Source organism: Candidatus Syntrophocurvum alkaliphilum (assembly GCF_009734445.1).
Lineage (GTDB): Bacteria > Bacillota > Syntrophomonadia > Syntrophomonadales > Syntrophomonadaceae > Syntrophocurvum > Syntrophocurvum alkaliphilum.
The window spans coordinates 288,358-346,028 of the sequence record NZ_CP046457.1; the positions used below are offsets into that span (position 1 = coordinate 288,358).

At 31.3% G+C, this 57,671-nt stretch carries 60 protein-coding genes and 1 pseudogene (1 of these 61 running past the window's edge); 56 read left to right on the top strand and 5 right to left on the bottom strand.

Features of this window, described 5'->3' with window-relative positions; genetic code table 11:
- The 4 genes from gcvPA to SYNTR_RS01395 form a co-directional block, all read left to right on the top strand.
- Positions 1 to 362 carry the end of an aminomethyl-transferring glycine dehydrogenase subunit GcvPA gene (gcvPA, locus tag SYNTR_RS01380; RefSeq protein WP_156202831.1) on the top strand. It extends 958 nt beyond the left edge of the window, so the window shows 362 of its 1,320 coding nt (coding positions 959-1,320); the start codon falls outside the window, past its left edge; the stop codon is at positions 360 to 362.
- Positions 355 to 1,806 (top strand): aminomethyl-transferring glycine dehydrogenase subunit GcvPB, encoded by a 1,452-nt coding sequence (gene gcvPB / locus SYNTR_RS01385; RefSeq protein WP_156202832.1) that lies wholly within the window; start codon positions 355 to 357, stop codon positions 1,804 to 1,806. Before gcvPA ends, gcvPB begins: the two co-directional genes overlap by 8 nt.
- A 3-nt stretch (positions 1,807 to 1,809) precedes the next feature.
- Positions 1,810 to 3,189 (top strand): dihydrolipoyl dehydrogenase, encoded by a 1,380-nt coding sequence (lpdA, locus tag SYNTR_RS01390; protein ID WP_156202833.1) that lies wholly within the window; start codon positions 1,810 to 1,812, stop codon positions 3,187 to 3,189.
- Positions 3,190 to 3,581: 392 nt separating this feature from the next.
- A complete protein-coding gene (locus SYNTR_RS01395; RefSeq protein WP_156202834.1) occupies positions 3,582 to 4,469 on the top strand; it encodes an MBL fold metallo-hydrolase in 888 nt (295 codons plus the stop codon).
- Positions 4,470 to 4,500: 31 nt separating this feature from the next.
- On the opposite strand, the gene ligD (SYNTR_RS01400) is transcribed toward SYNTR_RS01395, so the two are convergent.
- Genes ligD (SYNTR_RS01400) through ku form a run of 3 tightly spaced genes read right to left on the bottom strand, consistent with a single transcriptional unit; the run spans position 4,501 to position 7,231 of the window.
- Positions 4,501 to 5,430, bottom strand: a complete 930-nt coding sequence (gene ligD, locus SYNTR_RS01400) for a non-homologous end-joining DNA ligase (RefSeq protein WP_156202835.1) — start codon at positions 5,428 to 5,430, stop codon at positions 4,501 to 4,503.
- Between the two features lie 14 nt (positions 5,431 to 5,444).
- Positions 5,445 to 6,386 (bottom strand): non-homologous end-joining DNA ligase, encoded by a 942-nt coding sequence (gene ligD, locus SYNTR_RS01405; RefSeq protein ID WP_156202836.1) that lies wholly within the window; start codon positions 6,384 to 6,386, stop codon positions 5,445 to 5,447.
- A gap of 2 nt (positions 6,387 to 6,388) precedes the next feature.
- On the bottom strand, positions 6,389 to 7,231 hold the full coding sequence (gene ku, locus SYNTR_RS01410) for a non-homologous end joining protein Ku (RefSeq protein WP_156202837.1): 843 nt from the start codon (positions 7,229 to 7,231) through the stop codon (positions 6,389 to 6,391).
- Between the two features lie 224 nt (positions 7,232 to 7,455).
- On the opposite strand from ku, the gene SYNTR_RS01415 reads away from it, so the two are divergent.
- Complete coding sequence (locus SYNTR_RS01415; protein WP_156204656.1) at positions 7,456 to 8,640, top strand: coenzyme F420-0:L-glutamate ligase; 1,185 nt, start codon at positions 7,456 to 7,458, stop codon at positions 8,638 to 8,640.
- 307 nt (positions 8,641 to 8,947) lie between these two features.
- Here SYNTR_RS01415 and SYNTR_RS01420 read toward each other — a convergent pair whose 3' ends face one another.
- Positions 8,948 to 9,085 (bottom strand): hypothetical protein, encoded by a 138-nt coding sequence (locus SYNTR_RS01420; protein ID WP_156202838.1) that lies wholly within the window; start codon positions 9,083 to 9,085, stop codon positions 8,948 to 8,950.
- Positions 9,086 to 9,413: 328 nt separating this feature from the next.
- Here SYNTR_RS01420 and SYNTR_RS01425 point away from each other — a divergent pair, with 328 nt between their 5' ends.
- The 4 genes from SYNTR_RS01425 (at position 9,414) to trxA (ending at position 13,042) form a co-directional block, all read left to right on the top strand.
- The gene (locus SYNTR_RS01425; protein WP_156202839.1) at positions 9,414 to 10,583 is read left to right on the top strand and encodes an ABC transporter permease; all 1,170 of its coding nucleotides are present in this window, start codon (positions 9,414 to 9,416) and stop codon (positions 10,581 to 10,583) included.
- Between the two features lie 2 nt (positions 10,584 to 10,585).
- Positions 10,586 to 11,311 (top strand): PRC-barrel domain-containing protein, encoded by a 726-nt coding sequence (locus tag SYNTR_RS01430; RefSeq protein WP_156202840.1) that lies wholly within the window; start codon positions 10,586 to 10,588, stop codon positions 11,309 to 11,311.
- A 17-nt stretch (positions 11,312 to 11,328) separates the two neighbouring features.
- On the top strand, positions 11,329 to 12,534 hold the full coding sequence (locus SYNTR_RS01435; RefSeq protein ID WP_156202841.1) for a peptidoglycan binding domain-containing protein: 1,206 nt from the start codon (positions 11,329 to 11,331) through the stop codon (positions 12,532 to 12,534).
- Positions 12,535 to 12,712: 178 nt separating this feature from the next.
- Positions 12,713 to 13,042 carry a thioredoxin gene (gene trxA / locus SYNTR_RS01440; protein WP_156202842.1) on the top strand — a complete coding sequence of 110 codons (330 nt, stop codon included), beginning with the start codon at positions 12,713 to 12,715 and terminating at the stop codon, positions 13,040 to 13,042.
- A 53-nt stretch (positions 13,043 to 13,095) separates the two neighbouring features.
- Here the strand turns inward: trxA and SYNTR_RS01445 are convergent, their stop codons facing one another.
- Positions 13,096 to 14,418: a replication-associated recombination protein A gene (locus tag SYNTR_RS01445; RefSeq protein WP_156202843.1), complete on the bottom strand. Its 1,323-nt coding sequence runs from the start codon at positions 14,416 to 14,418 to the stop codon at positions 13,096 to 13,098.
- 426 nt (positions 14,419 to 14,844) lie between these two features.
- On the opposite strand from SYNTR_RS01445, the gene mnmA reads away from it, so the two are divergent.
- The 47 genes and pseudogenes from mnmA to SYNTR_RS01670 all read left to right on the top strand — a co-directional run bounded on the left by mnmA (position 14,845) and on the right by SYNTR_RS01670 (position 57,508).
- Positions 14,845 to 15,873, top strand: a complete 1,029-nt coding sequence (gene mnmA, locus SYNTR_RS01450) for a tRNA 2-thiouridine(34) synthase MnmA (protein WP_156202844.1) — start codon at positions 14,845 to 14,847, stop codon at positions 15,871 to 15,873.
- A gap of 218 nt (positions 15,874 to 16,091) precedes the next feature.
- Complete coding sequence (locus SYNTR_RS01455; protein WP_156202845.1) at positions 16,092 to 16,568, top strand: hypothetical protein; 477 nt, start codon at positions 16,092 to 16,094, stop codon at positions 16,566 to 16,568.
- Entirely contained in the window at positions 16,559 to 16,735 is a 177-nt protein-coding gene (locus tag SYNTR_RS11505) for a hypothetical protein (RefSeq protein ID WP_197079150.1), read from the top strand. Before SYNTR_RS01455 ends, SYNTR_RS11505 begins: the two co-directional genes overlap by 10 nt.
- A gap of 21 nt (positions 16,736 to 16,756) precedes the next feature.
- On the top strand, positions 16,757 to 16,942 hold the full coding sequence (locus tag SYNTR_RS01460) for a YtxH domain-containing protein (RefSeq protein WP_156202846.1): 186 nt from the start codon (positions 16,757 to 16,759) through the stop codon (positions 16,940 to 16,942).
- 82 nt (positions 16,943 to 17,024) lie between these two features.
- On the top strand, positions 17,025 to 17,969 hold the full coding sequence (locus SYNTR_RS01465) for an AI-2E family transporter (protein WP_243140211.1): 945 nt from the start codon (positions 17,025 to 17,027) through the stop codon (positions 17,967 to 17,969).
- A gap of 76 nt (positions 17,970 to 18,045) precedes the next feature.
- Positions 18,046 to 20,682, top strand: coding sequence for an alanine--tRNA ligase (gene alaS / locus SYNTR_RS01470; protein ID WP_156202848.1), 2,637 nt, complete (start codon positions 18,046 to 18,048; stop codon positions 20,680 to 20,682).
- Between the two features lie 56 nt (positions 20,683 to 20,738).
- Positions 20,739 to 20,990, top strand: coding sequence for an IreB family regulatory phosphoprotein (locus tag SYNTR_RS01475; RefSeq protein ID WP_156202849.1), 252 nt, complete (start codon positions 20,739 to 20,741; stop codon positions 20,988 to 20,990).
- A gap of 71 nt (positions 20,991 to 21,061) precedes the next feature.
- Complete coding sequence (locus tag SYNTR_RS01480) at positions 21,062 to 22,006, top strand: aldo/keto reductase (RefSeq protein ID WP_156202850.1); 945 nt, start codon at positions 21,062 to 21,064, stop codon at positions 22,004 to 22,006.
- 12 nt (positions 22,007 to 22,018) lie between these two features.
- Complete coding sequence (ruvX, locus tag SYNTR_RS01485) at positions 22,019 to 22,432, top strand: Holliday junction resolvase RuvX (protein WP_156202851.1); 414 nt, start codon at positions 22,019 to 22,021, stop codon at positions 22,430 to 22,432.
- A 65-nt stretch (positions 22,433 to 22,497) separates the two neighbouring features.
- Positions 22,498 to 22,794 carry a DUF1292 domain-containing protein gene (locus tag SYNTR_RS01490; protein WP_156202852.1) on the top strand — a complete coding sequence of 99 codons (297 nt, stop codon included), beginning with the start codon at positions 22,498 to 22,500 and terminating at the stop codon, positions 22,792 to 22,794.
- Positions 22,795 to 22,989: 195 nt separating this feature from the next.
- A complete protein-coding gene (locus SYNTR_RS01495) occupies positions 22,990 to 24,429 on the top strand; it encodes a VanW family protein (RefSeq protein WP_156202853.1) in 1,440 nt (479 codons plus the stop codon).
- 30 nt (positions 24,430 to 24,459) lie between these two features.
- Complete coding sequence (gene mltG, locus SYNTR_RS01500; protein ID WP_156202854.1) at positions 24,460 to 25,491, top strand: endolytic transglycosylase MltG; 1,032 nt, start codon at positions 24,460 to 24,462, stop codon at positions 25,489 to 25,491.
- Positions 25,492 to 25,517: 26 nt separating this feature from the next.
- Positions 25,518 to 26,738, top strand: coding sequence for a peptidase U32 family protein (locus tag SYNTR_RS01505; protein ID WP_156202855.1), 1,221 nt, complete (start codon positions 25,518 to 25,520; stop codon positions 26,736 to 26,738).
- Positions 26,739 to 26,779: 41 nt separating this feature from the next.
- Positions 26,780 to 26,944 (top strand): DUF4911 domain-containing protein, encoded by a 165-nt coding sequence (locus SYNTR_RS01510; RefSeq protein ID WP_156202856.1) that lies wholly within the window; start codon positions 26,780 to 26,782, stop codon positions 26,942 to 26,944.
- 59 nt (positions 26,945 to 27,003) lie between these two features.
- On the top strand, positions 27,004 to 28,734 hold the full coding sequence (locus SYNTR_RS01515) for a peptidoglycan D,D-transpeptidase FtsI family protein (protein WP_197079151.1): 1,731 nt from the start codon (positions 27,004 to 27,006) through the stop codon (positions 28,732 to 28,734).
- 119 nt (positions 28,735 to 28,853) lie between these two features.
- On the top strand, positions 28,854 to 29,798 hold the full coding sequence (gene nadA, locus SYNTR_RS01520) for a quinolinate synthase NadA (protein WP_156202858.1): 945 nt from the start codon (positions 28,854 to 28,856) through the stop codon (positions 29,796 to 29,798).
- A 377-nt stretch (positions 29,799 to 30,175) separates the two neighbouring features.
- Positions 30,176 to 30,727, top strand: a complete 552-nt coding sequence (locus SYNTR_RS01525; protein ID WP_420885503.1) for a cob(I)yrinic acid a,c-diamide adenosyltransferase — start codon at positions 30,176 to 30,178, stop codon at positions 30,725 to 30,727.
- A gap of 43 nt (positions 30,728 to 30,770) precedes the next feature.
- Positions 30,771 to 32,450: a methylmalonyl-CoA mutase family protein gene (locus SYNTR_RS01530; protein WP_156202859.1), complete on the top strand. Its 1,680-nt coding sequence runs from the start codon at positions 30,771 to 30,773 to the stop codon at positions 32,448 to 32,450.
- Between the two features lie 27 nt (positions 32,451 to 32,477).
- Positions 32,478 to 32,882 carry a cobalamin B12-binding domain-containing protein gene (locus SYNTR_RS01535; protein WP_156202860.1) on the top strand — a complete coding sequence of 135 codons (405 nt, stop codon included), beginning with the start codon at positions 32,478 to 32,480 and terminating at the stop codon, positions 32,880 to 32,882.
- Between the two features lie 5 nt (positions 32,883 to 32,887).
- Positions 32,888 to 33,871 carry a methylmalonyl Co-A mutase-associated GTPase MeaB gene (meaB, locus tag SYNTR_RS01540; RefSeq protein ID WP_156202861.1) on the top strand — a complete coding sequence of 328 codons (984 nt, stop codon included), beginning with the start codon at positions 32,888 to 32,890 and terminating at the stop codon, positions 33,869 to 33,871.
- A gap of 30 nt (positions 33,872 to 33,901) precedes the next feature.
- Positions 33,902 to 34,438: a C-GCAxxG-C-C family protein gene (locus SYNTR_RS01545; RefSeq protein WP_156202862.1), complete on the top strand. Its 537-nt coding sequence runs from the start codon at positions 33,902 to 33,904 to the stop codon at positions 34,436 to 34,438.
- Between the two features lie 22 nt (positions 34,439 to 34,460).
- Positions 34,461 to 35,495, top strand: coding sequence for a s-methyl-5-thioribose-1-phosphate isomerase (locus SYNTR_RS01550; protein WP_156202863.1), 1,035 nt, complete (start codon positions 34,461 to 34,463; stop codon positions 35,493 to 35,495).
- Complete coding sequence (locus SYNTR_RS01555; protein ID WP_243140212.1) at positions 35,488 to 35,718, top strand: hypothetical protein; 231 nt, start codon at positions 35,488 to 35,490, stop codon at positions 35,716 to 35,718. Before SYNTR_RS01550 ends, SYNTR_RS01555 begins: the two co-directional genes overlap by 8 nt.
- Positions 35,719 to 36,022: 304 nt before the next feature.
- Positions 36,023 to 37,207 carry a M24 family metallopeptidase gene (locus SYNTR_RS01560; RefSeq protein WP_156202864.1) on the top strand — a complete coding sequence of 395 codons (1,185 nt, stop codon included), beginning with the start codon at positions 36,023 to 36,025 and terminating at the stop codon, positions 37,205 to 37,207.
- 435 nt (positions 37,208 to 37,642) lie between these two features.
- Positions 37,643 to 38,830 (top strand): MFS transporter, encoded by a 1,188-nt coding sequence (locus SYNTR_RS01565; protein WP_156202865.1) that lies wholly within the window; start codon positions 37,643 to 37,645, stop codon positions 38,828 to 38,830.
- A 359-nt stretch (positions 38,831 to 39,189) separates the two neighbouring features.
- Complete coding sequence (locus tag SYNTR_RS01570) at positions 39,190 to 39,516, top strand: hypothetical protein (RefSeq protein ID WP_197079152.1); 327 nt, start codon at positions 39,190 to 39,192, stop codon at positions 39,514 to 39,516.
- A gap of 31 nt (positions 39,517 to 39,547) precedes the next feature.
- Positions 39,548 to 40,240: an RNA polymerase sporulation sigma factor SigK gene (gene sigK, locus SYNTR_RS01575; RefSeq protein WP_156202867.1), complete on the top strand. Its 693-nt coding sequence runs from the start codon at positions 39,548 to 39,550 to the stop codon at positions 40,238 to 40,240.
- Positions 40,241 to 40,442: 202 nt separating this feature from the next.
- A complete protein-coding gene (locus SYNTR_RS01580; RefSeq protein WP_156202868.1) occupies positions 40,443 to 41,858 on the top strand; it encodes a metallophosphoesterase family protein in 1,416 nt (471 codons plus the stop codon).
- 232 nt (positions 41,859 to 42,090) lie between these two features.
- Positions 42,091 to 43,104 carry a galactose-1-phosphate uridylyltransferase gene (locus tag SYNTR_RS01585; RefSeq protein WP_156202869.1) on the top strand — a complete coding sequence of 338 codons (1,014 nt, stop codon included), beginning with the start codon at positions 42,091 to 42,093 and terminating at the stop codon, positions 43,102 to 43,104.
- A gap of 21 nt (positions 43,105 to 43,125) precedes the next feature.
- Complete coding sequence (locus SYNTR_RS01590) at positions 43,126 to 43,632, top strand: YqeG family HAD IIIA-type phosphatase (RefSeq protein ID WP_156202870.1); 507 nt, start codon at positions 43,126 to 43,128, stop codon at positions 43,630 to 43,632.
- Between the two features lie 87 nt (positions 43,633 to 43,719).
- A complete protein-coding gene (gene aroE / locus SYNTR_RS01595) occupies positions 43,720 to 44,571 on the top strand; it encodes a shikimate dehydrogenase (RefSeq protein WP_156202871.1) in 852 nt (283 codons plus the stop codon).
- 58 nt (positions 44,572 to 44,629) lie between these two features.
- Entirely contained in the window at positions 44,630 to 45,022 is a 393-nt protein-coding gene (locus tag SYNTR_RS01600) for a GspH/FimT family protein (protein ID WP_156202872.1), read from the top strand.
- Positions 45,023 to 45,544 carry a DUF2179 domain-containing protein gene (locus SYNTR_RS01605; protein ID WP_156202873.1) on the top strand — a complete coding sequence of 174 codons (522 nt, stop codon included), beginning with the start codon at positions 45,023 to 45,025 and terminating at the stop codon, positions 45,542 to 45,544. It abuts the gene before it with no gap.
- 20 nt (positions 45,545 to 45,564) lie between these two features.
- On the top strand, positions 45,565 to 46,749 hold the full coding sequence (aroC, locus tag SYNTR_RS01610) for a chorismate synthase (protein WP_156202874.1): 1,185 nt from the start codon (positions 45,565 to 45,567) through the stop codon (positions 46,747 to 46,749).
- 14 nt (positions 46,750 to 46,763) lie between these two features.
- Positions 46,764 to 47,246, top strand: coding sequence for a shikimate kinase (locus SYNTR_RS01615; protein ID WP_243140213.1), 483 nt, complete (start codon positions 46,764 to 46,766; stop codon positions 47,244 to 47,246).
- Positions 47,247 to 47,268: 22 nt separating this feature from the next.
- The gene (gene aroB / locus SYNTR_RS01620; RefSeq protein WP_156202876.1) at positions 47,269 to 48,363 is read left to right on the top strand and encodes a 3-dehydroquinate synthase; all 1,095 of its coding nucleotides are present in this window, start codon (positions 47,269 to 47,271) and stop codon (positions 48,361 to 48,363) included.
- A gap of 641 nt (positions 48,364 to 49,004) precedes the next feature.
- On the top strand, positions 49,005 to 50,588 hold the full coding sequence (locus tag SYNTR_RS01625) for a GspE/PulE family protein (RefSeq protein ID WP_156202877.1): 1,584 nt from the start codon (positions 49,005 to 49,007) through the stop codon (positions 50,586 to 50,588).
- Positions 50,589 to 50,605: 17 nt separating this feature from the next.
- Complete coding sequence (locus SYNTR_RS01630; protein ID WP_156202878.1) at positions 50,606 to 51,820, top strand: type II secretion system F family protein; 1,215 nt, start codon at positions 50,606 to 50,608, stop codon at positions 51,818 to 51,820.
- Between the two features lie 35 nt (positions 51,821 to 51,855).
- A complete protein-coding gene (locus tag SYNTR_RS01635; protein WP_243140214.1) occupies positions 51,856 to 52,215 on the top strand; it encodes a prepilin-type N-terminal cleavage/methylation domain-containing protein in 360 nt (119 codons plus the stop codon).
- A pseudogene (locus tag SYNTR_RS11780) lies at positions 52,212 to 52,442 on the top strand (prepilin peptidase); the annotation flags it as partial. The gene SYNTR_RS01635 and the pseudogene SYNTR_RS11780, both read left to right, overlap by 4 nt.
- A gap of 12 nt (positions 52,443 to 52,454) precedes the next feature.
- Positions 52,455 to 52,976 carry a prepilin peptidase gene (locus SYNTR_RS01640; protein WP_243140215.1) on the top strand — a complete coding sequence of 174 codons (522 nt, stop codon included), beginning with the start codon at positions 52,455 to 52,457 and terminating at the stop codon, positions 52,974 to 52,976.
- 14 nt (positions 52,977 to 52,990) lie between these two features.
- Positions 52,991 to 53,431 carry a type IV pilus modification PilV family protein gene (locus SYNTR_RS01645; protein ID WP_156202881.1) on the top strand — a complete coding sequence of 147 codons (441 nt, stop codon included), beginning with the start codon at positions 52,991 to 52,993 and terminating at the stop codon, positions 53,429 to 53,431.
- Entirely contained in the window at positions 53,428 to 53,919 is a 492-nt protein-coding gene (locus SYNTR_RS01650) for a PulJ/GspJ family protein (protein WP_156202882.1), read from the top strand. Before SYNTR_RS01645 ends, SYNTR_RS01650 begins: the two co-directional genes overlap by 4 nt.
- Entirely contained in the window at positions 53,919 to 55,304 is a 1,386-nt protein-coding gene (locus tag SYNTR_RS01655; RefSeq protein WP_156202883.1) for a pilus assembly PilX N-terminal domain-containing protein, read from the top strand. The genes SYNTR_RS01650 and SYNTR_RS01655 overlap by 1 nt, the downstream gene beginning before the upstream one ends.
- Positions 55,305 to 55,443: 139 nt before the next feature.
- Entirely contained in the window at positions 55,444 to 56,418 is a 975-nt protein-coding gene (pilM, locus tag SYNTR_RS01660) for a type IV pilus biogenesis protein PilM (protein ID WP_156202884.1), read from the top strand.
- Positions 56,418 to 56,957 carry a PilN domain-containing protein gene (locus SYNTR_RS01665; RefSeq protein ID WP_156202885.1) on the top strand — a complete coding sequence of 180 codons (540 nt, stop codon included), beginning with the start codon at positions 56,418 to 56,420 and terminating at the stop codon, positions 56,955 to 56,957. The genes pilM and SYNTR_RS01665 overlap by 1 nt, the downstream gene beginning before the upstream one ends.
- Before the next feature lie 2 nt (positions 56,958 to 56,959).
- Entirely contained in the window at positions 56,960 to 57,508 is a 549-nt protein-coding gene (locus SYNTR_RS01670; RefSeq protein WP_156202886.1) for a hypothetical protein, read from the top strand.
- Positions 57,509 to 57,671 lie beyond the last annotated feature (163 nt).

The window sequence follows — 57,671 nt, forward strand, 5'->3', positions numbered from 1 at the left end:
AAAAGGCAGGCTCAAATATTTGTTCTAATCAAGCTCTAAATGCATTAGCAGCTAATATATATCTTAGCCTCATTGGGAAAGAAGGCTTAAAACAATTAGCTTTACGCTCACATCAATTAGCTATATATGCTAAAGAACAATTTGAGAAGGTAGGTATTAAGCTTAAATATAATCAACCTTTCTTAAGAGAGTTTGCAATATCTGTTAATAGTCCTACTGAATTAAACAAAAAGTTATTAGCTAGTGGCATAATAGGTGGCTATGAGCTGGATGGTGGTATGCTATTGGCCTTTACTGAGAAAAGAACTAAGGAAGAAATAGATAAGCTAGTATCTTTGATAGGTGGTGAAAACCATGGCTAGATTAATATTTGAAAAAAGTGTAGCTGGAAGCAATAAATTTAAGCTACCATCGTCTGAAGTAAATGAAGTAGCATTAGAAAATAATATTCCTGCAAATTTTTTAAGAAATGAAGACTTTATACTACCTGATATAAGTGAAGTAGAAACTATACGTCACTTTACTGATTTATCAACAAAAGCTTTTGGTGTTGATACAGGTATGTATCCATTAGGCTCTTGTACTATGAAATATAATAACAAGGTTGGAGAATGGTCAGCTCGCTTACCGGGCTTTACAAATGTACACCCATATCAGCCTGAGGAAACTGTTCAAGGAGCATTAGAATTAATGTATGAACTTGAGAGAATGCTATGTGAAATAGGTGGTATGGATCATTTTTCACTTCAGCCAGCTGCAGGTGCTCATGGTGAAATGGCTGGAATCGTTATGATTAAAGCATATCATAACAATAAAGGAGATACTAAAAGAACAAAAATGCTAGTTCCAGACTCAGCTCATGGAACTAATCCTGCTACAGCTAATGTTGTAGGCTATGATACCATTGAAATTAAATCTAATGAAAAGGGCATGGTGGACATAGAAGACTTGCGCTCAAAAATGAGTGATGAAGTCGCAGGTATAATGCTTACTAATCCAAATACATTGGGTCTTTTTGAAGAAGATATAGTAGAAATAGCTCAAATTGTACATGATGGCGGTGGGTTATTATACTATGACGGTGCTAACTTAAATGGAATAATGGGAGTATCTAGACCTGGTGATATGGGCTTTGATATTGTTCATTATAATTTACACAAAACATTTGGTACACCACATGGTGGTGGTGGGCCTGGTTCAGGGCCAGTAGGAGTAAAAGCATTTTTAGCGGATTACTTACCAGTTCCAATGATAGAGAAAAAAGGTGATCAATATAGCTTTAATTACGATATACCAAACTCTATTGGGAAGGTTAAAAACTTCTATGGCAACTTTGGAGTAATGGTTAAAGCTTATACTTATATTAGAGCCCTTGGTAAAGATGGATTACGTGAGGCATGTGAACATGCGGTATTGAATGCAAATTATTTAATGCATCATTTAAAGGATACTTATCATATACCATTTGATAGAGTATGTAAGCATGAATTTATTGCTACATCTAAACATCAAGTTGATAAAAACGGTGTAACAACTCTTGATGTAGCTAAAAGGCTTTTAGATTACAAATATCATCCACCTACAGTTTACTTCCCATTAATTGTAAAAGAAGCTTTAATGATTGAACCAACTGAAACTGAAAGTCAAGAAAGATTAGATAGTTTTATTGATTCATTAAAGCGAATAGCTAAAGAAGCTGAAGAAAACCCAGAGTTAGTTACAACATCTCCTCATGAAGCGGTTGTAGGTAGGTTAGATGAAGTAACAGCAGCACGTAGTCCGAAGGTAAAATGGGAGGCAACTTAAAAAGTGAAGGATTTAGTTATAATAGGTGGAGGACCTGGTGGCTATGTGGCAGCAATACGAGCTAGCCAGCTTGGTCTTAATGTAGTATTGGTTGAAAAAGATAGTTTAGGTGGTACCTGTTTAAATAGAGGATGTATACCTACTAAGTCATACTTTCAAAATGCAAGTGTACTAAACACTGTTAAACAATTAAATGATTATAACATATCAGTAAACGATATAAATTTTGATATGGCTGGAGCAAAACAAAGAAAAGATGCAGTCGTAACTAACTTGGTAAATGGAATAGAGCAATTACTGAAAAGTAACAAAATAGAAGTAATAAAAGGTAATGCAAAAATAATAGAGCCAGGGAAAGTTAAGGTTAATGACCAAGACATTAATACTAAAAATATTATCATAGCCACTGGATCTATTCCAGTAACACTTCCTATAAAAGGTATCGAAAATAAAGGAGTTTTAACTAGTGATGAAATATTAGAAATCACAAATGTTCCTAAAAGTTTAGCTATTATAGGTGGTGGAGTAATAGGATCAGAGTTTGCATGCATATTTAATACTTTTGGTAGTGAGGTAACTGTTTTTGAGTCGCAACCAAATATTTTGGGTATGCTAGATAGTGAAATAGTAAAAAGAATGAACATTTTACTTAAACGTCAAGGTATAAGTGTTAATACCTCAACAATAATAAATGACATAGCCCAAACAGAAAATAGATTGAATATAAATGCATCAACTAAAAAGGGTGACATATCACTTGATGTTGATATGGTTTTAGTAGCTGGAGGTAGAAGACCTAATACAAATGGACTTGGTGTTGAAGAACTTGGTATAAATACTAACAATGGATTTATTAGTGTAGATGAAAACTTTGCAACCAACATTCCGGGAATATATGCAATAGGTGATGTAACAGGTGGTCAGATGTTAGCGCATGTTGCGTCTGAGGAAGGGATAGTTGCAGTAGAAAGAATTTGTGATATAGATAATGAAGTCCACTATCATGCTGTACCTAGCTGTATATTTACTTTGCCAGAAATAGCTACTGTAGGAATGAGTGAAGAAGAAGCAAAAGCTAATAATATATCATATAAAGTAGGCAAATTTCCTTTTGTAGCAAATGGCAAAGCTTTAAGCATGGGACAAACAGATGGTTTAGTAAAGGTAATTGCGGATGATGAAAATACAATACTAGGAGTACATATACTAGGTGCTCATGCTAGTGATTTAATATTGGAAGCAACATTATGGGTTAAACAAAGACAAAAAACAGAAGATATAATAGGCACAATTCATCCACATCCCACATTAGGCGAAGCCTTAATAGAGGCAGTCCTAGACCTAAACAAACAAGCTATTCACATAGCACCAAGGAGAAAGTAAAGGTAATTACTTTCAATTTTGAATTGTTAATTTTGAATTTTTAATTAATGAAGGGAAACTATTGTTTCCCTATTTAATTATATAAAAAGGGAAACCTTGCTTCCCCACAATAATTAAGAATTAAAAATTGATTCTGCTGCAAAAAGTAACTACAACAAACTTAAGGCTGAACAAACATGTTTATCTAAGTCCCGAATAGCAAGGCGTGGTGCATAGATCACGGCTAAGTATAAATAAAAAATCATTTTAGATAATAAGTGCTAAGCTAAAATGGAGGTAAAGACCGATGAGCGGCGTGATAAACATGTTTGCTCAGCCGATTCCATACTCTAAGTTTAGCTTTTTGCAGTGGAATCAAAATTCATAATTAATAATTGTCTCGGAGAGAGTTTATGGAATTAAAGCATATTAGAGGAAATACATATTATTTTGATTTGCAAAGTGTAATTGGTGTTTACATTTTTAATGATTTATCATGTGTTTTAATTGATAGTAGTAATTCAATCAAAATAGTTAAGGAAGTACTCGAAACATTAAAAAAAGAAGGAATAACAATACAGGGAATAATAAACACACATGCCCATGCCGATCACTGTATAGGTAATCAACTAATACAACAGGAGACTAATTGCAAAATCTATGCTTCATCAATGGAGGCAGTTTTACTAGAAAATCCAATAATGTCGCCAATGAGTTTATACTCAGCAGCCCCTTTTAAAGCATTAAAAAACAGATTTTTATTGCAGCCTGAATGTAAGGTTACAGATATTGTCGAACCTGGATTTATAAAAATTAATGATGTAGATTTTAAAATAATAGATCTTAAAGGACATAGTATTCAGCATATTGGAATAAAAACACAAGATGATGTACTGTTCTTAGGAGATAGTATAATCCACTCTAAAATTATTGAAGAATATTACTTTACATATGCAGCAAATGTTAAAGAAATGATAGATAGCTTTACTACTATACAACAAGAAAATTATAGTGAGGTAATTGTTTCACACGGTGGAATTATAAGCGACCTTGAAAAAGCAATAAACCAAAATAATGATTTGCTAAACAATCTTTTTGAACTAATTCTTAAGGAACTAAATACTCCCAAAACAAGAGAAGTGATAATAGCCAATGTTATTGAAAACTTAAACCTACCTATAAATAGAAATCAGTACTTACTAATATTTGCAACTATATCAGCAATATTAACTTACCTAATAGACCTTAATAAAATTAAGGTTTACACTGATAAAACCCATCTTATGTTCATAGCCAAATAATGTATTACTGAAAAGGTATCTGGTGATATATTTAATGAAGTGACTTATTTAGTTTAACACCTAACTCTCTAGCAGCAGAATCTAAATTTTGCTTATCACTCAATACTTCAGCAAACAAATCTCCATATTGTTCAATTCGTTTAAAAACTGTTTTAATATTAAAATCTGTAGGAGTTACTTGTGTTACCTCTTCCCAATTTAATGGTGTAGATACTGGAGCTAGGTCGCGTGGTCGCACACTATAAACAGAGCTTAATGTTTTGCCTTTGACATTTTGCAAGTAATCTATATAAACTTTAGTGCCACGTTGATTAACTTTGCGTTCTATTGTTGATATATCAGGAAGAACTTCACTTACTATCTTGGCAATAGCATGGGTAAAAGTTCTTATATCTTCATAAGTATATTTGCTCATTATAGGAAGATAGACGTGTAATCCAGTTGCTCCAGATGTCTTTACATAACTTCTTAGATTAAGAGAATCAAGAAGTTTTTTTAGTACTAGAGTAATTTGAATTACATTTTCGTAAGTACTGCCCTCCGATGGATCTATGTCAAACACTGCAAAATCAGGAAAGTCAAGAGATTCAACACTTGATAACCAAGGATGCATTTCAATACAGGCTTGATTAGCTAACCATACTAAATCAGATAGCTTTTCAACTAGGATAAAATTTATATACCTTTTGGAATCACTTGAATAAATAGAATGTGTTTTTATCCACTCAGGTGTATGGGTAGGAGCATTTTTTTGATAAAAAAACTTATCAGTAATGCCATCTGGATAACGGGTTACCACTAAAGGTCGATTTTTCAAATGATTTATTAAATAGGGTGCTATTACTGAATAGTATTTAATCAACTCACCTTTAGTAAACCCTTGATCAGGCCATAAAAATTTATCTAAATTAGATAAGGTTAACTCATTACCTTGAATTTCTATACTCTCTTTTTTTGACATAAAAAGTTCTCCTTTTATAATAAACACTCTGATGGATTATTGTTTGTGAAGTTAACTATTACTGGTGATCTAAGGTGCATACTTTCAGTCCATTCAACATAACTTACATTTACTACTAATACAGGCTTTACAAAAGAAAATGTTTTATTAGGTTTTGCTTGGTAATTTACAAACGGTGAATTAGTAATTACTAACTTAGGTAATTCATTAGTTAAACTATTCCATTCATTTACTGTTAATCCGGAACCTACCCGGCCAATATAATAAAGTTCATTATCTCTATAAGCACCAAGTAATAAAGAATTGACAATATTACTCCTACAAGTATATCCTGCTACAACACATAATTGGTTACGGCGATATTTTATCTTAAACCAATCTTTATGTTTTTTTCCGGGTATATATAAACTAGTCTTTTTTTTAGCAACTATTCCTTCTAACTCTTGTCCCTTTATAGCTTCAAATAGTTTTATTCCAGAATTAAAATCTTCTACTAACTGAACAAATTGATTCTCAATTAAAGTATCTGTAAGAATTTTTTTTCGATCTATAAGTGGAGTTTTATGAAGTGGTTTATTATCTTTAGCAAGAATATCAAAAACTAAGTATGTTATTGGAAATAAACTTTTTAAATGATTTATTTTTTCCTTGCTTTTGGCTTTATCACGTCTAATTACTGATTCGAAACTAGGTTTACCAGCTTTAAGCACAACAACTTCACCATCAAGAACTGTATTTTTAGCATTAACTTGATTACTGAGAGTTAATAGTTCTGGATATTGAAGTGTTTTATATTTATAATTGCGATTAATAAGCTCAACTTTATTAGAATTAATGTTGGCAATAATTCTAACTCCATCCCATTTCACTTGATAAACATAGTTTTTATCATCAAAAGGTTCGTTGTGAAGAATAGGAAGCATTGGAGCAATTTTTATAATTTCTTCATATAGCAATATTAACTACCTGTTTTAGCTTTCTTTTTAGTTTTCTTTTTGGTAGTCTTTTCTTTTTTATCTTCTTGATTATTTTCTTCTGCTAGTTTAACACTAGCTTTTAATGCCTCCATTAAATCAACTACATTACCTTGTTCAACATCTGGAGTAGGAGCTACAACTTCTTTACCTACTATCTTAGCCTCTATTACTTCCCATAAAGCTTTGCGATGCTCATTTTCATATTTTTCAGGTTGAAAGTTTGTAGATAGATTTTTTATCAAGCTAACAGCCATTTTAATTTCATTATCATGTAATTTTTCTTTATCTACACCAAGGTTTAAAGATGCAGGAGAACGAATTTCGTCTGGATAAAAAATTGTTTCCATAATTAAAACATTATCTTTTATCCTTAAAGCAGCAAGGGTTTGTTTAGAACGAATAATAACCTTCGCAATTGCAACTTTACTTGTCTCTCTCATGGCCTCAACTAATAAACTATATGCTTTGTCGCCCCCCTCAGAAGGCTCTAAATAATAGGTTTTATCAAAATAAATTGGATCAACTTCGTTTAATTCAACAAAATCTAAAATATCGATTGTCTTTGTGTTTTCTAATGGAATCTTTTCAAAATCTTCTTCATTCATAATTACATAATTTCCTTTTTGATATTCATACCCTCTTACAATTTCTTCATTATTAATTTCTTTATCACAATTTGAACAGTATTTTTGATATTTAATTGGAGACATACATTCTTTATGCAAATAATTAAATTTAATATCTTTACGCTCTGTAGCTACATACATTTTTATAGGTATATTAACTAGACCAAAGCTTACTGCACCTTTCCATAAAGTTCTCATAATAATTACTCCTTTTCATAATATTACAAATGCAATCAAAAGAACCGTCCCCATGATTACCTATTTATTAAAAACATTTTTGATATTATGATTAATAATTATTAAAAATTTATTCTTATAATTGTATTCAATATTAATTATTGATAAATAATTAAATTTACGGTATATTTAAGCGGGGACTGTTATGAAAATAGTCTCCAAAAATTCAAAAAGGGATGTTGAGAGTGGGAAAATTACCTGATTATATTGGAATATCAGCTTTTGGTATTAAAATGGGTGTTATTATACCAGGTAGTGATGTTGTCAATATGGTTTATGAGGCATTACAAAAGTTAGAGAGTGATGGTTTATTAGATGATGGAGATACAATTTGTGTGACCGAATCTATTGTCGCAAGAGCACAAAATAATTACGTAACTGTAAAAGACATAGCTGATCAAGTAACAAATAAACTAAATTTAAAAAAAGACAGCAAAATTGGAGTAGTTTTTCCGATTTTGAGTCGCAATAGATTTTCTTTAATACTTAAGGGATTAGCTAAAGCTGTCCCACAAGGTGAAGTTGTAGTTCAATTATCTCATCCGTCTGATGAGGTTGGTAATCAAATTTTACCCTATGATTTTGCGGAAAATATAGGCAAAACTAATGGGGAAATAATTACATGTCAAGACCTTGGTAATAATCGTTATAAGCATCCTATTACCAAAGTTGATTATATAAGTCTATATGAAGAGATAATTAAAGAGCAGGGAGCACAAGCCAATATATTTCTATGCAACTCTCCTTCAAAAATAACAGAATTTAAATTAGATGGAATTGTAGTTTCTAGTGTGCATAATAGACAGAGGGTTTTAACTAAAATAAAAGAAACTAACCAAAATAGTATTACTCTGCAAGAACTATGTAATGAAGGTGATTGTTCTTCCGAGTGGGGATTACTTGGAAGCAATATATCTGCGGGAGATAAGTTGAAATTGGCTCCTAAAGCTGCTGATGAAGTTGCTAGATTAATACAGGAAAAAGTCATAAAAGATATAAATAAAAAAGTAGAAGTAATAATATACGGAGATGGAGCTTACTGTGATCCAACAACTGGCATATATGAGTTAGCCGATCCTAAGCCAACATTTGGAATGACAGATGGTTTAAAAGGGAAGTATCGAGAAGGAGTGAAATACAAATATTTGGTTGATCAACTTTATAGCGAAGGTGCAGATTTAGATAATATTGAAAAAACATTACAAGCTAAAAGCAAAGATTTTGATAAATATAGTATTGAGGCAGAAGGTACTACTCCTAGAAAAACTGAAGATTTAATAGCAAGTCTAGCTGACCTAGTTAGTGGATCAGCTGATGCAGGTACACCAGTAATTGTTGTAAAAGGATTTTTAAACGGTAGAATAAATTAAAATATATAAAACCCGTAACCTCTATTGTTACGGGTTTTATATTTGTCCCTTTTTCTGTTTTGCGAAACTAATTATTGATTCTGCTGCAAAAAGTAACTACAAAGAACTTAAGGTTGAGCAAACATGTTTATCTAAGTCCCGAATAGCAAGGCGTGGTGCATAGATCACGGCTAAGTATAAATAAATTTTACTTTAGATAATAAGTGCTAAACAAAAATGAAGATAAAGACCGATGAGCGGCGTGATAAACATGTTTGCTCAGCCGATTCCATAGCTTAAGTTTAACTTTTCGCAGTGAAACCATTATTTAATTTTGCCAGATAGTAGCAACACATGACCGTGTCCGATACCCTCTGAGATGCAAATCTACACCAGCATCTATTGGAATATGATTCATATATTGAACTCCACCACCTATCATAACATCTCCACTAAATCCGAACATTTGTGAACCATGATTGCTTTCCTGCGTGAGCAACAGCAGTACGTGTAGTTTCTACCACAAAAACTTTTCTCATACCTCCTATTTAAGGCTTCTTTAAACATAACAGCTCGAATTATTTTCAATTATACCTTAAACATTTTTTTGCTCATTAGTAAGTATTAATTGAAATTTCATTTTATTTTTCGAAATAAAATCTTAAGTAGCTACAAAAAAATTGGGGATAAATTAGATTAAGTGGCTTAAATTGAATTTTAAGAAAAAAATTGAAGGAAATAGATTTGTGTTGTCGAAAATTTATTATCGTGACAAAAAATAAAAGGGGATTGAAATGAGAGAATATATACTCTATTCAATACTAATATATCTACCTATTGGCTCTTTATTAGGTTATTTTTTGTATAGATATAACTTTTCTAAAAAAAACATTTATTGCTATATTTTAGCTATATGGTTATTAATAATGCTTTTTCCAATTAGTTTAGTTAATCTTGGTGTTTTATTAACTATGGCAGGGTATTTAATAGTTTTTAGTTTTTTGAGTTATTTTTTAATTAAATTTTCAAGCGATAATATGATTGATGTAAAAAATAAAAGAGAAGATGAAATAAAAAATGATGAAATTGATAATAACATAGAGGTTAGTGATCAAAAAAAGTTAAAAACTATTTGTAAAGAAGAAGATATAAATCTAAATACCTGTCCAAAAGAAGTAAATAATAATATATATCATATATATTCCAATGGAGTAGATAATGATAACACAAATGAAAATAATGTTAAAAATGATGCTGAAAATGATAAAGATTTAAATAATTTGCAGGATATTATTAATAAAGAAAAATTTAATATAAGTCATTATATAGAAGAAGTAGAAAATGCAGAACATATAGAGCATATAGAAGATGTAGAAAATACAGAAAATATAGAGCATATAGAAGATATAGAGGAAAATAAAAAAGATAATGATAATCTTAAAACAGAGGATATGAAAGATATAAATCAATTAAATGAGTCTATACCTGAAGCAGAAGAAAATATTGAATTTATGGAACATATTGAAGATATTAAGGAAGAACATATTGAGTCAGAAGAAAATAATAATCAGAAAATTGAAAGCTTACTTGAGATAGCTTTTGAACTAAAATCCAAAGAAAAACTATTAGAAGCTAGTAAGCAATTTTATGAAGCATGGAAATTAACAAATGAATTAGATTTAAAATACATGTTAACTTGGGAGTTAATAGGTATTTATCAAGATCAAGGTCTTTATGATGAAGTTAATGCTTTTTTAACAGAATATTTGAGTTTATTACCCCCGGATACCAGTATATATAAGGAACTACAGCATAAAAGGTTGTTTTTTGAATTCACTAAACAAGAATTAGAAAAAGTTGGTATGTCTAAGGTGCCAATATCAGACGTTCCTCGGTTAGTTCGTATTAGAGTAGCAGAGCAGTTACACTTGCAATTAGAAGATTCTAAAGAAGGGAGTATGTAACTATGAAAAAAAGTCAGGAAATTATTGGTCTTCCTGTTTTTTCAATCATTGATGGGAAAAAAATTGGACAAGTCAAAGATTTAGTTGTTAATCCAGAAGAAGGTAAAGTGGAATTTATTTTAGTTAGCAATGGTAGTTGGTATGTTGGCGCAAGAGTACTACCTTACAAGGCTGTAATGGGAGTAGGGGAACATGCGGTTACAACTGAAAGCGATAATCAACTTACTAATATCAGCGAAACCAATAATGCAAATAGTTTGCTAGAAAGAAATGTAGAATTAAAAGGTAATAGGGTATTAACTAATAAGGGTAATTTAATTGGAATTATTAGTGAATATTCAATTGATGAGGAAACTGGAGAAATTTTAAGCTTAGAGTTTAAAACAGCTCAAGATGAATCAGAAACTGAAAATATAGAGGCAAGCCAAATTTTAACTTACGGGGCCGATGTTTTAGTAGTAAAGGAACAAATTGCAAGCAGTGATACAGATACAAGTAATACCAATCAAGAAAATGCTGAAGTTATTACTGAAGATAATAAGTCAGAAGGAGCTACTTTGTTTCTAGAAAAACAGAAAAACTTTTTAATGGGGAAACAAGTGACTCAAGATATTAAAAATGCTGATGGTGAAATAATTATTACTAAAGGTGCAACTGTTACTGAAGATATTCTAAAAATTGCAGAAAATAATGATAAGTTTGTAGAGTTATCTCAATGTTGTAATTAAATCTTAGGAGTTTTGATATGACATATAATAAAAATTTTATACATAAGGTCATATCTTTAACATTATTAGTAGTTTTGTTAACTTTAACAAGTGTGTCGTATATATTAGCTGATCTGGACAGTAGATATTATCCATCTAATTTTTTTGTGGGTAATGTATCAGTTGCAGGTATGACCTATAACGATGCGTTTACAAAACTACAGAATGAGTTTGGGCAAAACAATTTAATAATAAAAAATGAAAAAAAAGAAGAAAAAGTTTCATTTGACCAAATCGGAATAACATTTAAAACTAATAATACACTCGAACAATTAGAAAGTTATCTTAATAAAGAAGATTTTTTAAGACATATTAAAATTAGAGGGGAAAAACAAGTGTTTTATCCCTTATTTAATTATTGTGAAGAAAACCTATATAAAGAGTTATTAAAACTCAAAAAGGTGTATGATAGACCTGCAATTGATGCAAAAGTTTTAATTAAGGAAAATGAATTGGTATATACACAAGAAATACATGGAAGTTTTTTAGATGTGGATGCAACTATTAAAGAACTAATAAATATTATTGAAGCTGGATATTTACGTTCAGCAAAAGCTAAAGTAATTGTTGAAGAACCTGAAATATATTATGAAGACATAAAGAATATAAAACACTTAATGGGAATATATATAGCTTCAGTGGATTCTATCAATGATAAAGAAGTAAAACAAATAACCTCACAATTAAATGAGACGATAATAATGCCATTAGAGCATTTTTATCTAGAGAAGAAATTTTCTGAAATTGATAGCTCTAGTAAACTTAATAATATAATTAAAAAAGGTTTATATGAAGCTTCAAAAACTACAGGATTAGAAATTATAAAAAAAGATAAATATAAAAATTTAACCTTAAAGAATAATTTACAAAACCCAATAATGTTGTCAACTAAATTTAAAGAAGATAAAATAACTATTAAAATATATGGGTATCAATCTCAAGAAGAAAAATCTATAGATGTAGTGAAAGAGATAGTTAAGCACCCAGCTGAGATTGATTTTATTATAGATAAGCAGTTGAAGCCAGGCGAAAGGATAATAAAACAGGAAGGTGAGCCAGGTAAAGAAATTAAGACATATAAGATTATTAGTAAAGAAGGTAAAGAAATAGAAAGATCATTACTTAATGTAGATTATCAATCAGGTGAAAAAACCATAATTCTTCAAGGATCAGATAATAAATAGACTGTTTAGGAGGCAAACTAATGGAAGAACTAGCTAAAAGAGTAAGACAAGATGTTATATATTCATTTGTTTGGATAGCAATTTCGATGGTGTTAGGTATAGCCTTATACTACTATCTTTGGTAGATTAAACATATAGTATAATATATTTATACTTACTTATTTAAGGAGGGGTTTTTTTGGCTGAGGTACTTACTTTAGAAAACAATAATTTTGAAGATCAAGTAATTAATTCCGAACTCCCAGTCTTAGTTGACTTTTGGGCACCTTGGTGTGGGCCATGTAAAATGATAGGACCTATAATTGATAATCTAGCAGTCGAATATTCAGGCAAAATAAAAGTAGGAAAATTAAATGTAGATGAGAATAAAGAGATTGCTGTACAATTTGGAATTAGAGGAATTCCCACTATACTTTTCTTTAAAGATGGAACTGAAGTGCAAAGAGTGGTAGGAGCGAAAAATAAGGAACAGCTTAATAAACTAATTACTGAAGTAATAGGACAATAAAAGCAATAAAGCGAGTCAAAGGGGGCGGTTCTTTTTGACTCGCTTTTTTTGAGTCAAAAAGAACCGTCCCCTTTGACTCTTTCTTCAAGAAATTTCTTAATTATCTCCTCATAACCATTTGAAGTTGGATTATAAAATTTATAGTCTTTAAGTTCTTCTGGTAAATAGCTTTGCTTGACATAGCCTTCGAAATCGTGTGGGTATTTGTAGCCTATTCCTTTATTAAGCAAATGGGACTTTGAGTGTGAATTATCTGCTATGTGTTTTGGCACATTTATATTACTTATGTTTTTTACAGTTGTTAAAGCATTATCAATTCCAGTTTTACTAGTATTACTTTTAGGCGCAGTAGCTAAATAAATTGTAGCTTGAGCTAATGGAATTCTTGCTTCTGGTAGCCCCACTACCTGAAGTGCATGAAAAGCTGAAGTTGCTACAACTAAAGCATTAGGGTCAGCTAACCCAATGTCTTCTGCAGCATGAACAATTATTCTACGAGCGATAAATTCTGGATCTTCTCCACCCTGAAGCATTACTGCTAACCAATAAAGAGCAGCATCTGGGTCAGAACCTCGTATACTTTTTATAAAAGCTGAAATTGAATCATAATGATAATCACCTTTTTTATCATATTTAATTAAAGGTTGTCCTACAATCTTCTCTACTAATTCCTTATTAATGAATAAAGTGTTGTCATTTGTATAAGAATTTGATATTGTGTCCAAAATGTTTAGAGCTGTCCGTGCATCACCTTTAGAAACTTTGCTAATTAAATCAAGACTGTTATCTTCAATAGTTATATCTAATTTACCTAGTCCCCTAGACTCATCATTTATAGCGTTTGTTAAAACCTTACTTATATCTTCTGCCTTTAAAGCTTCGGTTATATATATTTTCATTCTAGATAATAATGCATTATTAAGTTCATACAAAGGGTTTTCAGTAGTAGCACCAATTAATATAAGAGTGCCATCTTCAACAAAGGGTAAAAGAACATCCTGCTGAGATTTATTAAATCTATGGATTTCATCTAGGAATAAAACTGTTTTTTGATTGTGGTATTTCAGTCTATCTAGTGCATCTTTAGAAATGGTTCTAATTTCTGAAACCCCACTAGTAACAGCCTTAATATAATCAAAATGTGATTTGGTTACCTGGGATATTATTTGGGCTATAGTTGTTTTTCCTGAACCAGGAGGGCCATATAAAATAAATGAATGTAATTGATCCTTTTCTATTGCTTGTCTAAGAGGGGAACCTTTGCCAACTATGTGTTGTTGTCCAACTACTTCATCTAAGTTTTTAGGACGCATTCTAAAGGCGAGGGGTGCATTTTCGTTCGTTTTGTTTTTTATATTTATATCAAATAAATCCATTATATTTCTCCTTTGTCTATTTATGCTCAAATTATAAAGCAGTTAATAAACTGTAACAAGCTTGATTACTATTAAAATAGATGTTATAAAAATATAATATTGATTCCACTGCGGAAAGTAATATTTAGGCAAAAGCATTTTCGTTTTCTTTGCAAATATGTTTTGGTAGTGGAATCAATTCTTAATTCTCAATTCTTAATTTTTAATTGAAGTTAGGAAACAAAGTTTCCCTTTATTATTGATATTATATAATATATAGAAAAGCTTTGCTTTTCATCGTTAATTAAGAATTAAAAATTTAAAATTCAAAATTGATTTTGCTGTGGAAAATAATATTCATACAAGAACATTTAATAATTATTCATTGTTTGCTTCAATAGTAGGGTTTTTGCAGTAAAATCAATATTGTAAATAAAGGAGATAATTATGAAGGTAGCAGTATTAATGAGTGGTGGTGTTGATAGTACTATAGTTGCCTTGCTTTTAAAAGAACAAGGCTATAATATAATGGGTTTAACCATGATTAATTGGGATAAAGAGGTTGGTTATAAGGCGCAAAAGGTAGCTGCTAAGCTGGGTATAGAACATCAAATAGTTGATCTTAGCAGGCAGTTTTCTGATAATGTAGTTGACTATTTTTGTAAAAAATATAAAGAAGGTCATACTCCTAATCCATGTGTTGAATGTAACCGTAATATAAAATTTGGGGAACTGCTCAATATAGCTAAAAATTATGGTTGTGACAAAGTGGCTACTGGTCATTATGCACAAATTGAATATGATGAAAAGAAAAAAAGATATTTATTAAAAAAAGGTGTTGATACTAAAAAAGATCAAAGCTATTTTCTATATGCATTAAAACAAAACCAATTATCAAATATTATGTTTCCCCTAGGCGACTTAACTAAAGAACAAGTTAAACAATTAGCAATAGATTATAATTTTAGTGAAGTGGCAAATTCTGCTGAAAGCCAAGAGGTATGCTTTATTACAGGGGATTATAGAGATTTTTTAAGCACAAGAATAAATCAAAAAAGCGGAAAGATTATTGATACAGCTGGGAAATTGCTAGGAAACCATAAAGGTCTAGGTTATTATACTATTGGTCAAAGAAAAGGGCTAGGTATAAGTGCAGGTAGGCCATTATACGTAATTGATTTAGATATAGAGCGTAATCAATTAATAGTAGGAGATGAGCACGAATTATATAAAAACAAATTAACATCGACTAACAATAATTTTATTGCTATGAATGAATTAAACGATGAGTTGAGAGTTAAAGCTAAGGTTAGATACCGCGCTAAAGAATCTGAAGCAAATATAATACCGAAGCCTGATAAAACTATAGAAGTACAATTTGTAAAGCCTCAAAGAGCTATTACACCTGGACAAGCAGTTGTATTTTATGATGGAGATTATGTTGTAGGTGGAGGGGAGATAGCTAGGGAGCTCTAATATGTAAATTGGTAATTGGTTTCACTGCTAAAAGCTAAATTTAGACTATAGAATCAGCTGAGCAAACATGCTTATCACGTCACTCCTCGGTCTTTTTAAGTAGTGATTATTACAAGATAATTTAACTATAACAAAAAGTGCACTTTTTAAGTGCATTTTTTTTGTTATTTAAGGCAAAAATAGTAAATAAGATTATTCATCTACAGGGAGGTTTGCATTTGAAGTTGCGCAATTTAAAAAACTTACCTGTTTTCTATAGGGATACAGCTCAGGTAATTGGAAGAGTAGAAAGAGCTATAATTGGTGATTCGTTTGAAATAGCTTATTTAATAATAAACTCAGATGATAGAACCCAAAAAATGATAAAAAAAAGTGATTTTCACATTGGGCATAATTCCATTGTAATTAATGATTTAGATTGTATTAAATCATATGCTCATGGGGAAGAATTAACAATATATGAACAAAAAATTGGAGATACTTTATTTGATAAAGAAGGCAAAGAATTAGGTGTATTGAGTGATTTTGTAGTAGTAAAAGACCAAAAGCAAATTAGTGGTGTAGAAGTTTCTTCGGGAATAATACAAGATTTGCTTGAAGGAAGACAAGAACTCCCTTTAGATCAAATTCATTGGGCTAGTGCTAAAAGCGGTGTGATTAATGAAGAAGGAGGTGAGGAGACTGGATGGTCTTAAAATGTCCAGTTTGTAGAGGTTTGCAGGTAGGTAAAGTAGGCAGTGATCAGTTTTACTGTTGGGCTTGTTTTTTAGAATTTAATTATGATAAAGGAAAAACCAATATATATGAGGTAGCTGAAGACGGTACATTATTAGCTTGGGAAAAACCATCGCAATTGTTATAACAATAAATGGAGGTGACATTAGTGAAAGATTATTGGAGTGGTTTTGTATTTGGTGCAGTAATTGGAGCAGCAGCAACCATACTATATTTTAATGAAGAAAAGGATGTCAAAGCTGTAGCAAGGCAGGTAAAAGCAAAAAGTGGTCGGGCACAAAACTTTGTTAGTGAAATGGGTAATGAATTAGGTGATAGGATGAACAAAATGTAGGAGAATTTAAATGCTCAAAAGCAAAGTTTTTCGCTATATATTTTTTGCGGTGGTGGTTACGGCCACCATTTATTTTTTATATTTGTTAAAAGAAATTGTTTTTACATTTTTTATAGCAGGTATTTTAGCATATTTAATATTTAGACCAGTAATGTATTTTGAAAAAAAGGGAATAAAAAGAGTTTGGTCTATTTTAATTGTTTATTTTATTGTTATAGGTTTTATTTTAATAAGTGTTTGGTTTGCAGCACCTAGAATAATGGATGAATTAACTGAGGTAGCTTCTATGTTGCCGAGATATGCTGATCAGGCAGAACATATGGTTGATGAAGTGGAAAAAATGCCACTTCCACATAAGCTTGATAAGATAGTTGATGACAATATAGCTCAGATAGAAAACTATATTTATAATGGTATAAATAATTTATTAGGGGGTGTTTATGACTTTCTAACTAGAGTAATAGCCTTAATTTTTTCACCTATTTTAGCTTTTTATATATTAAAGGATTGGGAATATATTAGAGATTCATTTCTAGAGTTTCTACCTCCAGGTGCTAAGAAAGATACAATTGTAATAGCTGACGAAATTGATAGTGTTTTAGTAGAATTTCTCAAAGGACATCTATTAGTAGCAGGAATAGTTGGCTTATTAGTGGGATTAGCAGCTGTTATAATAGGTGTAAAATATCCGGTAATTATTGGGGTTATTGCTGGAGTAAGTAATCTTGTTCCTTATTTTGGACCTATACTAGGCGGGATACCAGCCATAGGCATTGCACTTTCAGAATCCTTAGCTTTAGCTATATATATGTTTATTGCACTTGTATTGGTCCAACAAGTAGAAGCTAATGTAATAACTCCTAGAATAATTGGAGATAAATTAGGTATAAATCCATTAACTATTGTATTCGCTCTTCTCGCTGGTGGCAAATTATTTGGTTTAATTGGATTGCTTTTAGCTGTACCAGTTATGGCATCTCTAAAAGTAATAGTGAAATTTGCATATTTAAAAATAGTTGAACAATAAACCGTCATTTATTGACAATCGGTGCCTAATAAAAGAAAATAGTATTCAAAGCGAGAGGGAAAGAGGAGGTAATGATGTGTGGACTAGTAATGAAGTAAGAAAACTTTTTTTGGATTATTTTGAAGAAAGGCAACATGCGGTGGTGGAAAGTTCATCCTTGGTACCAGCAGATGATCCAACACTGCTATTTACTAATGCTGGCATGAATCAATTTAAAGATGTTTTTTTAGGGATAGATAAACGCAATTATGATAAAGCAGCTACATCGCAAAAATGTGTCCGTGCTGGTGGTAAACACAATGATCTTGATACAGTTGGAAGAACACCTAGGCACCATACATTTTTTGAAATGCTAGGCAATTTTTCGTTTGGTGATTATTTCAAAGAAGATGCAATTATATATGCTTGGGACTTTTTAACTAATGTTGTTAATCTTCCCAAAGAAAACCTATGGGTAACAATCTTTCATGAAGATGATGAAGCCAAGGACATCTGGCTAAAGGTTACTGATGTAAAAGCAGAAAGAATACTTAGACTTGGAGAAGAAGAAAACTTTTGGAGTATGGGTGATACAGGTCCATGTGGCCCTTGTAGCGAAATCATGTATGATAGAGGTGAAAAGTATTCTTGTGGACATGAAAATTGTTTAATTGGTGTGTGTGATTGTGATAGATGGTTGGAAATATGGAATTTAGTTTTTATGCAGTTTAATCGCGAACCAGATGGAGAACTAAAGCCTTTGCCTAATCCAAGTATTGATACAGGTATGGGTCTTGAAAGGATTTGTTCGATTCTTCAACAAAAAGAAAGTAATTTTGAAACTGATTTGTTTATACCAATTATTAAAAAAATAGAAGATTTAACTGGCAAGAAATATAAAGCAGATGAAGAAGGTTTTCCTTTTAGGGTAATAGCTGATCATAGTCGAGCCTGCACATTTTTAATAGCGGATGGAGTATTGCCTAGTAATGATGGAAGAGGATATGTTTTAAGAAGGATTTTACGTAGAGCAGTTAGATTTGGTAGGCATTTAGGGATAAAAGAACCATTCTTATATCAGAATGTTGATGTTGTTACAAGTATTATGGAAACACCTTATCCAGAACTAAATGAAAAGAAAGATTTTGTTAAAGAAGTTATTAAGATGGAAGAAGAAAGGTTTTTTGTAACATTAAATGAAGGTATTAAAAAGGTCGAAGAAATGATTTCAACTGCTAAAAGTGATAATCGTTCAACAATAACAGGTCAAGAAGCATTCATGCTGTACGATACGTATGGATTTCCATTAGATTTAACTGAGGATATGGCAGAAGAAAATGGTTTTGAGGTTGATACTCAAGGGTTTAATCTAATGATGGAAGAACAACGTGAACGAGCAAGAAAAGCTAACAAAAGTGATGGGGCATTTGTTGAAGAACAAGTAATAAATGAAATACTTGAAAAAATACCAGCAAGTAATTTTAATGGATACAATAACCTTGAAGAAAAGAGTACTGTGCTAGCTTTGATTAAAGATGGAGAGGCTATTTCTAATGCTAAAGATATTGAAGTAAGCATAGTTACTGAAGCAACTCCTTTTTATGCTGAAAGTGGTGGACAAGTAGCTGATAAAGGTAATATAAAAAATGCAAAATGTGATTTTGCTGTAGAAAATGTACAAAAAGTGGCAAGCTGGATTTTACATCATGGTAAAGTTTCTGGAGAAATAACTGTTGGAGATACAGTTGAATTATTAGTAGATCAAAACCATAGATTAAATACAGCTCGAAACCATACTGCAACTCATTTATTACATAAGTCTCTAAGGAAAGTTGTAGGAGAGCATGCTCAGCAAAAAGGGTCATTAGTTGAACCAGAAAGACTTCGCTTTGATTTTTCACACTTACATGCATTAACTGAAGAAGAATTATTAGAAATAGAAAATAAAGTAAATGAATATATATGGAGTATGAGTAATGTTGAAGCAACCAATACAGATATTAATTCAGCAAAAGAAATGGGAGCAATAGCTTTATTTGGAGAAAAATATACTGAAGAGGTAAGGGTTGTTTCAGTTGCAGATAGCATTGAGCTTTGTGGAGGCACACATGTAAGTAATACCGGGCAAATAGGTTTGTTTAAAATACAGAGTGAGGGTAGTATCGGTTCTGGTTTAAGAAGAATAGAAGCTGTTACTGGAAAAAATGCATTTGAATATCTGAATCAAGCTGAAGCTAAATTACAAGAAATTTCAGCTTATTTAAGAACTACTCCTCAAGAAACCTTATATAAAATTGATGCATTAAACAAAACAATAAAAGAAAGAGAAAAAGAACTAGAATTACTAAAATCTAAACTAACTAAAGAATCTAGTGAAAGTTTACTAGACAAAGCAGTTGAAATTAATGGTATAAAGGCGTTAATTGCTCAAGTAGATGTAGAAGATGCAAATATACTTAGACAAAATGCTGAAATGCTTAAGGATAAGCTAGGTAAAGCAGTTGTAGTTTTAGGTGCTGTTACTGGTGATAAAGTAGGCTTGGTATGTTTTGCAAGTAAAGAAGCAGTTAACCAGGGTGTTAACGCTGGAAATATTATTGGCGCAGCTGCTAAAGTGGCTTCTGGTGGCGGTGGTGGTCGTTCTGACATGGCTCAAGCAGGAGGTAAGGATGTTACAAAACTACCAGATGCGTTATCTACTGCAAGAGAATTGGTAGAAAAAACCCTTTCTTAATTGAAGGAATCTAAAGTTTGTATGTAGAATGTCTTGGGTATAGAGGGGGTGTTGGTATGCCTCAAGTACCGAGAGAAACTGTAAGCTTTAAACTTGACAAAGAAGGAGAAGAAAAAGTATATCAATTAATAAAGACAGTATATGAGGCGTTGGAGGAAAAAGGTTATAATCCCATTAACCAATTAGTAGGATATATGATATCGGGAGATCCTGCTTATATTACTAGTCACAACCAAGCTAGAAACTTGATTCGCAAGGTAGAACGAGATGAAATTTTAGAAATACTTATAAAAAACTACTTAAAATAAGTTTACATTCTTAAAACCCATGCTTCTAGCATGGGTTTTATTCTGTTAGTTTTAATTTTGAGGTGAATATAGTGCAGTATTTGCAGTTAGGAAGTACTAACTTGATAGTATCAAAGTTGTGTTTTGGAGTATTAACAATAGGTCCATTACAAAGTAATTTATCAATTAATGAAGGATCTGATATATTATCTTATTCTATGGAAAAGGGAATCAATTTTTTTGATACTGCTAAAAGCTATAAAACTTATCCATATATTAGAGAGGCAATTAAAAAGACTGGTATAAGGCCAGTAATAACTTCTAAATCTTATGATTATACCTATAGAGGTATGCAAAGCAGTGTCGAGGAAGCCCTTGATGAAATGCAAGTAGATTATATAGATGTTTTTATGCTTCATGAACAGGAAAATAGTGCAACCTTACAAGGACATAAGGAGGCAATTAATTATTTAATAAAAGCTCGAGATAAGGGGATAATTAAAGCAATTGGTATTTCTACACATACAGTAGATGGGGTACTAGCTGGTGCATTTTCTAAAGATATTGAGGTCATACACCCATTGATTAATCGAAAAGGTATTGGAATAATAGGTGGCTCGGCAGAACAGATGATAGCAGCAATGAGCCATGCTTTTGATAAAGGAAAAGGAATATATGCAATGAAGGCTTTAGGAGGAGGAAATTTAATTAGCGAAGCTCATAGTTCCTTTGAATTTGTAAAAAATTTAGATTGCATACATAGTATGGCAGTTGGGATGAAAAGTACTGAAGAAATAGATTTAAATATAGCTTGGATGGAAAACAAAAGAGACTTAGTTTTAGAAAAAAAGGTTTCATCAGTAAAAAGAAACATTTTAATTGAAGACTGGTGTGAATTATGTGGGGAATGTATAAGAAATTGTAGTTATGAGGCTTTATATTTAAAAAACAGTAAGGTTGAAGTAGATTCAATAAAATGCATTCTTTGTGGTTATTGTGCTAAATATTGTGAAAATTTTTGCATAAAAATGGTTTAAGGAGCAGTAAAGGTGAGAATAATTGGATTAGACGTAGGTGATAAAAGAATAGGTATAGCTATAAGTGATCCGATGGGTTGGACCGCTCAGCCACATTCAGTATTAACTAGAAAAAATATAGAAAAAGACTTGGATGAAATTTTGAAGATTTGCAAAGAATATGAAGTTAATAAGATTATTGTTGGACTTCCACTAAATATGAACGGTTCATATGGGCCTAAAGCATCTGAAATAACAAATTTTAGTCAACAACTAGAGGAGTATTCTAAAATATCTATAGAGTATATAGATGAGCGGTTAACAACTAAATCTGCGGAGAGAGTTTTAATTGATGCAGATATATCAAGAAAAAAAAGAAAACAGGTTATAGATAAGATAGCTGCTCAAAATATACTGCAAATATATCTTGATAGGTTAAATCGATAAATCGGTTTGACAATACAATAGGAAAATATTAGAATAGCTTTAGTTTTCTAGAAAGAGGTGAATTTATGAGTCACGATGAACATCTACACGAAGAAATTCCTATACTCGTACTAGTAGATGAAGATGGAGTAGAACATCAGTTTGAATTAGTAGCAGAGATGGAGCTTGAAAATGAAACTTATAGGGTTCTAATACCATTAGAAGAAAATGAGGATTTAGAAGAGCAAGAGGTAGAAGTTGTTATACTTAAGGTTGTTTATGATGAAGAAGGTACTGAGTTCCTAAGTGACATTGAAGATGACACAGAATGGGAGAAAGTAGCCGATGCTTGGCAGGAACTAGTTGAAAGCGAACAAATTTAATCATAAAAAAAGAAGTCTAACATAGACTTCTTTTTTTATGATAAGCACAGGTATATCATTTAAAAGATTTAATATATAATTAAAAAATTCTTGTTTAATTGATAAAATATTTTATAAGAATTTTAATGCTTGTGAATTTTATCTAATGCTAATTTAGTTTTGCTTTTTGGGTATGGTACATTGGGGGGATAAGGTTTGGATAACAAAAAATTTAAATTAGGAATTCTTTTTACAATAATTTTTCTAATAGGGATTGTTATGTCAACATCTTTATATTTTTTTAAAAACTATTATGCCCCTGAGTCTTTTTTACCAGGAGTTAAATTATCAGATGTGCCTGTACAAGGACATAGTATTACTACTGCTAGTGAGGAAGTTGATGATTGGTTAGAAGAAAAGTATAATAAAAAAATAATTTTTTTTAGTGATGATTATATTTATAAAACAACTTTAGATTCTATTTGTTATCATATAAATACAGATGATTTAGTTAAAAGAGTCTGGGATCAAGAAAGAGAAAGAAGTTTAAAAGAAAAATTTTTAAATATTGATGGAACTAAAAAAATTATCTATCCTATAGAAGTAAGTTATAAAGTAGAATCTTTAAAAACATTAGAGGAACAGTTTAATGAGGAATTAAGTTTTCCCTCTAAAAACGCTAGACCCTATTATGATAATATTGATAAACAAATAAAAGTAAAACCAGGTGAAAAAGGACAGAAAGTTGATTTTGAAGCCACCTTTTCCATACTACCTACTAATTTAAATAATTTGGAAGATGAATTTATTAGAGTTCCGATTAAATTAAAAAAAACTGAACCGGAAATAACCAAAGAGGATTTAGATAATTTAGAAAAAATTGCTACATACTCAACATGGTTTGATACAAGTGATAAAGGACGTAGTCATAACCTAATTATTGCCACTAGTGCTATAGATTCAACATTATTAACTCCAGGAGAAATTTTTTCTTTTAATGAAGTAGTTGGAAAGAGAAGTGTGGAAACTGGTTATCAAAATGCACTTATAATAATTGATGGAAAGTTTGAACTTGGAGTGGGAGGAGGAATTTGTCAAGTATCATCTACTTTGTATAATTCAGCGTTATTAGCAGATTTAAATATAATCGAGAGAAATAATCATACCTTAGCTATAAACTATGTTCCTTTAGGAAGGGATGCATCAGTGTCGTATGGGTTACAAGACTTGAAATTTAAAAACAATCTAAATTCACCCATATATATAAGAGCATATACTGAGGGTGGAAAATTAACTATTTCTATTTATAGTAATTCTAAACACAATCAAAAAGTAGATATTATAAATAATGTTGATGAAATAAAAGAGTTTAAAACCAAAACAAAATTTGATGAAAGCCTCAATAATGAGGAAAAAAAAGTGAAGCAAGAAGGTCAGGAAGGTTATGTTGTAAGTTCATTTCGTGTAAGGTATGATGAGAATGGATATATATTAAATAGAGAATTATTGTCAAGAGATAAGTATAGAGCTATCGACAAAGTAATTGTTAGAGGACCTAATTTAATTGAAGAAGAAACTGAGGAGAAAGAAGAAGTTTATAATGGTAAACTCGATAATAAGGACTTATTAAATATAGATAATGAAATTATACAATAATATTGTTTGTTTATAAAAAGGTGAAGTGAGATGAGTGAAATAAAAGTGATAAGAGAAAGATCGATTTTAGTTTTAGGTTTATGTGCATTATTTATCATTATAACTGTTGCACTAATTGGATATAATTTAACCAATCAACAATACTTACCTGTAGATCCTGAGGATAAAACATTCAAGTTAGTTACTATTCCTGAAAATAGTACTGCTCCTAAAGTTGCTGAGATTTTAAAATCACATGATTTAGTACATAGTGAATCTGCTTTTTTAAATTATTGTAGAAAACACGGTTTAGATAGTAAGTTGCAAGCCGGAAATTATAATCTTAGTAGAAGTCAATCAGTAAAGGAGATTTCTGACATTATTTCTAAGGGTAAAGTAGTTACTGTTACTTTTACTATTCCAGAGGGCTATACAGTTCAACAAATAGGAAAATTACTAGTTGATAGTGGAATGTATGAAAAAGATGATTGGAATAAAGCATTAGAAGCGGAGTATAACTATAGCTTTCTACCTAATTGTGCCAATATTAATACTAAATTAGAGGGCTTCTTATTTCCAGATACCTATGTAATTTCTGAAAGTACAAGCTCTGAACAAACATTAAACCTTATGCTATCAACTTTTAAGCAAATTTGGGATGAGGAGTATACCGAGCTTGCAGAAAAAAAAGGTTTAAGTGTAAAGGAAGCTATTACAATAGCTTCGCTTATTGAGAAGGAAGCAACAGTAGACAATGAAAGAGCAAAAATAGCAGGGGTTATCTATAATAGATTAGAAAAAGGAATGCTCTTACAAATTGATGCAGCAGTATTATATGCTTTAGGTGAACATAAAAACCAAGTTTTATACGAACACTTAGAAGTAGATTCTTTATATAATACATATAAATATACAGGTCTTCCTCCAGGACCAATTGCATCCCCGGGGAAAGCTTCAATTGAAGCAGCTTTAAACCCAGAAGATCATTCTTATTTATATTATGTTCACAAGGGAGATGGAACTCATCATTTTTCTAAAACTCATACTGAGCATATTAATGCAAGGATTAAGTATGGAGTATAATAATACCAAATGGAGGTCAAAAAAAGATGTTAAAGCCCGAATTAGTACTCCCAGCTGGAAATCTTGAAAAGCTTAAGACAGCTTTAATGTTTGGTGCAGATGCGGTATATTTGGGAGGTAAAAACTTTAGCCTTAGAGCACATGCAGATAATTTTAGCCTTCATGAATTAGATGAAGGCTTAAAATTTGCACGTGAGATTAATAAAAAAGTTTACGTAACTGTTAATATTTATGCTCATAATAAAGACCTTGAAAAATTGCCAACATATTTTGAGTATTTGCAGTATCTAGATATTGATGGAGTAATAATATCTGATCCTGGAGTACTAAGGCTAGCAAAAAAATATGCTCCTAAAATACCAGTTACTATTAGCACTCAAGCAAATATAACTAACTATGAATCTGCACAGTTATATAAAGAATTAGGGGCTAGTAGAATTGTTTTGGCAAGGGAATTAAATATAAAAGAAATTAAACAAATAAAACAAAAGGTTGATATTGAATTAGAAGTTTTTGTTCATGGAGCTATGTGTGTTTCTTATTCAGGAAGATGCCTTTTATCTCACTTTATGACTAACAGAAGTGCAAACTTAGGGTCATGTGCTCATCCTTGTCGATATTCATATAGAGTAGTCGAGGAGAAAAGGCCAGAAGAATATTATCCTATAGAAGAAGACGATCGAGGTAGTTATATTTTAAATTCTAAAGATTTGTGTTTAGTTGAATATGTTCCAAATTTAATAGAAGCAGGAGTCAACTCTTTTAAAGTGGAGGGACGGATGAAAAGTCCGTTATATGTAGCTACTGTAGCAAACGTTTATGCAGAGGCAATTAATAAGTACTTAAATAATAAGTGTGCCTATACCGACCAAGAAGTATCTTATTGGATTAATGAACTACAAACAGTTGCTACTAGGCCATTTACAAATGGTTTTATAGAAGGTGAGTCAGAAAATATTCAAGATATTAAAAAGGGTAAAGAAGTACCTCGTACTGCATTTTGTGGGGTTGTTATTGGTTATGACCTCAATACAAAAAGAATTCAAATTCAACAAAGAGCTAATTTTGGCTTAGAAGAAAATATTGAAATTTTAACTCCGGAAGGGAAAACTATACCTTTAATTATTTCTAAACTTTATGATGAGGAAGATAATTTAATAGAAAGAGCTAGACATCCAAAACAAATTGTATATATCCCTTATAATGAAATAATACCAAACTTTTCAATACTTAGAAGGGTGGAATAAATATATATATTTATGCAAAGTTACAAGTAGAAGATATAGATATGTTAAATAAAATTATTGAAGCATATGATAACTTAGCTATTGTAACTACAATTAATCGTAGTGAAGGTTTAATAGCAGTAAGGCCAACTAAAGATACATATGAAGAAATACAAGATATATTATCAAACCTTCCATTTGAAATAAACTTCATAAACAAACCGTAGTATAAGAGCCTCCTTTTCAGCTAATGATAAATAATAGTCATGTTAAGGAGGTTACTTTATTGCGTACATCTAGGGCATTTATAATGCTTACTATTTTTCTATTTATATTCTCGTCTTTATTAGGACGAGTTTTTTATATTCAGATTATTAAAGGGGAAGAAATGGCAAGCCAAGCTGCAGCTATGAGAAGTAGGCAGATAGAGTTAAAAGAGTACGAACGTGGTGAAATTTTTGATAGAAATTTAATGCCATTAACGAGTAATGTTGTAGCGGCAGCTGTTTATTGTTTGCCCGGAGTTATTAGAAACCAACATTCGCCTCCAAGTTCTGATGATGAACATCTAAAAAATTATGGCTTTAAAATAGTATCTTCTTTTTTAGGTAAGGTATTAGAAGATAAAAAGCAGGATGAAATATTTAATATGCTTTTATCAGGATATGAATCGAACCAATCTTTTGTAAGAATAGATTCTAACCTAAGTATTGAAGAAATAGAACTAATAAATAATTCACAGTTTTCTGGAGTAGTGGTTGCTCCAATTCTCAAAAGGTATAGTGAAGATGGTTTTTTAGGTCACATATTAGGTTATGTATCAGGAGGACGCAACCCTAAAGGCAAATCTGGTTTAGAATTGGAATATGATGAAATATTAAGTAAAAGTCCGTCATCACAAGAATTAATTACTGTTTTAGATGCCAGGGGTTTAAGCATACAAGGCTTAATGTTTAAACTTCGTAATGAGCAGAATCAAGACAAAGGCTCTATAGTTTTAACAATTGATAAGCGTATCCAAGAAATTGTTGAGAAAGCTATGGATGATGGTATTGAAAAGGGGGCAGTTTTAGTATTAGATGCTGAAACAAAAGAAATCCTAGCACTTGCGAATCGACCTACTTATAATCCTTATAAAATTGCTGATACAATTAGTATAGATACTAATAGCTCTCTTGTTAATCGAGCTTTAACTCGATATTATCCAGGCTCTTTATTTAAGGTTGCAGTTGTAACTGCTGCCTTAGAGGAAGGTATTATAAAACCTGATGAAAGATACTTGTGTGATGGAAAATATTGGTTTAATGAAAATATTTCTATTACTTGTTGGGACAAAGATGGTCATGGAGACTTAGATTTAGAAAAAGCTTTTGCTATGTCATGTAATCCTACTTTTATTGATATTGGTATACGGTTAGGGCATCAGACGTTATTGCAATATGTCGATTTATTTCAATTAACTAATGAATCAATTACAGGCTATACCCAACAACGAGCAGGGAGCTATGTTGATATAAGTTCTTCTAATCCTGCAATAGGCAATGCTTCGATTGGTCAACAAGGAGTTAAGTTAACTCCGCTACAAATAGCAAATCTATTTGCTACTATTGCCGATGATGGAAGCTGGAAAGCCCCGTCGCTTGTAAGGAGTATCACAGATTATGATGGTAATAAAGATATGTTAAATAAAGAGACTAAGGCACAAATTATTAGTAAAGACACAGCACAGAAAGTTAAAGAAATGTTAGAAAAGGTAGTTATAGACGGTACGGGTCAAAATGCGGCATTAGCCGAAGTGCAAGTTGCAGGAAAGACTGCAACAAGTCAAACTGGTATGGTGAATGAAAACAATGAAGAGATATTAAATGCATGGTTTGCAGGCTATTTTCCTGCTAATAATCCTGAATGGGTTGTAGTTGTTTTAGCAGAAGATGGGAGATCTGGGTCACAGGATGCGGCTCCAGTATTTAAAGATATAGCTAGAGGAATTTTAAATTACTTTCCTACACATCATTAAATAAAATAGTAAGAAAATATTTTCAAAACATTGACAAAAAATACGTTAGGCATTAAAATAAATCCTACTAAAACAATGGGAATAATAAGTTATTCATTTAAGTTAGTGAGGTGAGTAGAATGTTCAATGATTTATATCAATTAACAGATAAAGATATAGTTTTACAAAAAGAAATAAAACACTTAAAAGAAAAAAACAATGCTTATATAATAGTCCATTTATATCAAAGACCTGAAATACAAGAAGTTGCTGATTTTATTGGTGATTCTTATCAAATGGCTTTAAAGGCAAAAGAATCAGATGCACAAATTATTATAGTAGCTGGAGTTACCTTTATGGCTGAAACTGTATTTATCTTATGTCCGGATAAAAAGGTATTAATTCCAGAGCCATTAGCTACTTGTCCTATGGCAGAAATGTTAACAGCTAAGCAACTTATTGAATTTAAAGCTAAATATCCAAATGCTGTCGTAGTTGCCTATGTAAACACATCAGCAGAAGTTAAGGCACTAGTAGATGTGTGCTGTACATCATCTAATGCAACAAAAATTATAAACCAAATTCCCCAAGATAAAGAAATATTATTTGTACCAGATAAAAATCTAGGTTCATACCTACAAACTATTAGTGGTAGGAATATTATTTCATGGCAAGGATATTGCCCGACCCATAATCATGTATCCGTAGATGAAGTGAATGCAATTAAAGATAAACATCCTCAGGCAAAATTATTAGTTCATCCAGAATGTATAAAAGAAGTAGTAGATCAGGCTGATTTTATAGGCAGTACTAGTGCCATTATAAATTATGCACTTAATTCTGAAGAAAGTGATTTTATAATTGGAACAGAGCATGGGGTTTTATATCCTATGATGAAAAACAGGAATGATAAAAACTTTTATTTAGCCAGTGAAAAGCTAATTTGTCCAACTATGAAGAGTATAACATTAGAAAAGATAATATATTGTTTAGAGAATCATAATAACCAAGTTACAGTTGAAGAGAATATAAGAAAAGATGCTGCAAAGAGTCTAAACCAAATGATAGAGTGGACACAATCATAATATAAAAAATCCCTTAATAGGTTTTAAAATTAAGGGATTTTTTAATTTTCTTCTTGGGCAACTCTTCTAAAACGATTTCTACCTTTCAAAATATATTTTCCAAATTAATTTGTCAAGCAAAGATAAGATATTACAAGTATAACTAAATGAAATTAGAATTCTTTGATTGTAATAATCTAAAACATATTTGCATATTCAATTATAAAGCAAAATTGGTTTTATCTTACATCAATTCTTTTTTTATGGATATATAACTTTCTATTTTTAGCCATAATATGAAGACTTTAGCCAAAAAAGGATTTAAAAACAAAACGAGGAAATTATAACCATAAAAGGAGGAATTATTCTTAATATGTAGAATATGAAATTTAAAGGGGGTGAGAGGGATTCCTGAGCAAAAAAAAGATAGCAAGCAGGGGATAGTTTTATTAATAACAGGAAATGGAAAGGGCAAAACGACTGCTGCTTTTGGCCAGGCATTGCGTGCAATTGGACAAAATTATCGCGTATGTATTATTCAGTTTATGAAAGGTAGAGAATATGGGGAAATTCGAGCAGCAAAAGAGTATTTACCAAATTTACAATTATTTCAGTATGGCTTAGACAGCTTTGTAATGCGCGACAATCCGGCTTCTGTTGATGTTGAACTGGCTGAAGAGGGGTTTGAAAAGGCCAAAGAGGTTATTGGTAGTAATGAATTTGATATGGTTATTTTGGACGAAATAAATGTAGTAGTAGACTTTGGTCTTGTTGATGAGGATGAAGTGTTGGAGTTAGTGAAAACAAAACCACCCGAGTTAGACCTTATTTTAACTGGTAGATATGCATCAGATGAATTAATTAAAAATGCAAATACAGTTAGTGAGATTAAAGAAGTTAAGCATCACTATAACAACGGAATTAAAGATAGAGCAGGAATAGAATATTAAATATTTGGGTGGTAACGTAATGAAAAAGTAGGGAGGGTTAAGATTGTTTACCAAAGATTTGTTAGATAAGTCCAGTCAGTTACGCAAAAAATGGGAAGATGAAGTTCGTAGAGTTATTGAAAAAAATCCTGACCAAAAAGAGCGTTGGACTACAGTATCAGATTTAGAAATAAATAGAATATATGGTCCAGAAGACATTAAGGATATGGATTTTGAAAAAGATATAGGCTATCCTGGGCAATTTCCATACTTAAGAGGTTGTCAAACTACAGGTTATCGTGGTAGATATTGGACGTATCGTATGTTTGCTGGTATGGGAGATGCTGAAGAAACTAACAAAAGATGGCATTATTTAGTTAAATCAGGTCAAACTGGTTTAAGTACCGCTTTTGATTATCCAACTTTAATGGGTTATGATACAGATTCTCCTAAAGCTAGGGGAGAGTGTGGAAAATGTGGAGTAGCAATAGATACTCAAGAAGATTTTATGAAACTAGTTGAAGGTATGCCGCTTGATGAAATAACAACATCAATGACGATTAATCCACCAGCAACTATATTATGGGCAATGTATCTTGCTGCAGCAGATATAAAAGGTATACCTTTAACAAAAATAGGTGGCACAATTCAAAATGATATGTTAAAAGAATTTATTGCTCAAAAAACCTTTATGCTACCTCCAGAGCCTTCTGTAAAACTAATAACAGATACTGTGGAATTTGGAACTAAATATGTTCCTAGATGGAATACAATTAGTATAAGTGGATATCACATTCGAGAAGCAGGGTCAACTGCAGTACAGGAGCTAGCCTTTACGCTTCGTGATGGAATGGAGTATGTTGAGGATGCCATGAAGAGAGATGGTTTGGAAGTTGATGCTTTTGCTCCTCGTTTATCTTTCTTTTTTAATTCACATATAGATTTCTTCGAAGAAATTGCAAAACTTCGTGCTGCTAGGAGAATATGGGCTAAAGCTATGCGTGATAGATATAAAGCTAAAAGTGAAAGATCATTGTGGATGCGTTTCCATACTCAAACTGCAGGTTGTTCATTAACAGCGCAGCAACCATATAACAATGTAGTGCGAACTGCTACAGAAGCTTTAGCTGCAGTTTTAGGTGGTACTAATTCATTGCATACAAATTCATTAGATGAAGTATTGTGCTTACCTTCAGATCATGCGGTACAAATTGCTTTAAGAACTCAGCAAATAATAGCTGAGGAAACTGGTGCTGCTAATACAATGGATCCATTAGCAGGTTCATATTTTGTAGAAGCATTAACCAATAAAGTCGAAGAAGAAGCATGGGAATACATTGAGAAAATTGATGATATGGGTGGTATGATTTCAGCTATTGAAAAGCATTTCCCACAAATGGAAATTGCAGATGCTGCATTTAAATATCAGCAACAAATTGATTCTGGTGAAAAGGTTATGATTGGAATCAATAAATATGAAAGTGATGAGGATCCCCCAATCCCATTAGTAGAAATTGATGATGTTGTTGAAGAAAATCAGATCAATAGATTAAATGAAGTAAAGAGAAAGCGTGATAATCGCAAAGTAGCAGAGTGCTTAAAAGACATTAAAAGTGCTTGTGAAAATAATAAAAATGTTATGCCTTACTGCATTGAAGCAGTTAAAAGCTTATGTACTGTGCAGGAAATCTGTGATGTTTACCGGGAAGTTTATGGTGAATATCGTGATCCTGGTATGTTCTAAAGAATTTTCAAGGGAGGTATAAATAATATGGCTGATAGAAGAATTCGTATTTTAGTTGCTAAACCAGGTTTGGATGGACATGACCGTGGAGCAAGAATACTTGCGCGCGCTTTCCGTGATGCAGGTTTTGAAACAATCTATACTGGTTGTCACCAAACATGTGAACAGATAGCTGCTACAGCTATACAGGAGGATGTTGATTTAGTTGGACTTAGTTGTCTTTCAGGTGCTCATAAGTATTTATTCCCAGAAGTAGTTAAAATACTAAAAGATAAAGGAGCCGATGATATTACTGTAGTCGGAGGTGGAATTATACCAGACGCAGATTTGCAATATCTTTATGATTCAGGGCTAAAAGCATTATTCACGCCTGGTGAAACTTTAGACTCTATTATTGACTGGGTAAATCAAAATATTGCTCCCAAGGAGTGAGGTTTATGAGCAAATTAGGCAAAAAAACTTTAGCAGGAGACATTAGATCAGCTTCGCGCCTTATAAGAAACATAGAAGATAATCTGCCTAACACAAGTGAAGATATAAAAGAAATATTCCCACATACTGGGAATGCACATGTTGTTGGTATAACTGGAGCACCAGGAGCGGGAAAAAGTACTATTACAGATCAATTAATAGAATCTATTCGCAAAAAACAAAAAAAAGTAGGAGTAATGGCTGTTGATCCTACTAGCCCTTTTACTGGAGGAGCTCTTTTAGGAGATAGAATTCGTATGTTAAGACATGCGGAGGATCCAGGTGTATTTGTAAGAAGCCTTGCAACTAGAGGAAGTATGGGAGGACTATCAAAAGCTGTTGGTGATGGTATTCACGTATTAGATGTTATGGGAAAAGATAATATAATTGTAGAAACTGTTGGAGTAGGACAACAGGAAGTTGATATTATAAACCATGCTCATACAGTAATAGTTGTTTTAGTACCAGGAATGGGTGACGAAATACAAGCAATAAAAGCTGGTTTAATGGAAATTGCGGATATCTTTATTATAAACAAAGCTAATAAAGAAGGTGGCAGAAAGTTATACCGGGAAACAAAAAATATGCTTGATATGGGAAACTTTAAAGATGGATGGACACCACCTATTCTTATGATTGAAAATAATCTTGATCATGTTGCTTTTGCTGAAAGCGTAGATGAAATCTATGCAAAGATTGAAGAGCATTATCAACATCTAGTTGAAAACGATCTACTTCAAGAAAGAATAATACGAAAAACAATGACTGAGTTAAATGATGCTTTACATTCTAATATTATGGATCCTATAATTAAAGAACTTAATGATTCTGGTGAGCTAGATAATATGATACAAAAACTAGTTAAAAAAGAATCAGATCCATATACAATATCTGAAGAAGTATCAAAAAGATTTATTGTTCAAGATGAGAAAAAACTGAAAATACTTTAACTGTAAAGTATTTTAGAGGGGAGGGGAAGTATGAGAGAGTTAACCCCATCTGAAGAAAGAATTAAAGATAAGGCCTGTGATGCTGCTAAAAATAATTTTAAATCCGGTCTTAATTGTGCAGAATCAGTTTACATGGCTCTTATTGAAGTGGGTTTAGTAGATTTTCCCTCAGAAACTGTTGCAATGACAACTGCGTTTGGTGGAGGTATTGGTTTAACAGGTGGTGTTTGTGGAGCCTTAGCGGGTATGGTTATGGGGGTTAGTGCTGTACATGGACGTTTTGAACCTTTAAATAAAAACCAACAGGATAATATTAAAGAATTGTATGGAAATCCAGGTCGCTATAGATTCTTTAATCAAATACCACATAAGTTCAAACAAGAATTTGGATCAACTCAATGTGATGAGTTAAATAAAGATTATTCAGAATGGGCAGATAAGGAAAGAATGCGTAATTGCATGAAGATTGTTCTAGCTTCTACTGAAATGGCAGTTGAATTTATATACCTAGGTAATAAAGAAGGATATACTCAACCGTTTGGGGATAATATGGCAGGTAAAGCCTAATAATTGATAGGAGGAATTAACGTTGCAACAACCTATATTAATGGATATCAATCAAACAGTTTTTTTGAAAGAAGATGCTGTAGTTATGGTTGACCGGCGTTATCTTCCTCATAAAATAGTCGAAGTAACTTGTAATAACTATGAAGATGTAGCTTGGGCTATAGAACAGATGGTAGTTCAAGGAGCTGGTGATATAGCTATAGCTGCTGGATATGGATTATATCTGGCAGCTATAGATATTGAAAAAAATAAAAGTGATCATATTAGTGATGTGCGAGCCTCGCTATGGTCAGTTAAAAAGCGATTAATAAATACTCGGCCAACTGGCTATCACTTAAAAGCATTACTTGATAAAACCTTCGATTCAGTGAATTGGGAGGATGATATAGCGTCCCAAATACTTAATAGTATTGAGAAAGCTATTTCTAAACAACAAAATCGTTCTAGATTAACAGGGAAAGTGGCAGAGAGGCTTTTAGAAAACGGAGACACCTTATTAACACACTGTTTTCCAGGTCCAGCTCTACTTTACATGCTTATGTTTGCTAAAAAAAACAACAAGACAATAAATGTAATAGCAACTGAAACTAGACCGTATCTTCAAGGAGCACGCCTTACTGCATGGTCAGTTTCCGAGATGGGAATATCAGTGGCATTAATTACTGATAATATGGCAGCGTATTGTATGAGTCAGGAGATGATTACTAAAGTCTTTACAGCTGCTGATCGTGTTGCTATGGATGGTACAGTAGCCAATAAAGTTGGAACATTTCAATTAGCACTAGCAGCTAAATATCACCAAATACCTTTTTATGTATTAGGTTATGGTGGACCTGATAGCACTTGCTTAAGTGGAAACTCAATAAAAATAGAATCAAGGGATCCCGAGGAAGTTTTAACTTTTAAGGGATCAAAAATAACTGGTGATGAGGTTGAAGGTATTTATCCTGCTTTCGATTTAACCCCAGCTAGTTTAATAAATGGAATTATTACAGATCGAGGGATGCTTAATCCAGGAGAGATTGGTCGTTATTGGAATATTCCTAAGATTGGATAAACCCATTAAAAAGGAGTGGATTAAAATTCCTATTATAAAAAAAGCAGTTATTCCACTAGGTCGTCCATTATATCTTAGCAAGGAAAATAATATAACTCAACAAGACTTAATAATCGAAGCTAGTGGAAACTATAGGTTGATAGATAAACCAAATCATATAATAATTAAAAATGATGATTGTTGTAGAAGTATTCAAGTAACAGTAAAAACGAAAGATGATTAATAAACAGAACACTAAGTTAAATTAATTATGAAAATATGAGAAGATGCAGGGTTTGAGCACCTTGTACGAGTGCCCAATTCTGCATCTTTTATTAATTTAATAATTATATTCCTAACCTCTATCTATTTCTAATCTTTAAGTTCAAATGCTTTTCTTTTTGTTTACTACCACAAGTTTTATTTAAAGTATTTAATTGCCAATTAATATCATGTTCATGTTATAATTTTTAACGGGCAAATTAGTTAATTGATTACATTCAAAAAATGCCGATACATAATTTTTGCACAAGGGAGGATTAAATCAAATGATATTTACTCCTAAAGAGGAGCTAATAAAACGGGTTAATAAATTACAAGAGAAAATGAAAGCTAATAATTGTGATGGGTTTTTAATAAGCCAAAATGTAGATTTATTTTATTTTAGTGGAACTATGCAAAATGCACAACTTTATATTCCTATAGAAGGTGAACCCATCTTATTTTGTAGAAAGAGCTTTGAAAGAAGTGAAACTGAAACACCTTGGAAAACAATAAATACAAAAAATTTCAAGCTAATTCCCGAGCAAATTAAAGATCTAGGCATACCAACACCTGAGTGTTTAGCCTTAGAATTAGATGTAATTTCAGCATCCTCTTACTTGTTTTTAAAAAAGCTTTTTAATAATCAAGAATTAGTAAATGGAAGTAATTGGATAAAAGATGTTCGTTCAGTTAAAAGTCCTTATGAAATTGAAATTTTACGTAACGCAGGGAAAAAGACAGCTGAGGCTTTTTCTCAAGTCGATAAAATAATAAAGCCAGGTTTATCTGAGTTTGAAATAGCTGCAGACATAGAAAATTTACTACGACAATCGGGGCACCAAGGAACAATAAGACTTCGTGGTTTTAACCAAGAACTATTCTATGGACTATTTTTATCTGGAGAAAGTGGAACTAAAACAAGTTCTAATGATGGAATCATAGCTGGTGCTGGTTTAGGACCATATTTTCCAATGGGTCCAAGTGAGAAAAAAGTTAATGTAAATGAACCATTATTTATGGATTATGTAGGTGTATATGACGGATATGCGGTTGATCAGACTCGAATGAGTGTTATTGGGGTATTACCTGATAAATTATATTATGCTTATAGAATATCTCTTGAAATTCAAGACTTAGTTATAAATCAAGTTAAACCAGGTTGTTTAGCTAGTAAATTATATAAAATTGCTGTTGATAAAGCTGAAAAGTCTGGTTTACAAGATAATTTTATGGGATATGGACAAGATGGTGTGAAATTTATAGGTCATGGTATCGGCTTAGAATTAGATGAAATGCCAGTTATAGCAAAAGGGTTTGATATTTACTTAGAAGAGGGAATGGTTTTTGCACTAGAACCTAAATTTGTGTTGCCGGGTTCTGGTATTGTAGGAATTGAAAATACTTGGGTAGTAACTAAAAATGGAGTTGAAAAACTAACTGTATTGCCCGATAGATTAATTACGATTTAATAGAGTCAAAGGGGACGGTTCCTTTTGACTCACCCATTAACGATAACTTTATGTTCAAAACTAGCAACCATAAAAAATATTTTAAAAAATCTTAAAAAATAAGTAGATTTAGAGATTCATAGAATGACTTATCTTTCACTTATGAAAACTAATTAATTAACAAAATGAGAATGCATTAAAAAAGACAGGAGAAACACGTCTTTGCTTCTATAATAACATTATTATGCCGCCTTTATTAGTAAATAAGGGTGGTAATTTATTTTTATTTAAGCTATTTTATACTTACAGAATAAATGTTTCATAAAATTATTAGAGGTTTTAGTATTCTATAGAATCTCGGGGGATAGTGAAAGATTTTGTGGTTAGCATAAAATTTTCAAATTTATTTAAAGCTAATGGATAAAGTTGAAACCTATAAAAATAGGAGATAATCTAATGAATAGCAATCTAAAGGTAGCAAAGGAACACAATAATTTAAAAGGGTTGTTTTTTTTATTTCCAGCGGCATTTTTTGTTTTTGTGAGTATATATACATCTATTATAGTCCTTCCACATTATGTGTTGGAACTTGGTGGAACAGAGTTTCATTCAGGACTGTTTAATATGCTATATTTTTTCTCAGCAGTACTTTTTCGAATTTACTTTGGACCTTTAGCGGACCAAAGAGGCAGGAAATTACCTTTATTAATCGGGGTTTTTGTATATGCGACTACACCACTTCTATTTTTCTTAGTACAGGATTTATGGTATCTAGCCCCAGTATATCTTTACCAGGCAATCGGACTAGCATCTTTTCTTTCCAGTGCTAGTTCATTTATAGCTGACTTAGCTCCATTAAATAGACGGGGAACCTTTCTTGGTGCTTATCGGATAGTCACAATTCTAGCCTTATTAAGTGGGCCTTCATTTGCTTTTTTACTTATCAACACATATGATTTTAAAACCTGGTTTATCTTTCAATTTTTTATGGGGCTTTTATCATTTATGTTGATAGCAATGGTGAAAAATCCGGAAATTCCGGTTCCGGGTGGAAGTTTTGGTTCGCTTGAACGAGTTGTAAGTGTATTAAGGGATCATAAATTACAGCCTATTTTTCTTGGTATTGCTTTAATTGCGGTTTCTTATGGGGCTCTTTCCACCTTTGTTTCTATTTATACTGAACAGTTTACCCAGATTTCCAACCCGGGAATTTATTTTACTTATTACGGTTTAGCGGGAATATTTGCTACTCTTAGCACAGGGTATATTGTAGATCGCTTTGGAGCACCGTTAGTAGCTTGGCCAGCAGTTATGATTATGGGGTTAGGTGTTGCTATTTTGTTTTTCCTTCCCAGTTTACCACTAATTTTTTATCTTAGCAGCTTTCTAGCTGGAGCAGGTATGGCCGGTGGTTTGCTGGCTTTTATAACTTGGCTAGTAAATAGCTCAGAATTAGAAGTAAGGGCGACAGCTTTATCGGTACAGGAAAGTACAATAGATTCATTTATGGCTCTAGGTTCTTTCGCGGTAGGAGTTTCAAGTGTTTTAATTGGTCTCCCTGTTTCTTTTGCGATCATCGGTTTGCTAGTTTTTGCCTTGGCTTCAAAAAAAATCAAACGAGTCAAGAAGAACTGTCACCTTTGACTCATATATAGTTGGAAGAAGGGAGATTATATATGAGGTATTACCAACTGTAAGAGGTTTTACACTTTTTCTGTTTATTAGCTGAAAATGTAGCGGATTTATCTAATAGAACTATAAATACCGAGAATAACGTGAATTATTTAGCTAATGCTATAAGATCAATTGGCTAAAAAAATAGATAATAATACTGAAAGACTTAAACGTATAGAAAATATGGTTGAAAAACATGACGTACGAATACAAGTTTTAGATAAAACTAAGTAAAAAAATATTAATATTTAAGTTGTATACTCAAACAGCATTTATAGGAAAACTATCTCACAAATTGCAAAATGATAATATTGATTTGATAACTAGTTTTGTTTGTGGTTATAGTTATACAACTCTACACGGGCGAGCAGATCCTCTTAGAGCACAAGTTAAACCAATGGTTAAAGCATTTTGAAGAAATATATAATCAAGAAATAGCAAAGGATATAGAAGATGCTTTAGAGCGCATTAGCAATCTTTTATTTGAAGTATTTGCCTTGTTTAGTTGCGAAAATGTTACCATCACAGATGAACAGGCTCTTGATTTATCATATAAGCTTAAAAATTTACATTTCTTACTCTCTGAAGTTGGAGCACCAAGAAACCATTATTTACATGTCAAATTAAGTCACATTTTAGTTACCACCTTCATATAGTATAAAGCACTGGATTTTTGGAGGTGGTATTTTGTCACTTGTTTATTGGGCGCTTGCCACTGTGGCAATAATAAATGGTGCTTTATTCTTAGTTGGTTATTTAAGCAATCAGGTGTTTCCTCAGCCTTTAGGTGAAGAGGATGAAAAAAAATATTTGAACCAGCTGAAAAATGGAAGCGAAGATGCTCGCAATAAACTTATAGAACATAATTTACGTTTAGTTGCTCATGTGGTTAGGAAATATGAAACTAGTGGAGAGGATTTAGAAGATTTAATATCAATTGGTACGATTGGACTTATAAAAGCAATAAATACTTTTAAAGATGATCATGGAGTTCGGCTAGCTACGTATTCGGCACGTTGTATAGAAAACGAAGTTCTGATGCATTTAAGAAATACCAAAAAGGTAAAACAAGAAGTTTCTATTTATGATCCTATTGGATATGATAAAGAGGGCAATGAGATTTCATTAATTGACATTTTAACTACTGATAACGAAATAGTAGAGATTGTAGAAGCAAAACTTCAAGAGGAAAAGATTCGTAGTAAAATGAATATTCTTTCTAAAAGAGAGCGTCAGGTTGTTGAGATGAGGTATGGGTTGTTTAATGGACTAAAAGAGACACAAAGAGAAATTGCCAAAAAATTAGGTATATCTAGATCATATGTTTCTCGAATTGAAAAAAGAGCATTGAGAAAATTAATTAAAGAGATAAGTGTATAGGTTTTAATTTACTTTATTAATATAAAAACTCCTTTAAAGTTAGCTTTAAAGGAGTTTTTATATTAATAAATACACATAATACCACAAGCTAAATAATATACTAATATGTTATACTGTTAGGCGAGCACCAGAGTGATCATTTTACATAACCTATATTAAAAGTAATACTAAAGGGAATGAGTTGAGGGAGAGGTTTATTCTGGTGAGAGGTTTAACTATTAGTACAAAAAGCAAAAATGTAGCAAAAATTATAGGTATTATTATAACAGCTATAATTGGTGCTTTATTAGCTATATACTTTTTTAGCTCTACTACATTTAATGTTCAAGGCTTATCTATAAACTTAAAAGCTACCCCAGCTTTAACTGGTAAAACTGTAATTTCACTACCACCAGTTGGCAGTTTGTCTGCAAACACGCATATTGCACCACTCGAATTTAATGCAAGTCTAGAAAGAATTGAAGCTGATACTATTAAAGAGGTTTTAGCTGATAGTGAAGGGCGGGAGAAATTAATATCAGAGTTGACCGAACCTAAGCTAACTTTCTTAGTTCCTTTTGCCTGGAAACAGTTAGCACTTGCTGCTGCAGGAGCCGTATTCTTAGTGATATTAATTTGGCGAACTCGCTTTTGGGCATCGATAGTTGCTGGAGTTGGTGGAGCATTTATGATAGGTATATTTATGCTAATTGCAATATATTCTTATAATTTAGAAGCTTTTAATGAACCTGAGTATGAAGGGGTCATTTCTTTTGCACCTGAGATGATTACTATGGGAGATGATTTCTTGAGTCAGTTTGATGAAGTACAAACTCAAACTGAATTAGTGGTAGAAAACTTGTATAATTTATTTGGAAATATTGATAACCTGCCGTTTTTAGGTAATCCAGGTACAGATGAGGATACGGTAAGGCTATTATTAGTTAGTGATCTACACTCAAATCCAATAGGTGTAGGGTTTATAAACGCTGTGGTTAATAATTTTTATGCTGATGCTATTATAGATGCAGGAGATCTTACTGATTTTGGTTCACCAGTCGAGGCACAACTAGCTAATGAATTAAAGGATATTGAAGTTCCTTATTTATTTGCACCTGGAAATCATGATACTCCTGAAATAATGGACTTAATTAACAACATGCCTAATGGCACTGTATTAGAAGGGCAAGTTGAAACAATTGAAGATATAAATATAATTGGCAATGCAGATCCATTGGCATATTCGTCGGAAGTAATGAATGATGAGCTAATTCGAAATAGAGACCTTAGAAGACAAATTGAAGAATTAAGGTTAACAGCAGCTGAGCTTGAGGAAATGGTTGATATAATAGTTTTACATGACCCCAAATTTTCAACAACACTTGAAGGGTTAGCAAATGTTGTTGTTACAGGACATCATCATAGACATTGGATTAAAAATGGAGAAAATACAGTACACATTAATCCAGGTAGTACAGGTTCATCGGGGGCTAGAGGTCTTTATTCTGAAACAAAGGTGCCTTACTCAGCAGTTTTACTGTATTATCAACCCGGTGAAGGTCCAATTGCAGCTGATACTATTGCATATCATCCTATTTCTGGACGTTTTAATGTTGAAAGGACATTATTGAATAGATAAAAACAATTTTATTAAACACTACCGAGGATATCCTTGGTAGTGTTTTAATTGTAGTTGAATTGATATTTATAATACAATTGGTTAATATATCATATATTATGTATTATGCTAAAGCTACTGTTTTGTTTTAGTTATATAAGATTTAAAACCTTTTTTACAATTGTTACTTAATAGGTGTAAAATATTAGTTGAGGTAGTTTGTTACATAAAGGCTTAAAGGAGGTAATCCTAGTTGCCAGAGCTTAGAAAAGATATGGTGCGTAATAATTGGGTAGTTGTTGCAACTGAGAGAGCATTAAAGCCAAACGATTTTCCAATCAACAAAAAGGACGTTAGCTATGAAACTGAAACTAGCTCAATACATTGCCCTTTTTGTGAAGGAAATGAATCTTATACTCCTCCTGAAATATTTGCCTATCGTGATGAAAATATCCCTAAAAACTATCCTGGTTGGTCTGTACGTATAATACCTAATAAATTTGCAGCATTTGAGTTAACAGGTGAATTAAAACAGGAAGTAAGTGGGGTATTTAGTAGCTGTAATGGTGTAGGACATCATGAAGTAGTTGTTGAAACACCAGAACATGGCACTGAATTCCACGAGTTTAATTTAAATAGAATTGAGTTGATTATTAATACATTTATAATAAGATATAATGTATTATTAAAGGATCCAAGGATCAAGTACATACAAATTTATAAAAATAGAGGTTTATTTGCCGGTGCTTCACTAGATCATAGTCATTCACAGATAGTTGGATTACCTATTGTTCCAGAACAAAACAAAGGGTTAACTGAGTATTATTTAGAGAATGAAAGATGTCTTTTATGCGATATAATTGAACAAGAGTGTATGTATAAAAAAAGGATAGTTTACGAAACAGAGTTATTCTTAGTTATTTGTCCTTATGCTTCACGTTTTTCGTATGAAATGTGGGTGTTGCCTAAAGAGCATAGAGAGCATTTTGGTGACATATCTGAAAATGAAGTAAAAGAGTTATCAGTAGTAATAAAAAAAGCTACGAGTGTTATTGTAGATTGCCTTAATAATGCTTCCTATAATTTTATTATAAATACGTCTTCAGTAAATACACCCCAAAATCCTAGCGATCATTGGTTTGTTGAAGTTATTCCTAGGTTAATTGTACCTTCAGCATTAGAAGTTAGTACAGGTTATTATATAAATCCGGCTGCCCCAGAAGTGTCGGCTGAATTATTAAGAAAAGAGTTTAAAAATATAGACTAAAATAATATGTGAGGTAATACTATGTCCAATATTTTATACCCTAATGTTTATGTAGATTCGATTTTTGATATTTCTTTGGAAAAATTAAAAAAATTAAAAATTAGAGCTTTAATAATAGACCTTGATAATACTTTAACAGAGTGGAATAGTAATATAATTGCATCAGAGATTGAAGAGTGGTTTGAACAAATAAAAGATGAAGGTTTTAAAGCTTGTATTTTATCAAACAATGGTGAAGAAAGGGTAGTAAAGGTTGCTGACAAATTAGGCATACCCTATATTCCCAAAGCTGCCAAACCAAGAAGGAAATCTTTCTATAAAGCAATGGCACTATTAGAATCATCAGCAAAAGAAACAGCTGTTATAGGTGACCAAGTTTTTACAGACGTATTAGGTGGTAATCGTGCTGGTTTATTTACTATATTAGTTGTTCCTATAAATAGAAAGGAATTTATGGGTACTAAGATATCTCGTGCTATGGAATATTTTGTCTTGCGCCGTTTTAAAAATAGTAAACAAGATATATAATTGATTGAAATATCAACAGAATAATGACATAATTTAACAATAGCGGATGCTTAAAGCATTCGCTTATATAATATTGGAGGTTTTTCGGTGTTTATCAATTCACATACAAAATTACTTGGAATAATTGGAATGCCACTAAGTCATAGCTTATCACCTATGATGCATAATCAAGCATTGCAGAACCTAAAATTAGATTATGCTTACATACCGCTAGAATTTGAAGAATATAATTTAAGTAAGGCTATAGATGCAATTAAGGTTTTTAATATAAGAGGAGTTAATGTAACTATTCCTTATAAAGAAGCTGTTATTCCTTATTTAGATGAGTTAACTGATAGTGCTTATAATTGTAAAGCGGTTAATTTAATAATTAATAATAATGGATATTTAAAAGGATACAATACTGACGGTGAAGGGTTTATGTTAGGAATAAAGGAGCATGATATTGAATTAAAAGATAATGCGGTATTTATTGGTGCAGGAGGTGCAGCTAGGTCAATTGCTTATGAGTTAGCTCATGAGGTTTCTAGAATAGATTTTTTAGATTTAGATAGGCAAAGAGCAGTAGAGCTTGCTGATTTTATTACAAATAAAACCGATTGTGATTCAAACGGTTATTTAATGTTAGAAGAATTGTTTGTAGATTTAACTCTTAAAGCCGATATTATAATAAATTGTTCACCAGTAGGCATGTATCCTAAAGTAGATATATCTCCTGTAAGTTGTATAAAACACTTAGCAAAGGAAACAGTTTTATGTGATTTAATATATAATCCATTAGAAACAAAGTTATTGCAAATGGGTAAAGAACATGGCTTAAAAGTAATAAATGGATTACCTATGTTCTTATATCAAGGTGCTCTAAGTTTTGAATATATGACAGGGCATTCAGCACCATTAAAGATAATGAGAGAAGTGGTTACCAATCAAATTAAATAAAAATGGATTTACATTAATAGAACTTATATTAGTTCTTTTTATATTATCAATTATATTATTGATAACAACTCCTTCTATAACAAAAACTGTTGAATTTAACAAGTTAAAAACAGATTCTCATGAAATGGCAGCATTACTCAGACTAATGAGACAAGAGGCCATTACTACACAACATCCAAAAACTGTAGTTTTTTACATATATGGAGATAGGTATAATATATTATTTGGTGAGAGCTTTTATTTAAGTGAAGATATACAGTTTGTGGGTGAAACTTCTTTTACCGGAAATGTAACGGGAAATCCAGCGGTTACATTTTTGCCTTCGGGTTCACCTAACTCAGGAGGTACAGTCATGTTAGGAAATAGATACGATGATATAATGTACATAATAGTAAATCCAGTAGAAGGTAGAGTAAGAGTTTCTAATGAACCACCTGATCATTGGTATTAGATGGGAGGAGGTATTATTTTAGTATTAGAATTACTTTTTATATTTTTTGCTAGGATAATTGATGTTTCATTAGGTACCATTAGAATGATTTTTGTTATTCGTGGAGATAAGTGGCCAGCTGCTGCTGTGGGTTTTATAGAAATCTTAGTTTATACTTTAGCTTTAGCCCTTGTGGTTGGAGCATTAGGTGATCCGATTAAGTTAATTGTGTTTAGTATAGGCTTTTCTTTAGGTGTAGTAGTAGGGGTAGTCATAGAAGAAAGGTTAGCTTTAGGTTATAGGGGATTACAGGTAACTATTGATAAAGAACATGGATACATAACAGACGAATTAAGGGAAGAAGGGTTTCCTGTAACCTGTTGGGAAGGTAGAGGTAAAGCTGGAGAAAAGTTAGTTATGAATATAATAGTAAAAAGAAACTTAGCTCCATTTGTAGCTGAAAAGGTTTACGAAAAAGCCCCTAGTGCATTTGTTGTTTTTATGGAACCGAAGCAGTTTCGTGGAGGATACTTTAAAAAATAAAAATAAAAGAGGCGATAAAAATGTTTAGATATACAACTGCGGGTGAATCACATGGCAAAGGGTTGGTAGGTATTATTGAAGGGATGCCCTCTGGATTACCAATTACGTCTGAATATATTAATAAACAGCTTAAAAGAAGGCAACAAGGTTATGGTCGCGGTGGGAGAATGAAAATTGAATCAGACTCGGTTGATATAATTTCTGGTGTTCGAGGCGGGGTTACCACAGGTAGTCCTATTAGCTTTTTAATACACAACAAAGATTATGAAAATTGGCAAGAAGTTATGGATGCAGATGAAATTGTTAAGGGACTAAAAGAAGTAAAACGTCCCCGGCCAGGTCATGCAGATTTACCAGGAGCTATAAAATTTAATCATTTAGATATGCGAAATATATTGGAAAGGGCTAGTGCTAGAGAAACTGCTGCTAGAGTAGCGGTTGGAGCATTTTGTAGGAAATTATTAGAATATTTTAACATATATATATATAGCCAAGTCTTATCTATTGGAGAAGTAAGCACTTTGCCTAAAATTGTTAATAAAGAAAACTATCAAATGTTTTGTGATGAGATAGAAACTTCTATTGTACGTTGTGCTGACAAAGAATGTGAAAAAAAGATGGTAGAATGTATAGATAAAGCAAAAAATGCAGGAGAATCCTTAGGGGGAAGCTTTGAAATAGGGGTAATAGGCGTGCCTGTAGGCCTTGGAAGCCATGTGAGTTGGGAAAATAGGCTTGATAGTCAATTAGCTGCATTAATAATGGGAATACCAGCAATAAAATCTGTTGAAATAGGTGAAGGCATTGAAAATTCTAAATCTTTAGGTTCTTATGTTCATGATGAAATATTCTATAACGATACTACTGGTTTATATCGTAAAACAAATAGGTCAGGTGGTATAGAGGGTGGAATAAGTAATGGTGAGACAATAAATATTAAAGCTTATATGAAGCCAATCCCTACTCTTTATAAACCATTAACTAGTGTGAATATTTCTAACTGGAAGGAAGAAAAGGCAGATATAGAAAGATCAGATATATGTGCAGTTCCAGCTGCATCCATAGTTGGAGAAGCAATGTTAGCTTTTGGTATTACTAAAGCATATATTGATAAATTTGGTGGAGATAGTATTGTAGAAGTTGAAAAGAACTACTACAATTACAAAGATTATATGAAAAAGGTGTGGAAATGGGAAAAAATATAATTTTAATAGGCTTTATGGGTACAGGAAAAAGTACAATTGGCTATAAATTAGCAAGTCGTTTAAATAAGCAGTTTGTAGATATGGATAGAGAAATAGAAAAAGTAACTGGAATGACTGTAGCAGACTTATTTAGGCAGTATGGTGAAATTCGTTTTCGATCAGAAGAACGATTAATGGCTAAAAAATTAAGTGTACAAAATGATATTGTGATAGCTACAGGTGGTGGAGTGGTACTTGATCCAGAAAACATAAATGCCTTTAAAGAAAACGGAATAATTGTATGGCTTGATGCTAGTCCAGAAATAATATTTGAACGAGTTAATCGAAAGAAAGGTACAAGGCCATTGCTTAGAAAAAAAACTAGTATTGAGGATATTGAAAAATTTTCAAACGAAAGAGAGCCACATTATTCGTGTGCAGATTATCGATTTGATACAGGAAAAAATTTAGATGAAGTTGTTGAAGAAATAATTAAAGTTATAAAAGATAAAATATAATGCTATTGAAAGGAAAAACCTTATGCATAAAGTTAACGTTAATCTTGGGGACAAGTCTTATAATATATATATTGATAAAGGTCTTTTAGCTAATACTGCACAGATAATTAGTGAAGTATCAAGCACTAAAAAAATTTTGCTTGTTAGCAATCCTACCGTTTATTCTCTTTATGGTGAAGTAGTTATAAAAGAACTAAGAAAAGCTAATTTTGAAGTAATAAAAAGTATTATTCCAGATGGTGAACAATATAAAAATATGAAAGAAGCTTTAAAAGTTATAGATTTAGCAATAAAAAATAATTTAGAAAGATCAAGTATAATCGTTGCTTTAGGTGGTGGAGTTGTTGGTGATTTAGCGGGATTTGTAGCTTCAATTTACCACAGAGGAATAGATTTTGTGCAGATACCAACGACACTTTTGGCTCAGGTAGATAGCAGTGTTGGTGGTAAGGTAGCAGTAAACCACCCAGAAGGAAAAAACATTATTGGAGCATTTCATCAACCTAAAGCTGTAATAATAGATACAAACACCTTAAAGACCTTAGAGAAAAGAGATTATAAATCTGGTTTAGCAGAAATAACCAAATATGGTATTATTTTTGATAAAGAATTTTTCACATTTATAGAAAACAATTTAGATAAAATCAAAAGCATGAAAGATTTATTTGCTATAGAAGAACTTATTTCAAAATCATGTATAATTAAACGGTCAATAGTTGAATTAGATGAAAAAGAATATGGAATAAGAGCAATATTAAATTTAGGTCATACCTTTGGGCATTCCATTGAAAAACTTACAGATTATACAACTTATAGACATGGTGAAGCTGTAGCATTAGGCATTCTTTATGCAAGTGAACTTGCTGCAGATTATGGTAGTATAAAAACTTCAGAAAAACATAAAATCCAAAATTTATTAGTAAATTTAGAGTTATTAACTAAATTGCCAATGTTAACAGGTGAACAGATTTATAATGGAATGTTAAATGATAAAAAAATGGAAAACAACAAATTAAACTTAGTTCTACCAAAAGGAATAGGTGATTACATAATTACAGCTGATATACCAGAAAATGAAATAATACAAGCAATAAATAAAGTTAATGAAAATTTTTGATAACTTGCTTCGTTTCTTAATATTATAATAAAAAGAAGGAATCTTTCATTTAAGAAAGATTCCTTCACAAGCCCACAATAATCTACACTAGAGCTACTGCAAATTCCTGCGTAGCCCCTGACAATCTTTCGACTGCCAAAGACCATTACGAAACTTACAATAACCTTCGCTTGATCCGTATAAATCCCATAGAAGCATATAACAATCTCTCGACTATTATAACCCTCAAAAGCAAAATTACTTTCGAAATTTATACAGATCTTAGCTCGACTAACAAGTATCTCTTACGATTATATAATAGTCCTTCGGACTACTATATAACCTGCCAAAACACTTATCAATCTTCCCTCCAGCTAATACTGAGCCTTTTTTAGACCCAATATTAACTTTTGGTCGACTACTACAGAGCCGAATAAAACCCTGTAATAATCTTTGCTCAACTATTGTGAACCTGTTAGTCTTATTATGAACAAAATTAATAAAACTATTCTGCCAACTAATGGTTAAACCTTAAAATAAAAGTCGAAAAAACCAAGAAAAATTTTCTTTATTTTTACAGAAAAAAGTGGAAATAAAGTAAAAATAATATAAAATTAAGAAGAGAAAAGAAAAAATAATATTCTTATTTTAAGGGAGTTATAATGGCTAAATTGCATTCAAGTGAACAGTCTTTTAAAAAAGTGAAAACTATTTATAATAATGTAGACTTTAATTATAGATACGAAAAATTAAGTAGCTTAAATATAAACCCACAATCGATTAAGCTTGTACCTAATGTCTTATTAAATAAATATAATTTTTTACCTATTTCATTGAAGGAAAACACCTTAATTATCGCAGTAACAGATCCATATGACTTAACTATGAAAGACGAAATAAGTATAGCAACTGGTATGGAAGTTGAACTAGTAATAGTTGAAAAAAAGGACTTAGAGAGAGCTAGAAAACAATATTTAGTTATTAATATAGAATCAGATATTAATAAATCATTAAGTCAAATAGGCGAAAATAATAATGAAGCATATTCGACATTAAAAAAATCATATAAATTACAAGAAGACGCACCTATAGTAAGTATTGTTAGCACTTTAATGATACAGGCAGTACAAGGACAGGCTAGTGACATTCATATAGAACCTCAGAAAGAAGAGGTTAGAGTACGTTTCAGAATAGATGGACATTTACATAAGGTTTTAAGTTTGCCCAAATCGATATTATCAGGTGTTATTTCTAGGCTAAAAATTTTAGCAGATATGGATATAGCAGAGAAACGAATTGCTCAGGATGGTCATATAAACATGACTATCGAAGAGAGAGAAGTAGATTTTCGAATATCTACTTTACCCACCATATTTGGTGAAAAAGCAGTCATAAGAATACTTGATAAAGCTAATGCAATAACACAAATCAATTCTCTTGGTTTATCTGAAAAAAATAGAGCAATATTAGTATCTCTATGTCAAAGACCACATGGATTGGTACTAGTTACTGGTCCAACTGGATGTGGTAAAACAACTACATTATATAGTATGTTAAATGAAATAACAGATGAATCTTTAAATATTATTACATTAGAGGACCCAGTGGAGTTTTGTATTGAGGGGATCAACCAAGTACAAATTAATCCTAAAGCTGGGTTAACTTTTTCAAGTGGTTTAAGATCTATTCTAAGACAAGACCCTAATGTAATTATGGTTGGTGAGATTCGAGATTACGAAACAGCACAACTATCAGTACAAGCTGCCTTAACAGGTCATTTGGTTTTGTCTACTTTACATACTAATAGTGCAGCATTAACTGTTGCTCGTTTAGCTGATATACAAATTGAAAATTTTCTTTTAGCTTCTTGTTTAGCTGGTGTAGTTTCACAAAGGCTAGTGAGGAAATTATGCCCAAACTGTTCAGAATCTTACATATTGGATGAACATACAGCAATAAGGTTAGGGATTCGGGAAGAAGCTGGTGCTCAATTTTATCGTGCAAAGGGCTGTAGTATGTGTAGAAACTTAGGGTACTATGGGCGAATTGCATTACAAGAAATAATGATTGTAGGAAAATCCATTAGTGATGAAATAAATAAAGGGAATACAACTGAAAACTTATTAGAGAAAATGGCTATAGAAGAAGGGATGTCAACGATAAAAAGTGATGGTGTTACTAAAGCTAAACAAGGAATAACATCATTAGAAGAAGTTCTCCAGGCTGTATTGCTTGAATCAAGTTAAATAAAAGAGGCAGGTATATGCTGTTATATAGTTATCGAGTAAGAGATGAAAATGGCAGAGTAAAAAAAGGCTATTTAAAAGCAAGTAATAAAGAAAATGCAATTCAAAGCCTTCTGTTTCAAAAATATTATATTTTAGATCTTAATACTACTTCGAATTACAATATTTTAAATAATAATTTTTTTGTTAGGGTTAAAACTCAAGATCTTATTAATATGACTAGACAATTTTCAACTATGTTATCTGCTGGGCTACCGATTGCTGATACCTTAAACATATTAGAAGAGCAAACTCGCAATAAAAAACTACAAACTACAATATCAGAAGTAAAAGAAGATGTTATTGCAGGTTTATCTATTTGGGAAGCTTTAAATAAACACCCTGCTATATTTAATAATTTATATATAAATATGGTAAGGGTTGGAGAACAGGGTGGATCCCTTAGGACAGTTTTAAATCGCTTAATATCTTATTTAGAAAGAGAGCAGACTATAGAATTAAAACTTAGGTCAGCATTCATATATCCTGCACTTATTTTAGTTTTTACTATATTAGTTATACTATTTATTGTTTCCTTTATTATGCCTAATTTAGTAAGTATGTTTGTTGCTTCAGGAAGCACAATTCCATGGATAACTAAAGCTTTTTTGTTAGTTAGTGAAACTTTAAAAGGTGATTGGTATTTAATAATAATATCTACAGTAATAGCTTTATTATTTTTTAAATTAATTATTAAAACTAAAAAAGGCAAACTGTACTGGGATAAATTCATAATTAAAGCTCCAATTATAGGCAGTTCGATTTCGCAGATTTTAGTGGCACGTTTTTCTAGAACCATGGGTGTCTTGGTTATGTCTGGGATAACCGTAATAGGTGCTTTAGAAACTGCAAAAGCTGTTATCAATAATAAAGTAATGGAAATGGCTATTATTGATGCTAGTAATAGTATAAAAGAGGGTAATTCTGTTGCTAAACCTTTTGCCGAGTCAGGTGTATTTGATTCAATGGTAATACAAATGATTGCAGTAGGTGAAGAAACAGGGACTTTAGATGAAATGTTAATCAAAGTAGCAGACTATTTTGACCAAGAGGTAATGTATGTTATTGATAATCTTATAACTATTTTACAACCAGCATTAATTCTAATAGTTGCATTTTTAGTAGGTATAGTAGTAATAGCTACTATTCTACCGATTTTTGATCTTATAAATATAATGGGGACAGGTTTTTAGATACCATTATGGGGGTGTAGGAGATTAAAATCAATTTGATAAACAATAAAAAAGGTTTTACTTTAGTTGAATTGATAATTGTAATGGCTATTTTAGCTCTTGTTGCAGCAGTAGCTGTACCTAAGTTTCAAAATGTATTAGAAACCTCTAAAAAGCAAGCTCATAATACTAATGTAATGGCAATAGAAAAGGCAGCTGAGATGTATTTTTTAGAAACTAATACTGAACTTGAGTCATCAGAAATTAAAGAAACCCATGACTTAATTACAAAAAATTACTTGCAAACAGTTCCCACCTATCCATTAAATGACGAGATTGAGTATTATACAGTTACTATAAGTGATAGAGGCGTTATTGAAGTTAATCCAAAAAGAAAAGAGATATCTAATGAATGATTACTCTAATTGAAATTATAGTTTATTTAGGAATATTTATAATAGGTTTAATAATTGGTTCTTTTTTAAATGTCCTTATAAGTAGATTGCCTTATAAAGAGTCAATTATATTTTCAAGAAGCTATTGTCTCCAATGTAAGAAAAAACTTAAACCATTTGACCTTATTCCACTTGTTAGTTTTCTTATTACCAAGGGACGGTGCAGATATTGTAATAAAAGTATTTCTTGGTATTACCCCTTGGTAGAAATAATAACGGCTGTTTGCTTTATATTAATTTTTGTCGAGCATAATTTATCACTAAATCTATTAATAGGCTGTTTGTTGGTTAGTATATTAATTTGCTCATCATTTACTGATATTACTACTGGTCTTATTCCTAATCGCTTAACTTATTTTGGAGTTATAGCAGGACTAAGTTTAAGTTATTTTACAATTGGTTTAAAAGAATCATTATTAGGGATTGCATTTTTATTTGGAATATACTTATTAGCTGCAATTATTTCTCAAGGTGGTTTAGGTGGTGGTGATATAAAGCTAGCAGCTGCTATTGGAGCTTTTACCGGATTAAAAGGATCTTTTTTTGTATTTATAATTGCTTCGATTATAGGTGGAGTATGGGCTAGTTTACTATTAATATCCAAAAAAGCTAGTTTAAAAACAGCTATAAAATTTGGACCTATTTTGTCAATTGCTGCTTTTATTGTTTGGATGTATTTAGAACAATTAATAAATTTATATATGAGCATAATATTAAATTAATTGGGATTAACAAAATGTATAAAAAAACAAAAATGATTTTTTCAGATAAAAAGGGATTTACCTTGTTAGAAGTTTTAGTATCACTACTAATAGTTACTTTAATAGCTATGATGACTTTAAGTATATTTACTAATTCAAGCTTATGGATTTTAAATGCATACAATAAAAATTTATCATCGCGTTATGCAGGAGTAGTTTTAGAACACATACGTTTAAACTCATATAACCTTAAAGAAGGTTATATTTCTGAAACAGAACTAGGCTTAAAAGCAAAGAATGGTGGATTTGGTGTTGATCAAACATTTTTCAATCAAGAGTTGGATGAGATGAGCATAAATGTATATGTTGAAAATCATCATGAAATGACTAACTTATTTATAGTTAATATAGAAGTTACATGTAAAAAGCAAAAGGTAAAATTATTTGAACTAGTAAGTATAGTGGGAAAGAAATGATGAACATACATAGTGGTGAACAAGGTTTTACATTAATTGAATTGGTTATATCCCTTGCTATGACAAGTTTAATAGTAATAGGGTCAATGTCTCTTTTATGGATTGGAAGTAATTCATTTGAAAGACAGCATATACAGGCTGAACTCCAGTATTCTGCTAGGAAAGCGCAAGAAGTTTTAAAAAAGGATATTAGAGAAAGTAGCAATATTAAAATCTCTAATGATAAAGAATTAGTTTTAATTACCGACAGAACTGTTTTATATAGGGTGAATACTAACCAAAACAACCGGACTGAACTTCTGCGCAATGGTGTACCAACAGCAGAAAATATAATTATGCTTAAATATACCTTAACACCTGATAAGATAGTTAACTATGAAATAACAGCTAAGAAAAATCAAATAGAATATACTCTTAAAGGTAGTTGTAGACCACAGAATGAAAACATATCATGGATTGCTGGTCAAGGGTCAACTGGTGATAACTAATGAAAAACGAACGAGGTAGTTTAATAATACTAACACTTATGGTTTTCTTACTATTAAGTATATTAGCAATATCGGCTTCTAAAATAGCATTTATGGAATACCAAATGGTTAATTATGATTATGCTAATGAGAAAGCTTTATATGCTGCAAATTCTGGAGTTGAAGTAGTACGTGATGTTATTATCCAAGGATTAAGAAATGAAAAAACTATAAAAAGTATAAGAAGTGAGGTTTTAGCACTAGATAAAATAAAACTAAGTGATGAATCAGAAGTAGCGGTAAATTCATTTAACATAAATAATTTTAATAGTGATGGTACAGTTGTAGTGGAAGTAGAAAGTACTTATAAAAATGCAGAAGTTAATTTAAATGTAGTGTTAAGCTTTAGAGGATATCCTTTTTATATTATAAGAAGCAACAAATTATCAGTTGCAGGAAAATACAATGAGAAAGAGTTAAACTCTTATTGGATTGACAATGAAGAAGACTCAGGTTGGTTTATAGAAACAGGTTGGAATCCTTGGAGTAAAATTAACTTAAATAATGAAGTTGTTGGTGTAAATAGTATAAATAATGCTATAGATGATATTTCTACTTTTTTTAATTATTTTAATTACTTAAATTCTAAAGAACCACCTATTTTGCACACCATGATTCAAGAGTCTAAAGCTTTTGATACAAGAGATTTTATAATTAATAGTGACTATATTATAACCTCTACTCACAATCCTTCTCTTAATAATGTTGAAATACAAAGTTTAGAAACTTTGAGTGCTAAAGACTTAGGTCAATGGGAAGTAATACATAAAGATAAATTAGAGAAGGTAACTGATAATATATATTATCTAAATTTAAATGATATCAAGGCTAATATGCTATATATTGATATTAAACAACAACAAACATTAAAGATTATATTAAGGCAAAATGATAAATTAGTTGATGATATTCTATATTCTTCTGGTAGTAATCCTATAATTATATGTTCACCTGCTAATTTAAAACTAGATTTTTATATTGAGGATTTATTTGATTTAAGTGATATTAGTTTGTTTTTACTAAGCAACTCTAAAATAAGCCTAAATCTTTATCCGAATGATCCTCCCCAATCAAACCTTTCATGCAGTTTATATTTGTATGTACTTTCTCATCAAGATATTAAAATTAATTCCTATATAACAAACTTAAATATAAAAGGTTCTCTAAATTCAAGGGAACACATTAATATATCTTTACATGATGATTTACTAGGTTTTGAAGATTATACAGATTGGGATAATACTCCTAGTCAAATAAACTTTCAATACTGCAATAAATTATTGGATGCTTTTGTGTATCGTCTTAGCAGTTTAGGGATAGGAGAAATTATTTCTTATTCTTACTAAACGGTAATGTCTTTATTATTACGTAGAGGTAATTCATTTGTAGGTACTATACCTTAGTTATTTAGCTAATAAAAATTATTATCCTTACGTAGTGAAGATAAATTATTTATGTACTAATGACAAATAAGAAGGTGATGTAATGGTGGTTCCAACAAAGTCTTTTGTGGGATTAGATATAGGTAGTAGACAACTTAAAATTGTAGAAGTAAGTATTAAGAAAAATACGCCGATAGTAGTACAGCATTTTGTAACTAATATTTCTGAAATGGCAGTAAATGCTGGAACTATATTAAATACTCAATATCTTGGGGAAAAACTGGGTGAAATTTCTAAAGATATAAATATAAAAGGAAAAAAAGTAATAACTCAAGTTTATGGTAAGCAAGTTTTTAGTAAAATACTGGTTATGCCTTACATGAATAAAAAAGAAATTAAAAAAGCTGCAGGATATATGGCTGCTACTTTTTCACCAATACCTATAAATAACACCTACTATGATGTCCATCCTATTAGAGTAATAGAATCTGAAAATGTTAAAAAAGTAGAAGTTTTTTATGTTGCGGCTAAAAGAGATCAAATTGATGCATTGAAAAACATATGTAAAATAGCGGGACTTAAATTAGCTGCTGTTGATATTGAACCCTTAGCTGTAAATAGATTGCTTAATGAAGATATAGAGTTTTATGCATATTTAAATATTGGCTCATCTTGTTCTACATTTGCACTTCTTTCTGAAGGGATACCTTTATTTATTAGAAATATTCCGTTTGGAGTATCTACTTTGTATGAAAATTTTAATATAGATGAACTAAGTCAGTTAAGTATAAATGATATTTTGCTGCAAGACCCAGACTTAATACGAAGTTTATTACTCGAATTGCAATATTCAATTGATTTTGCAGAAACAAAACCAGAAATACTTTATATAGTTGGAGGAGGAGCTAAAATCAGAGATGTATCAATGTTTTTAGAAAATTATTTAAGTATAAAAATAGGAAACTTGAATATGTTAGAGTCTTTAGCTTTAAAGTCGGTTGATAATTCTAATGAAAAAGATAAATTTAAATCAGATTTAGCTATAGCATTAGGATTAGCTATGCGAGGGGTTTCTTAATGGAGAAAAGTAAGATAAGGGTGAATTTATTACCAGAAAAGGATAAAGTTTTACTTTCACCTTTAAAAGTTGAAATTATAAGCTTTACCGTAATAAGTTTATTAATATGTGGATGCATATTTTTTTTATATTACTATCAAGTCAATAAAAAAAATGAACAAATTATATTAAATCAACAACTGGAAATTTCAGCAAATAATTTGATGGAATATAATGAAAACTTGTCTAAAGTTACCCAATTAGAAAAAGCATTTCTTAAAAGGCAAGAGGCTATAGATCAAATACACTCCCCCAAAATAACTGCTGATATTATAAAAGGTGTAATAATAAATATGCCTGCTAAAGTGAATTTATATAGAATTCAATTAACTGATGAAATGGTATTAATTTATGGAAGTACAGCACGATACAAGAATGTTTCTGCTTTTATAAACAATTTAAGCAATATAGAGGATTTGAGCTTAATTAAAGAAGTATCTACTAATCTTACTGATGAAGAAATTATAGATTTTAGTATTGCTGTAAAGTGGGAGGGGTAATTGTGAGAGCTTTGTCTTTAAGAGAGAGAATATTTCTTTTTATATTATTTTGGTTATGTATAATTTATTTATTTTACAATGTGTTTTATTTGCCTACTCAAGAAAAAATATTGACTGCTAGCCAAGAAAATAATCAATTAGCAAATTATGTGGAGTTAGTAGATGACAAGAAAGTATCTAGTGAACACTTAGAAACAATGCTTTCTGTAGTACAAGAGCAACATTATAAACAACAAATACTTATACCTAATGATCCATTGCTTTCTGATGTAATAAATTTAATAGAAGAAATTGCTCAAAAGAAGAATATTAATCTAATATCTATAGTGTATAGAGATAACGATTACATAGATTCTGATGAGTTAATAAAGAATGTTAGTTACATATTATCTGCAGTTGGAAATGATTTGGAGTTGCTAGATTTTTTAAATGCAATTGAAAGAAAAGAACGCTTGATAGTTATAGAGAAAACTGAATTGTTGTGGGATGAAGAGGAAACGGCTAGATTAAACATTCATTTAACGATGTTCTACGATAATAATGAGTATTAATAAAGTATTTGCTAATACTTTAGGGTATTGAAAACTAGTTGTTAATATATACTAACAAGAGAGGCTATATTTAGTACGTAATTTAAATAAATATGTTACACCTTAAGTATAGACAATTCTTCTAAATGTAGTCTAATATTAAACCTAGCAAAAATATCCATGA

Excerpts from the sequence above, each read along its gene's own strand:
- gcvPB (WP_156202832.1), top strand. The coding sequence starts at position 355 with ATGGCTAGATTAATATTTGAAAAAAGTGTAGCTGGAAGCAATAAATTT.
- SYNTR_RS01395 (WP_156202834.1), top strand. The coding sequence starts at position 3,582 with ATGGAATTAAAGCATATTAGAGGAAATACATATTATTTTGATTTGCAA.
- ligD (WP_156202835.1), bottom strand. The coding sequence starts at position 5,430 with ATGTCAAAAAAAGAGAGTATAGAAATTCAAGGTAATGAGTTAACCTTA.
- ku (WP_156202837.1), bottom strand. The coding sequence starts at position 7,231 with ATGAGAACTTTATGGAAAGGTGCAGTAAGCTTTGGTCTAGTTAATATA.
- SYNTR_RS01420 (WP_156202838.1), bottom strand. The coding sequence starts at position 9,085 with ATGTTCGGATTTAGTGGAGATGTTATGATAGGTGGTGGAGTTCAATAT.
- SYNTR_RS01425 (WP_156202839.1), top strand. The coding sequence starts at position 9,414 with ATGAGAGAATATATACTCTATTCAATACTAATATATCTACCTATTGGC.
- SYNTR_RS01430 (WP_156202840.1), top strand. The coding sequence starts at position 10,586 with ATGAAAAAAAGTCAGGAAATTATTGGTCTTCCTGTTTTTTCAATCATT.
- SYNTR_RS01435 (WP_156202841.1), top strand. The coding sequence starts at position 11,329 with ATGACATATAATAAAAATTTTATACATAAGGTCATATCTTTAACATTA.
- SYNTR_RS01445 (WP_156202843.1), bottom strand. The coding sequence starts at position 14,418 with ATGGATTTATTTGATATAAATATAAAAAACAAAACGAACGAAAATGCA.
- mnmA (WP_156202844.1), top strand. The coding sequence starts at position 14,845 with ATGAAGGTAGCAGTATTAATGAGTGGTGGTGTTGATAGTACTATAGTT.
- SYNTR_RS11505 (WP_197079150.1), top strand. The coding sequence starts at position 16,559 with ATGGTCTTAAAATGTCCAGTTTGTAGAGGTTTGCAGGTAGGTAAAGTA.
- SYNTR_RS01475 (WP_156202849.1), top strand. The coding sequence starts at position 20,739 with ATGCCTCAAGTACCGAGAGAAACTGTAAGCTTTAAACTTGACAAAGAA.
- SYNTR_RS01490 (WP_156202852.1), top strand. The coding sequence starts at position 22,498 with ATGAGTCACGATGAACATCTACACGAAGAAATTCCTATACTCGTACTA.
- mltG (WP_156202854.1), top strand. The coding sequence starts at position 24,460 with ATGAGTGAAATAAAAGTGATAAGAGAAAGATCGATTTTAGTTTTAGGT.
- SYNTR_RS01505 (WP_156202855.1), top strand. The coding sequence starts at position 25,518 with ATGTTAAAGCCCGAATTAGTACTCCCAGCTGGAAATCTTGAAAAGCTT.
- SYNTR_RS01510 (WP_156202856.1), top strand. The coding sequence starts at position 26,780 with ATGTTAAATAAAATTATTGAAGCATATGATAACTTAGCTATTGTAACT.
- nadA (WP_156202858.1), top strand. The coding sequence starts at position 28,854 with ATGTTCAATGATTTATATCAATTAACAGATAAAGATATAGTTTTACAA.
- SYNTR_RS01535 (WP_156202860.1), top strand. The coding sequence starts at position 32,478 with ATGGCTGATAGAAGAATTCGTATTTTAGTTGCTAAACCAGGTTTGGAT.
- meaB (WP_156202861.1), top strand. The coding sequence starts at position 32,888 with ATGAGCAAATTAGGCAAAAAAACTTTAGCAGGAGACATTAGATCAGCT.
- SYNTR_RS01545 (WP_156202862.1), top strand. The coding sequence starts at position 33,902 with ATGAGAGAGTTAACCCCATCTGAAGAAAGAATTAAAGATAAGGCCTGT.
- SYNTR_RS01560 (WP_156202864.1), top strand. The coding sequence starts at position 36,023 with ATGATATTTACTCCTAAAGAGGAGCTAATAAAACGGGTTAATAAATTA.
- SYNTR_RS01565 (WP_156202865.1), top strand. The coding sequence starts at position 37,643 with ATGAATAGCAATCTAAAGGTAGCAAAGGAACACAATAATTTAAAAGGG.
- SYNTR_RS01590 (WP_156202870.1), top strand. The coding sequence starts at position 43,126 with ATGTCCAATATTTTATACCCTAATGTTTATGTAGATTCGATTTTTGAT.
- SYNTR_RS01605 (WP_156202873.1), top strand. The coding sequence starts at position 45,023 with ATGGGAGGAGGTATTATTTTAGTATTAGAATTACTTTTTATATTTTTT.
- aroC (WP_156202874.1), top strand. The coding sequence starts at position 45,565 with ATGTTTAGATATACAACTGCGGGTGAATCACATGGCAAAGGGTTGGTA.
- SYNTR_RS01615 (WP_243140213.1), top strand. The coding sequence starts at position 46,764 with ATGGGTACAGGAAAAAGTACAATTGGCTATAAATTAGCAAGTCGTTTA.
- aroB (WP_156202876.1), top strand. The coding sequence starts at position 47,269 with ATGCATAAAGTTAACGTTAATCTTGGGGACAAGTCTTATAATATATAT.
- SYNTR_RS01625 (WP_156202877.1), top strand. The coding sequence starts at position 49,005 with ATGGCTAAATTGCATTCAAGTGAACAGTCTTTTAAAAAAGTGAAAACT.
- SYNTR_RS01630 (WP_156202878.1), top strand. The coding sequence starts at position 50,606 with ATGCTGTTATATAGTTATCGAGTAAGAGATGAAAATGGCAGAGTAAAA.
- SYNTR_RS01645 (WP_156202881.1), top strand. The coding sequence starts at position 52,991 with ATGTATAAAAAAACAAAAATGATTTTTTCAGATAAAAAGGGATTTACC.
- SYNTR_RS01650 (WP_156202882.1), top strand. The coding sequence starts at position 53,428 with ATGATGAACATACATAGTGGTGAACAAGGTTTTACATTAATTGAATTG.
- SYNTR_RS01655 (WP_156202883.1), top strand. The coding sequence starts at position 53,919 with ATGAAAAACGAACGAGGTAGTTTAATAATACTAACACTTATGGTTTTC.
- pilM (WP_156202884.1), top strand. The coding sequence starts at position 55,444 with ATGGTGGTTCCAACAAAGTCTTTTGTGGGATTAGATATAGGTAGTAGA.
- SYNTR_RS01665 (WP_156202885.1), top strand. The coding sequence starts at position 56,418 with ATGGAGAAAAGTAAGATAAGGGTGAATTTATTACCAGAAAAGGATAAA.